Here is a 52,488-nt window from a genome sequence, read left to right as displayed (position 1 = left end):
CAGCGCGCCTGCAACAATGGCTCGAACGCCAGTTTCGTAGCGGGCGAACCGTGCGGCCAGCGCATGGGCAGGGAGCGCCCTTTAACTCCGACGACGTAAACAATCTGGCATTTCACTTTGGCGAGGCCTTGTTCGCGATGGGCGAGGTGCAGGGCGTGGCGCCACCGGGCAGTCGCGCGTAGGCAGTGGAACATCACATCCAAATCCCGTGCCTCTCGGGTAAACGTCGGCTCTGCCTGCTGCCCGGTCAATGGCGTTTCAGGCTCGCCTTGCCCGTTTTCCCGACAAACCGCTTTTCAAACTCCGGCGCAGGCGTTAACCGCAGCAACAAATACACAAAAGACCCACCGGTTGCCCCAGACTTTTGCTTCTCCCGTGTGAGTTGCCGCCCAGTGGGGCTGCTGTGCGGCATCTGAACTTTGCACACGCAAGACGGCACATGTCCGTCAGCCAATAGCGGTTACACCGAACCCACCGTCACAAGATAGATGGTCAATTGCGATCCTACCCCCGAAAATTGGCGCCATAAGCTATATTTAGAGTAGCAAATCATCGTCATTTCCACAACCGCCAACCATGCTCTCCATCTCCATCGGCCCCCTGGCGCTGCCGGTCCTGCCTTTGGTGCTGCTGTTGTCGGTGTGGATTGCAGTTACCCTGGCACGGCACCTGGCACCCAAGGCAGTCGGTCCACAGGCCGAAAACATCCTGTGGGGGGCGGCAGCGCTAGGATTCTTGGCAGCGCGTCTGGCCCATCTGATGCGCTATGCGGACGCCTACCTCGCTACCCCCTGGGCCATGCTGGATGTGCGCGATGGGGGTTGGTTTGCGCCGGCAGGCTGGGCAGTTGCCGGTCTCTGGCTGGCATGGTGTGGCTGGCAGCAAGCGACGATGCGGCGCGCATTGGGGCTGGCAGCCTTTGGCGGCACCGTCGTCTGGGCAACTGGCCTGGCGGTGCTGTGGATGGCTGAAGCCAAGCCGTCGCAGCAACAGGTGCCGGATGTACGACTGACCGAACTGAACGGCGTGCGCACGCTGCCTTTATCCCAACTCGTCGCAGGCAAGCCGGCGGTGGTCAATCTGTGGGCCACCTGGTGTGGGCCTTGTCGTGCCGAGATGCCCGCATTGGTCGCTGCCCAGCAGCGCATGCCAGGAGTGATGTTTGTGTTCGTGAACCAAGGCGAGGCCCCGGCCCCGGTGAACGCGTATCTACAGCGCTCCGGTCTTAACCTGGGCCAGGTGTGGCTTGACCCGGCCAGCCACTTGGGTCTGGCGGTCGGTTCCCGGGGTTTGCCCACCACATTATTTTTCGATGCCAAAGGTCAGCGCGTCGATGCCCACTTTGGCATGCTCAATGCAGCAGCCCTACAGGTTCAGTTGGATCGTTTGCGCGAACAATAAGAGTTTTCAGACTGGGCGTTTTCCACTGGTCAACAGGTTCACAGCAACACGTGAACACGTGCTACACTGATTTCAACTGGAAGGAAGTGCCGCCATGTCCAATCTGACCATTTCTGTGGATGATGAGCTGATTCGGCAAGCCCGCATCAAAGCGATCGAGCAAGGTACCTCGGTAAGTGCCAAAGTGCGCGAGTTTCTGGCGCAATACGCCCGCGGTACCGACCCTGCCCCCGCGGCCGTGACCATCGCTTTGCCGATTTTTGACGGTGCCAGCGGCCTGCAGCAAGGGATTGACCCGCTGAGCAACAAGTCCATGTTGCAGGCAACTGAAGAATGACCCCTGATGTCAACGTGCTGGTGGCCGCATCGCGCGCGGATCACCCCCATCATGCAACGGCGCTGACATGGTTGACCCAAGCCATGACCCACGCTCAGGCCCATGCAGACCTGAAGCTGCTGGGCGCAGTGGTCACCAGCTTTCTGCGACTGGTGACGCATCCCAAGGTGTTTTCGGTGCCCACACCCACCGCGCAGGCCGTGGCATTCATCGATGGCATACTGGCCAGCCCGGGGACAGCCATGCTGCCCACCCATGATGCATGGCCGAAATTGCGCGGCTTGTGTCTGGATCAGAGTCTGAACGCCAACGCGCTGCCCGAAGCCTGGATCGCCGCCTGTGTGCTGCAACAACAAGACGTGCTGGTCACATTCGACCGCGATTTTGTCGGCCTGTTACCCCCCAAGCGTCTGCAACTTTTATTGCCTACCGTATGAGCTCTGTTTTTAACTTCACCTTTGTCCCGTGGTTCCGCTCGGTGGCACCCTATATCCACAAATTTCGCCACCAGACCTTTGTGATCGGTGTCTGCGGTGAGGCCATTGCTGCCGGCAAACTGCCCAATCTGGCGCAGGACCTGGCACTCATCCAGAGCATGGGGGTCAAGCTGGTTCTGGTGCATGGCTTTCGTCCACAAGTCAACGAGCAGCTCAAAGCCAAGGGACACGTCGCACGCTACTTTAAAGGTGTTCGCATCACAGACGAGGTGGCGCTGGATTGTGCACAAGAGGCCGCCGGCCAGTTGCGCTACGAAATCGAGGCGGCGTTCAGCCAGGGTTTGCCCAACACGCCGATGGCAGGTGCCACGGTGCGGGTGATTTCCGGCAACTTCCTCACAGCACGCCCTGTGGGGATCGTCGAAGGGGTTGATTTTCAGCATTCAGGCGTGGTGCGCAAGATCGACACCGCAGGCATCATGCGGTCACTGGACATGGGCGCCCTGGTCCTGATGTCACCCTTTGGCTTTTCACCGACTGGCGAAGCCTTCAACCTGGGGATGGAAGAGGTGGCCACCTCGGTTGCCACCGCGTTGCAGGCCGACAAACTGATTTTTGTCACTGAAGTACCGGGAATCGCCACCAACATCCACCAGCCTGTCAGTGACGACAACCCCATCGACACCGAGCTACCGCTGGAGGCGGCCGAGAAACTGCTGGCCGACTTGCCGGTGGCGGACAAACCCACCGACACTGCGTTTTATCTGCAGCACTGCATCAAAGCCTGCAAGGGTGGTGTGGAGCGCAGTCACATCATCCCGTTCGCAGTGGACGGCTCAATCCTGCTTGAGGTGTACGTGCATGATGGCATCGGCACCATGGTGGTCGACGAGAAGTTGGAGAGCCTGCGCGAGGCGGATGTGGATGACGTTGGCGGCATTTTGCAGCTCATCGAGCCGTTCGAGAGAGACGGCACGCTGGTCAAACGCAGCCGCACCGAAATTGAGCGTGATGTGGGCCTGTACACCGTGATCGAGCACGATGGCGTCATTTTTGCCTGTGCTGCCCTCTACACCTACCCGGAGGCACGCACCGCCGAGATGGCAGCGTTGACGGTGTCGCCCGAGGTTCAAGGCCAGGGCGATGGCGAGCGGGTCTTGAAGCGTATCGAGCAACGTGCCAAGTTGGCTGGGCTGGAGAGCATTTTTGTGCTGACCACGCGCACCATGCACTGGTTTCTCAAACGCGGTTTTGTGCAGGTCGACCCCGAATGGCTACCCGAGGCGCGCAAGCGCAAGTACAACTGGGACCGCAAAAGCCAGGTGCTGGTGAAAAATATCAGCTGATGCCCCCGTTTTGTGCAGGTTTGAGCACGACACTTGCTTGGTTTTTGCGACGGGTGCGCACGGTGCCCGTCAACTCACTATCTTCAGGAAATTTTTTCATGAGCTCTCTCAATTTCATCGGTGGAGAAAAAGGCGGCGTCGGCAAATCGGTCGTGGCACGGCTGCTGGCCCAGTACTTCATCGACCAGTCCATACCCTTTGTGGGTTTTGATACCGACCGCTCACACACCTCGTTTACCCGCTTTTATGCTGACTATGCCAGCCCGGTGCTGGTGGACAGCTACGAGGGGCTTGACCAGGTGGTCAACGTGTTTGACGCTGAGCCCGGCGATGCCGAGGCGACCCGGGTCATTGTGGACCTGGCCGCCCAGACCGCCGCGCCATTGGCGAGCTGGATCAAAGACTCGGAGCTGCTGAGTGTTCTGGCTGATCTGGGTGTCAGCGTTAACTTCTGGCATGTCGCGGATGCCGGCAACGACTCGGTTGACCTGCTGGACAAACTGCTCGACACCTATGGCAACGGCCCCAACTACCTGATCGTGCGCAACCTCGGCCGTGGTACAGATTTTTCTCAACTGGATGGCTCTGCGGCGCTAGCGCGCGCACTGTCTCTGGGTGCCCGGGTACTCAATCTGGCCCAACTCCATGAAGCGAGTATGCGCAAGATTGACCGGCAAAACGTCAGTTTCTGGGCAGCCGTGAACAACCGCTCAGGCGACGACAGCTTGGGAATGCTTGAGCGTCAACGGGTTCGCTCGTGGCTGAAAAAAGCCTACGAATCCTTTGACACGCTGCCTGTTTAGCCGGCGGTGTACCCAAGCCAAGCCTGCCATTGGACAGGCGTTTGACATGAAGGCGAGTTTGCAGCGAAAATTGCCCTGGTCAAGCTAAAAAACCAATTCAAGAGACCGTCATGCCAGAGCTGAAAAAAACGCCCACTCCCAACGCCGAAATCACGCCCAGCCCGCCGGCGTCAAACCCCGCAAAACTGGTTCCCGCCAGAACAGAGACGCGCAAGAGAAGCGCACCGACGATGGTCACGCGGCGCGCGGTTCTCGGCGACACCACGGGTGCAAAATCCAGCGCCGGCATTGGCAAACGCGCGGTGCAAGCGAGCCTGGATGCGGCGCAGGTCAGCCAGCAAAGCGCGATTTTGGACATTCTCTCCCACGCGACAGACAAGTCAGACGCCCTGCGAACGCTGCTGGCAGGCAGTTCCGAGGATGACATAGCAGCCTTGCGCCAGGTCCTGTTGGGCAGCCAACTCAATCCCAATGGTGCCTCTGACACACCTGACGAGCAACTGGCCAGCGACTGGCGCAGCGGTGGTTACCCCTACAAGAACCTGTTGTCGCGCAAACGTTATGAGGCTGAAAAGTACAAACTTCAGGTTGAGTTGCTCAAGTTGCAAAGCTGGGCCAAAGACACCGGACAGCGGGTCGTCATTCTGTTTGAGGGGCGCGACGCCGCCGGCAAAGGCGGCACCATTCGCCGCTTCATGGAGCATCTGAATCCACGCGGTGCCCGTGTGGTGGCCCTTGAGAAACCCACCGAGTCGGAGCGCGGTCAATGGTATTTCCAGCGTTATGTGCAGCATCTGCCGACTTCGGGCGAAATTGTGCTGCTGGACCGCTCCTGGTACAACCGGGCCGGGGTCGAGCGGGTCATGGGCTTTTGTTCCGAGAGCGAGTACCAGCAGTTCATTCACCAGGCGCCGATGTTTGAACGCCAACTTGTGCAAAGCGGCATCCATCTGATCAAGTTCTGGTTCTCGGTCAGCCGCAAGGAGCAGCGCCGCCGCTTCAAGGAACGTGAACTGCACCCGCTCAAGCAATGGAAACTCAGTCCGATCGACCTGGCCTCGCTCGACAAATGGGACGAATACACCAAAGCCAAAGAGGCCATGTTTTTCGAAACTGACACCGCCGATGCACCCTGGACCGTGATCAAGTCAGACTGCAAGAAGCGCGCACGCCTGAACGCCATGCGCTATGTGCTGCACAAACTCCCCTACACCAACAAGGAAATCAGCAACATTGGTGCGCTCGACACCCTGCTGGTGGGTCGCGCCCACGTGGTGTATGAACGGGGTGAGCACCCGGGTGGTGCCATGATTTAGATGGACGGGCGATGCCGGTGCATCGCCTTGCGCCCCAATACAAGCAGGGCCACAAGCAACACACCACCGAACCAGAGGAAGGACCAATTGGCGATCGAGCCACCCAAGAATGTCCAGTCTATCGCCGCGCAGTCACCACTGCCTTTGAAGATCATCGGGATGGCACGGCTCAGCGGGTAGCTTTCAATCATGCCGTAGAAGTCTCGGCCGCACGTGGCCACCTCAGGTGGAAACCACTGAAGCCAGCTTTGTCTTGCGGCAACAAACGCGCCGAATCCGGCACCCAGCAAGAGCGCAACCCAGCCCACAGTTTGCATGACTAGTCTGCCGCTAGCGCTTATCAGAACAGCGATAATTGCCACAAAAAGCAGAGCATAGCGCTGCACAATACACATCGGGCAAGGGTCCAAACCCTGGCTATGCTGCAAGTACAAACCAAATGCAAGCATGGCAAAACTGACCATGCCGATCAGCATCGAGACACGCCTGACCGAGTGGTCAAGCCACAACAACAGGGAATTCACCACCACTATTTGTTGGCTTCGTCGAGTGCCTTGCAAGACGGTGAACACACCGCCTGCGACTTGCCCAGGATCTTCTTGGACACCATCTGCGAGCGTGCGCGATGTTTGCCACACAGGAAGCAGGACATGGTTGCGGCACCAAACGAGGTTGCCGCCGTGAAAGGCGACCCCGAGACTTTGGATTTGTAACGCAGGCCATCGGCCACAATTTTGGTTTTGGTATCTGCTTTTGCCATAGGGTCGCATTTTACCGCAGACCACGCAGTCCACCAAAAGCTTGCTAAAGTTGCCCCTTCTCCAAAACTGAAAAGGCACAGCATGGCGCGCACGGTGAACTGCATCAAACTGGGTATCGAGGCTGAAGGACTGGACCTTCCGCCATATCCAGGCGAATTGGGAAAACGCATCTGGCAAAGTGTGAGCAAACAGGCATGGGCTGACTGGCTCAAACATCAGACCATGCTGGTCAACGAGAACCGGCTGAATCTGGCCGATGCCAGGGCACGGCAATACTTGGCGCGACAGATGGAAAATCATTTCTTTGGCAGCGGTGCCGACGCTGCGCAAGGTTACGTCCCACCCAAAGTCTGAGTTTTCTGGCTTCTCGGTGGTTAGAGCACGGCTGGCACGGTTTGCCATGCTGGCGCGTTCTTGACACGGAATTCGGCGACGGCGAGGCGTTCCTTCGAACCTGGCTGGCCTGGAAGCAGGACGCCCACGCGCCACGCCTGCTGCATTACGTGGCCTGCTGCCAACAGCCGGTTGCGGCCAACCAGTTGTTTTTGGGCTCGGAGGCCGACCCGGACATCGTTGCATTGACCAAAACGCTGGTGCCGCAGTGGCTGGGTTTGCTGCCCGGTTTCCATCGCTTCCTGCTGAATCAGGGTCGGGTGATTCTGACCTTGTGCATTGGCGACACCCTGGCGCTGTTACGCCAGCAGCAGTTTGCCGCAGATGCTTTGTACCTGTCTGCGACGCTGGTTGATGCGGCACACGCCAGCCATGACATTCGCCTTAGGCTCGCCAAGGCGCTGGCCCGCTGCAGTCGCCGCGGCACGACGCTGCGATTCAATGGGGCACCCGTACCTGGCCGGCTGGCATGGCAATCGGCATTGGCCTCCTGCGGTTTTGCTTTCCGGCCTGCATCGCCCGGACCGAACGGCGATGAGGACGGCCCGAATGTGGTGTTCGACCCGCCCTGGCCCATTCGGCACAGCCGACAAACCGATCTGACCACCGCCCTGCCAATCCAGACCTGTGCCATTGTGGGTGCTGGCCTCGCTGGCGCGGCAGTGGCTGCCGCACTGGCGCAACGTGGCTGGCAAGTCCGGGTGTTTGATCAGTCCGCCACAGCCGCTGCTGGCGCCTCCGGCTTGCCAGCCGGTCTGGTGGTCGCGCATGTTTCCAGCGACGATTGCCAGCTTTCGCGACTTTCGCGCGCCGGCGTGCGTTTGATGCTGCAACAGGCACGGCAACACCTGGTCACCGGGCAAGATTGGGGGCCCCATGGCGTTCTGGAGCGCCAGGTCGGTGGTTCACCGCAGTTGCCAAAAGCATGGCCTGCGCCTGGGTGCGACTGGGTCAGACCTGGTCATCCGACAACGCAGGGGTGGCCCGAGCACAACGTCATCACGGACTCACTTTGGCACCCGCAGGGCGCGTGGATCAAACCGGCGGCGCTGGTACGGGGCTGGTTAAAGCAGCCGGGGGTGGATTTTCAGCCGCAGACGCAAGTCACTGGTTTGCGCCGCGGCGCGCAGGGCTGGGCGCTGCTGGATGCGACTGGCACCTTGATCTGTCATGCAGATCGGGTGGTGCTGGCCAACGCCTGCGGCGCCAAACCCCTGCTGCACTCTCTGGCGTTACAGGAGCCCGAGTTCGCCCTGCGCCTGGCGCGGCTACCCGCCAGCCATGGAATGCGGGGCCTGATGAGTTGGGGGAAACATCGTGAAGACACAGCCGAGCAACGGGCTTTTCCGATCATTCCTGTCAATGGCTCAGGCAGCGTGATCGCCCACGTGCCGCTCGCATCGGGGACAGCGTGGTACATCGGTTCATCCTATCAACCCGAGACACAGCCAGAACGCACCGATGCCGACAACCACGGCCGCAATTTTGCGCACCTGCAGCAGTTGTTGCCCGAGCTGGCAGAAGATTTGCGCCAAGACTTTGCACGTCAGCAGGTGCAAAGCTGGAAGGGCACCCGCTGTGTCACCCGCGATCGGCTGCCGCTGGTTGGTGCGCTGGACGGCGGGCCTGAGCCCAGCCTGTGGATCTGTGCTGGTCTGGGCTCGCGCGGCTTGAGCTTCTCGGTACTGTGTGCCGAACTGCTTGCCGCACGGATGGGTGCAGAACCGTTGCCGGTGGAGGCCCAACTCGCCAAGGCGCTAGACGCGCTGCGCGCCTGAGCTTGCCAGAGCGATCAGCGTTCTTTGCTGTACGGAATGCCCAGCGCCTTGGGTGCCACCGATCTGCCCATAAAGCCGGCCAGCAACACCACTGTCAACACATAAGGCAGTGCCTGAATCGCCTGCACCGGGACTTCACCCAGGCCCGGCAACTGCACTCCTTGCAAGCGGATGGCCGCCGCATCGAGAAAACCAAACAGCAAACACGCCCACAGGGCCCGCACCGGATGCCAGCGACCAAAGATCAGCGCCGCCAAAGCCATGAAACCACGACCCGCAGTCATGTTCGGTGAAAAGCTGGCGCTTTGGGCCAGCACCAGGTAGCTGCCCGCCAAGCCACACAAAACACCGTTGAGCGTCAGCGCCAGGTAGCGCAACCGCTGCACCGATACCCCGGCGGCGTCCACCATCTGCGGGTTCTCACCCACCGCGCGCAGGCGCAAGCCAATGCGCGTTCTGAACACCCCCCACCACAGCAGCGGCACCAGCAGCAGTGCCAAGTACACCAGAGCGTTGTGCCCCAGCAGGCCGTCTCCCAGAATACGGCCTATCCAGGGCACACTGTTCAAGGCGCTGGCCAGACCCGGCCAAAGTGCCGAAATCCGCACCGCATCACTCACTGGGGGGGTTTGCCCACCTTGCGAAAACCAGGCCGCACCCAGCACCGCCGTCAAGCCCGCTGCAATGATGTTGATGGCGACACCCGACACCACCTGGTCACCCTGGTGGCTGACACAGGCCAGGCCATGCACCCATGACATACTGACGGCCACCACCATGGCGGCCAACAGCGCCAGGGTGGTCGACCCACAAGCAGCGCCGCAAGCACCAGCGGCAAAGGCCGCCAACAGCATTTTCCCTTCGAGCGCAATATCCACCACGCCAGAGCGCTCGGACAACATCCCCGCCAGCGCGCAAAAAATCAGCGGCGTCGACACCCGCAACGTCGACGCCAACATGGCCCCAAGCAAGGTCTCATCCATGACGGGCTCCCGAGTCAGTGGGTGCCCGACTGAACCAGCCCAGCACCCGTGCCAACTGCGGTGCAATCACATAGGTCATGGCACCCGAAAACAGCACGATGAAACCCTGCAGCATCACCACCATGTCCCGACTGAACCCCTGCACCTCAAACGCTACTTCAGCCCCGCCTTGAAACAGCGCGCCAAAAAGCAGACTGGCCAGCACAATGCCCAAGGGGTGGTTACGTCCCATCAGGGCCACCGCGATACCGGTAAAGCCGGCGCCACTGACGAACTCGAGCAGCAGCTTATGACTCACACCGGCGATCTCGTTCATGCCCACCAGTCCGGCCAGCGCCCCAGAGATCGCCATGGCCACCAGGACCTGCCGGGGTGCCCGAATGCCAGCGTATTGGGCCGCACTCGGACTGGAACCCACCGCTCGCAAACGATAGCCGGCGCGGGTATGCCACAAGAAGAAATACACAAGCAACGCAGCCAGCAAGGCCAGGACCAGACTCAAGTTCAGAGGTGACGCGGGCCAATCCAACCCGAGCCAGGCCAGTGCGTGATGGATTCCGGGCAACTTGGCCGACGCGGCAAACTCGGCACTTTCAACCGACATGTTGCCCGCTGGTCGCAGATGATTGACCAACAGATACACCAGCACACTGCTGGCAATGAAGTTGAACATGATGGTGGTGATCACCACATGACTACCCCGATAGGCTTGCAGATAGGCCGGCACGGCGGCCCATGCCAGGCCAAAAAAGGCACCCGACAGCATCATCAATGGCAGCATCAGCCAGGCAGGCAAAAACGCAGACCACCACAAAGCCGCCAGGCCGGAACCCAGCCCTCCCATGATGGCCTGACCTTCACCGCCGATGTTGAACAAACCACCATGAAAGGCCACCGCCACCGCCAGCCCGGTAAACACAAAAGTGGTGGCGTAATAGAGGGTGTAGCTCAAGCCCCGGGCCGTTCCAAAGGCACCCTGCACCAGCACATCGATCACCTGCAGCGGGTTCTGCCCGACCAGCGCCACCACCCCACCAGCCACCGCCAGCGCCACCAGCAGGCTGACCAGCGGCAGCAACAACAAATCAGCCCATCGTGGCAACGTACGGTTCATGCCTGCCCCCCCGTCATCAGCAGCCCCAGGGCTGATTCTGAGCACTGTGCAATAGGCAGCTCACCGACAACCCGCCCCTGATTCATCACCACCACCCGATCCGACAGCGCCAGGATTTCATCGAGCTCGCTTGACACCACCAGCACGGCGCAGCCCGCCTGCCGTAGCGCACGCAGCTGACTGTAAATGAACTCGATGGCACCAATGTCCACGCCCCGGGTGGGTTGGCCGACCAGCAAAACTCTCGGCGCGCGGCCGAGTTCACGCGCCAGCACCAACTTTTGCTGATTCCCCCCGGAAAACTTGCTGCTGAGCAACTCCGGATCATCGGGGCGCACATCAAAACGCTGCATCATCGCCAGCGTCGCTGCACGCATGCCACGGTGCTTCATCCAGCCATGGCGGGCGTAGTTGGGCAAATCATCGTAGCCCAGTGCAGCGGATTCCCAGGCAGCAAACGCCATCACCAAGGCGCGCGCATGGCGGTCTTCGGGTACATGGGCCAGCCCGAGCTGACGTGCCCGCGTCGGATCCAGCCATCGCAGGCCAGCAAAGTCTTGACCCAGCAGATGCAACTGACCCTCATCGGGCACCAGCAAACCCGACAACACATCGATCAGCTCACTTTGCCCATTGCCCGACACACCCGCCACCCCCACTATCTCACCGGCACGCAGGCACAGCGAGACGTCCTTGAGCCGCTGCACCCCCAGCTTGTCACTAACCGCCAGACCACTGGCCTGCAGCAACACCTCACCGACCTGGGTCGGTGTGTCGGTCAGGCGCCCCATGTTCACCTTGCGACCCACCATGGCCTGCGCCAGGCTTTCGACGGAGGCCTGCGCAATGGACACGTCATCCACCACGCGACCAGCACGCATGACCGTCACCACATCACACAAAGCCATCACCTCTTTGAGCTTGTGAGTGATCAGGATCAAGGTGCTGCCTTGCTCCCGCAGACGACGCAGCACACCAAACAGCTGGGTGGTTTCCTGAGGGGTCAGCACCGCCGTGGGTTCATCGAGAATCAGGACCCTGGCACCACGGTACAGGGCCTTGAGGATCTCGAGGCGCTGGCGATCACCCACCGGCAGGTCTGCCACCCGCTTGTCGAGCTCGATCTGCAGGCCGGTGGAGGCCATCAGGGTGTTCAACCGGTCCCGCACCTGTCTTTCGGCACGCAACAACAGCCAGTGCGGTTCGGCACCCAGCATCACGTTCTCAAGCGCTGTGAGTGTGTCAACCAGCATGAAGTGTTGGTGCACCATGCCAATGCCCAAGGCAATCGCATCATCCGCATTGCGGATGCGGGCAGGTTTGCCAAACACGTCAATCTGCCCTGCGTCAGCCTCGTAAAAACCGTACAGGATCGACATCAGCGTACTTTTGCCAGCACCGTTTTCACCCACGATGCCATGCACCGTCCCGGCCTGCACAGACAGCTCGACATCAGCGTTGGCAGCCACGGCGCCAAATCGCTTTTGAATCGCCCGCATGCGAACGGCGATCGTCGAGGGGTCAGGCATGGGCGCAGCGCACGGAGACGATCCATGAGCCCTTCAAACTGACTCCCTTCGCTTCAGGCATGTTTTAGGCCTTCAGCGCTTATCCAGCTTATGTTTCAAGCTACAGATTTAGTCAATACTTGCAGGCGTTGTCGGCCATATAGTCAGCCACCTTGATCTTGCCACTGATGATGTCAGCCTTCATGGCATCGACCTTTTTCTTCATGTCGGCACTCACCAGACTAGCATTGTGGCTATCGAGCGCGTAGCCAACGCCGTTTTCCTTCAGACCCAGCACGGTCACACCGGGTTTGTGACCCTTGGCCGCGTTGTACACCGCCACGTCCACCCCTTTGACCATCGAAGTCAACATGGTGCCGCTCTGCAGATGGTTCTGGTTGCTGTCAACACCGATGGCCAGCTTCTTGCTGTCCTTGGCTGCCTGGTACACGCCAATGCCGGTGCCACCTGCAGCAGCAAACACCACGTCAGCTCCCTTGGCAAACTGGGCCTTGGCCAGTTCACCTCCCCGTGCCGGGTCGTTCCACGCGGCACCGGTGGTGCCGGTCATGTTGGCAAACACTTCTGCCTTGGGGTTGGCGTACTTGGCGCCTTGCTCGTAGCCGCACTGAAACTTGCGAATCAGCGGAATATCCATGCCGCCCACGAAGCCGACCTTGCCGGTCTTGCTGGCCATGGCCGCCATGGCGCCCACCAGGAAACTGCCCTCCTGCTCCTTGAACACCACCGACTCCACGTTGGGCTGATTCACGACCATGTCGATGATGGCAAATTGCAGCTTGGGAAACTCTTTGGCGAGTTTTTCAATCGCCGAGGCTTGGCCAAAACCGATGCCGATGATGGGGCTGGCACCCTTTTCCGCCATGCGACGCAGTGCTTGTTCGCGCTGTGACTCATTGGAAATCTCGAACTCCAGGTACTTTTTGCCAGTTTCTTTTTTCCACTTTTCCATGCCGTTGTAGGCAGCCTCGTTAAACGACTTGTCAAACTTGCCCCCCATATCAAACACCACCGCCGGCTCAGCCAGCAGCGCCTGGCTACCCAAAACGGCAAATGCCAAAGCAGTCAAACGGAAAGCGGATTTCAGTGTCATGGCAAAACTCTTTCAATAGTTGAGAAAACGCTCCAACAGGAGCTGCATGGAATTTCAAGCGTGAACTATGCCACGAATCAGGGTCCCCAAACCTGCGCGCCATAATGGCCGTCTGTCATTTTTAATGAGGCTCAGGACATGATTCTGGTTGCTGGCTCTGCCAATCTGGACTTTGTGGTGCGCGCTCACCACATCCCCACACCCGGCGAGACTGTGCTCGGGCAGACGTTCACAACCTACCCGGGCGGCAAAGGCGCCAACCAGGCCGTAGCCTGCGCCAGGGCCGGTCAGGCCACCACCCATATGCTGCTGTGCGTGGGTGATGACCACTTTGCCGCCCCGCTGCTGGATTCGCTCAGTGCCGCGGGTGTTAGGCTATATCGGGTTCCATCGCAACAGCAGCCTACCGGATGCGCTTTTATTTGTGTAGCAGACAGTGCCGAGAACGCGATCACAGTCGCACCGGGGGCCAATCTGTGCCTGCAGGCTGAGCATTTGCCCATCCTGACGGGTTTCAGCCACCTGTTGATGCAGCTCGAGATTCCGCTGGCCACGGTCATCGCCTACGCCCAGTCGGCCCATGCGCAGGGTGTTCGGGTGGTACTGAATGCCGCCCCGGCCGAAGCCTTGCCGATCGAGTTGCTGGCATCGGTGGACGTTCTGATCGTCAACGAGGGTGAGCTCGCCGCGCTGGTGCCTTACCCGGTCAGCTTGATCACCAATCTGGCACAGGTCGCGGTGCCCTGTGTGGTGGTCACTTTGGGTGCGCGCGGCTGTGTCGCGCGTCTGGGCAACAATTTTTTTGTGCAACCGGCATTCCCGGTTGACGCTGTGGACACCACCGGTGCGGGTGACACCTTTTGTGGCGTGTTGACTGCCGCCCTTTCCCGCGGGGACACCATCACCGAAGCCATGCTTCAGGCCAGCGCCGCTGGTGCGCTGGCGTGCACCCTGGCAGGTGCGCAGTCCAGCATACCGTCAGCCAGTGCAGTGGCGGCGTTTCTGGCCAGCCAGCCCGAGCCGTCGGAGGACGCAATCGATGTTTTGCGTGGCTACTGTGGTCTTGGGTAAAGCTCGGTCTCGGCGGCATCCACATGGTGCGCCTCGAACTCAGCTCAACACACCGTGATGTCTCTCAACTCAGTGGAGATGTTGGCGTACTACGCTGCCAGAGCGCCCTACTACGATGCGGTTTACAGCAAACCCGAGCGGCGCGAGGACATTGCTTTCCTGACAACCCACCTGCCTGAGCGGTTGCGCGGACGCACCGTGCTTGAAATCGCCTGCGGCACCGGCTACTGGACCCAGCACATCGCGCCGGCTGCGAAGCAGTTGGTCGCCACCGACCTGAGCGCCGAGCCGCTGGGTTTCGCGCGCTTGCGCCCTGGCACCGAAGGCGTGGCGTTTCACCATATCGATGCCTATGCACTGCCCGCCCGGCTGGGGTCTTTTGGCGGAGCGTTTGCCGGCCTATGGTTCTCGCATGTGCCGGTTCAAGCGCGCGGCCGTTTTCTGGCCGGACTGCACGCCTTGCTGCAGCCCGGTGCTCGGGTGCTGCTGCTGGACAACAACGAGGTGCAACTGCGTGATTTTCCGATTGCCGAGACTGACACCAACGGCGACACCTTTCAGCAGCGCAGCTTGCAGGACGGATCGGTTCATCGCGTGCTGAAAAACTTTCCGACCGAGACCGAACTGCGTGCGCTGCTTGAGCCGGTTGCCAAGACCATTCGCTATCAACAGTTGCAAAACTTCTGGCTGCTGGAGTACGAGATTTGACGTCGGGGCGTACCCTGCTCAGCCAACGCGCCTGGCTCGAAGTCACAAGCGTTACGGCCAAAACAGCTAACATTTGTCAGCCGGCGAGTCTGCCAGCGGCCCGCACCGCTTTTTTTGCTTGACCTGTGCCGGCTCAAATCAAAAACCCATGACCAATCCACACCCACGCAAAGTCATTTTTGACACCGATCCCGGCGTCGACGACGCCATGGCGCTGTATTACGCGCTGGCGCACCCCGGCATCGATGTGATCGGCATCACCACCACGTTTGGCAATGTGTGGGTCGAGCAGGCCAGCATCAATGCGTTGTACCTCTGTGCCTTGGCGGGGCGGAACATCCCGGTGGCGCAAGGCGCAAACCGACCTTCGGTCAAGACGGCCGAGCCGCCACCCGACTTTATTCATGGTGCTGACGGCTTGGGCAATCTGCCACAGCGCCAGCCTTGTCACAGGCAGGTCGACCGACGCAGTGCTGCGCAGTTCATGGTGGACATGGCGCGCCAGCAGCCGGGCGAGATCACGCTGGTGGCGGTGGGGCCGCTGGGCAACCTGGCCGCTGCGCTACAGCTGGAGCCCGAATTACCCAGATTGGTACGCGAGGTGGTGTTGATGGGCGGCACGGTGATCGAGTCAGGCAATGTGTCGCCGGTGGCTGAAGCCAATATCTGGAACGACCCGCACGCCGCCGACATCGTCTTCACCGCCGGCTGGGAGCTGACCATGGTCGGGCTGGATGTGACGCACCAGGTGATCGTGCCGCTACAGTTGTTCGAGCAGATCGCGGCGCAGCACAAGCATCCGGCTGCCGACACCTTGCTGCACGCCGTACGGTTCTACAGTGCCTTTTATGGTCAGCACGACCCGCTGGTCGGCCAGGTGGTCGGCTGCTATGGGCACGATGTACTGGCATTTGTGGTGCTGACCCACCCGGAACTGTTTACGCTGCAACGTGGCCGGGTGCGCGTAGCAGTTGACGGCCTGGCGCAGGGTCAGACCATGATGCAACGCAAGGCGGTGACTTATCCGCAACACGGCTGGCATGAGGAGATTCCTCACACGCGGGTCTGCATGGATGTGCAGGCGCCAGCCTGTCTCGCGGAAATTGCTGCCACCCTAGGCAGCGACTGGCTGCGTCAGTCAAGCGACACGGCCTGACGCAGCTCAAGCGCGGTCACAAACCGTCCGGCACGCTGGGAAGCCCGGCCAGTGCCATCGCCAGTTCGCTCTCGTCGTACTTTTCGTCCGTCAACTCACCGGCAAAGTACTTCTGGTAGGCTGCCATGTCCAGGTGGCCGTGGCCGCACAGGTTGAACAGAATCGTCTCCGATTTGCCCTCGGCCTTGCAGCGCAGCGCCTCTGCAATCGCGCCCTTCACCGCATGGTTGGCTTCAGGCGCCGGCACGATGCCTTCGGCGCGCGCAAACATCACACCGGCCTCAAAACACTCCACCTGGTGGTACGACACGGCTTCAAGCAAGCCGAGTTCCTTGCAGTGCGACACCATCGGCGCCATGCCGTGGTAGCGCAAGCCACCGGCGTGAAATCCCGGCGGGGTGAACTGGCTGCCCAGCGTGTGCATTTTTGTCAGCGGGGTCATCTTGGCCGTATCGCCAAAGTCGTAAGCGTATTTGCCGCGGGTCATCGACGGGCAGGCCGCCGGCTCCACCGCCACGATGCGTGGCTTGGGGCCACCGCGCAGCCCATGGCCAATGAACGGGAAGGCAATGCCGGCAAAGTTGGAGCCACCACCGGTGCAGCCCACCACCACATCGGGCCAGGTGTCGGCCATTTCCATCTGCTGCATCGACTCCAGGCCAATAATGGTCTGATGCAGCAGTACATGGTTGAGCACCGAGCCCAGCGCGTATTTGGTGTCTTCGCGCTGCACGGCCAATTCAACGGCTTCAGAGATCGCAATGCCCAGGCTGCCCGGGTGGTCGGGCCGCTTGGCCAGCACCGAGCGGCCGTAGGCGGTTTCCATCGACGGTGACGCCACACAGCGTGCGCCATAGGTTTCCATCATGGCACGCCGATACGGCTTCTGGTCGTACGACACGCGCACTTGAAACACCTCGACTTCCATGCCGTACAACTGCCCCGCAAACGCCAGCGAGGTGCCCCACTGGCCCGCGCCGGTTTCGGTCACCAGGCGTTTCACACCCGCCACTTTGTTAAAAAACGCCTGCGCCACCGCCGTATTGGGTTTGTGGCTGCCGGCCGGGCTGACACCTTCGTATTTGTAAAAGATCTTGGCGGGGGTACCGAGGATTTTTTCCAGCCGATGCGCCCGGTACATGGGCGCCGGGCGCCACAGGCGGTAGACATCGCGTACCGGCTCTGGGATCTCGACCTCGCGCTCGGTCGTCACCTCTTGCATGATGAGCGCCATGGGAAACAGCGGCGCCAGGTCGTCCGGCCCCACCGGTTGCATCGTGCCGGGGTGCAGCACCGTGGGTAGTGGCTTGGGAAAGTCGGCCTGCAGGTTGTACCAGGCTTTGGGCATCTGGCCTTCGGACAATAAGTATTTGGTTTGGTCGCTCATCGTGGCTCCTTGAATTTTGAATGAAAGGGCGGGTTAAAAATTCAGTGTCTTGACGCCACTGGCCGAGCCCAACAGGCAGACCTGCGCCTTTTGAAACGCAAACACGCCGACCGTGACCACACCCGGCCACTGGCTGACCTGAGTCTCAAAGGTCAGCGGGTCGGTGATCTGCAAGCCGGTTATATCCAGAATATGTTGACCGTTGTCGGTGACCAGTGGCGCAGCATCTTTGAGCCGCAGCGTCACCTGCGCGCCCATGCCCTCAAACTGACGCTTGAGACGCTGCGTGGCCATCGGGATCACTTCCACCGGCAGCGGAAACTTGCCCAGTACAGGCACCAGCTTGGACTCATCGGCGATGCAGACAAAGCGGCGCGATTGGGCCGCCACAATTTTCTCGCGCGTGAGTGCCGCGCCGCCGCCCTTGACCATGTAGCCGCTGGCGTCAATTTCGTCGGCGCCGTCGATGTAAACCGACAGCTCGGCCACCTCGTTGCAATCAAACACCGCAATGCCCAGCGCTTGCAGGCGCGCCGTGCTGGCTACCGAGCTTGACACCGCGCCCTCAATCTGGTCTTTGATGGTGGCCAGCGCGTCGATGAATTTGTTGACCGTCGAACCCGTGCCCACACCCACGATCTCGCCCGGCACCACAAACTTAAGGGCGGCTTGGCCCACCAGGGTTTTGAGCTCGTCTTGCGACAAAACAGCTGCGGCGGGGTTGGGCGCTTGCGTCATCGGGGAAAATCCTTGTAGTTGATCGGTTTTACCAGCAGGAATTATCCAATGGCTCTTATCCCCTACGCGCTGACGCGCCCGTTTTTATTTGGTCTGGACCCCGAGGCCGCGCACGAGCTGACGCTGGAATCGCTAGCGCGCACCCAGAGCTCCGCGCTGCGCTGGGCGTACGCCAGCACGCGGGTGAACGATCCGGTTGATCTGGCGGGCATCCACTTTCCCAACCGCGTCGGACTGGCCGCCGGGCTGGACAAGAACGCCCGCTGCATCGACGGATTGGGCGCGATGGGGTTTGGTTTTGTCGAGGTGGGTACCGTGACCCCCCTGGCGCAGGGCGGCAACCCCAAACCCCGCATGTTTCGCTTGCCAAAAGCACGTGCATTGATCAACCGGTTGGGTTTCAATAACGAAGGGCTGGCCGCTTTCGTCGCCAATGTTCAGCTGTCGCGCTTGCACCGCGAACGCACCGGTGCCGGCAATGCCAGTGGCACGCCGATGCGGCTGGGGCTCAATATCGGCAAAAATGCCGCCACGCCGATTGAGCGCGCCACCGACGATTACCTGACTTGTCTGGACGGCGTCTACCCCTATGCCGACTATGTGACGGTGAATATCTCCAGCCCCAACACCAAGAATCTGCGCAGCCTGCAAAACGACGCCGCGCTGGACGCCTTGCTGGGCGCGATCTCGGAGCGGCGCGAACGGTTGGCACAGCAGCAGGGCCGACGCATTCCGATTTTTTTGAAGATTGCCCCGGACCTGGACGCCGAGCAAATTGGCGTCATCGCGCAAACCCTGTTGCGCTACGGCAGCGACAGCACCGGCCAGGTCAATAACGCCTGGGGCGTGGTCGCCACCAACACCACGCTGAACCGCGATGCGGTGAAGGGCCTGGCGCATGCCGACGAGGCCGGTGGCCTGTCGGGTGCGCCAGTACTGGGTATGAGCAACCAGGTGGTGACGCAGTTGCGTGCAGCGCTCGGGCGGAAGTTTCCGATCATCGGCGCAGGCGGCATCATGAGCGCCGCGGATGCGGTGAGCAAAATCCGCGCCGGTGCCGATGTGGTGCAGATTTATACCGGGCTGATCTACCAGGGGCCAGCGCTGGTGCGCCAAGCCGCAATTCTGATAAGAAACACGTTCTAGCGCTTATCCAAATTCACTTTTATGCTACTATTTTAGGGAGCAAGCAGCGCTGCCACATGCTCACCAATCGCCAGCGACGCCGTCAGGCCCGGCGACTCGATGCCAAACAGATTGACCAGGCCGGGTACCCCATGACTGGCTGGCCCGGCAATCACAAAGTCAGCAGCGGGTGAACCGGGGCCGCTGATTTTGGGCCGTATTCCGGCGTAGCCAGGTTGCAAAGTGCCCTCCTGCAGGTCGGGCCAATAGCGGCGCACTTCGGCATAAAAGCGCTGGCCGCGTGCCGGATCCACCGCCAGATCCTCAGGCGAATCGACCCATTGCACGTCCGGACCAAATTTGGCCTGACCACCCAGATCAAGCGTCAGGTGCACACCCAACCCACCCGGCTCCGGCACCGGATACACCAGGCGGCTGAAGGGCGAGCGCCCGGCCAGTGTGAAGTAACTGCCTTTGGCGTAAAACGCCTGGGGCAGTTGCTGCGGATCAAGCGCGCGGCAGCTGGCAGCCAAGGTCAGCGCGTTAAGGCCGGCCGCATTGACCAGGCTTTTGCTTGCCACGACGGTACCATCAGTCATCTTCAAAACAATAGCACCCTGACGATACTGCATATGCGCCAAGGGCGAATTGAAGGCAATTTCACCACGGGCGTGCTGCAGATCACCCTGCAAACTCAGCATCAGCCCATGACTGTCAACAATCCCGGTCTGGGGCGACAGCAACGCCGCTTCACAGCGCAGTTGTGGCTCCAACTGCCGGGCTTGCTGTCGGGTCAGTGGCTGAAGCTCGCCTGCGCCGTTGGCAATCGCCTGGCGCCCCAGTTGCGCCAGTGCGTCAAGCTGCGTGACCTCGGTGGCGACAATCAGCTTGCCGCAGCGCCGATGCCCGATACCGCGCGCCGCGCAATAGGCGTAGAGCATGTCGCGGCCACGCACACACAAACTGCCCTTGAGCGAAGCGGCCGGGTAATAAATGCCGGCGTGAATCACCTCGCTATTGCGTGAACTGGTACCGGTGCCGATGCGGTCGGCCGACTCCAGCACCAGCACCTCGCGGCCGCCCAAGGCCAATGCGCGCGCGACCGCCAGCCCCACCACACCGGCGCCCACCACCACACAATCGAGCTGATCCAACTTGCACCCCTGTTGACGGGGTCGCGCGCCCGCGCGACCCTCGCGCAAATGATAGTTCAAGCCTGGCAGCAACCACAGTGACCGGGGCGACGGCCAACGCAAAGCGCCCCTCTATAATCTGTTTTTCCAGCTCCAAGAGCGTGCAGCTCGCCTCGACATGACCAAATTCGTCTTCGTCACCGGCGGTGTGGTGTCTTCCCTGGGCAAGGGAATCGCCTCCGCCTCACTCGCCGCGATCCTCGAATCGCGCGGCCTCAAAGTCACCTTGATCAAGTTGGACCCCTATCTCAATGTGGATCCGGGCACCATGTCACCATTTCAGCATGGGGAGGTGTTTGTCACGGACGATGGCGCAGAAACCGACCTGGATCTGGGCCATTACGAACGCTTCATTGAAACCCGCATGAAGAAGGCCAATAACTTCACCACCGGGCAGATTTACAAGAGTGTGCTGGAGAAAGAGCGCCATGGTGATTACCTGGGTAAAACGGTGCAGGTGATTCCCCATGTCACCAACGAGATCCAGAATTTCATCAAGCGCGGTGCCGGTGTCGACACGCCCGAGGCGGTCGATGTGGCCATTGTCGAAATTGGCGGCACCGTGGGTGACATCGAATCACTGCCGTTTCTGGAGGCGGTGCGGCAAATGAGCCTCAAGCTCGGTCCCAACAACAGCGCTTTTGTGCACCTGAGTTATGTGCCCTGGATCGCGGCTGCCGGCGAGCTCAAAACCAAACCCACCCAGCACACGGCCAAGCAACTGCGTGAGATCGGCATTCAGGCCGATGCGCTGATCTGCCGTGCCGACCGGCCGATTCCTGATGAAGAGCGGCAGAAAATCTCGCTGTTTTCCAATGTGCCTGACTGGGGCGTGATCTCGATGTGGGACGTAGACACCATTTACAAGGTGCCACGCATGTTGCACGAGCAGGGGCTCGACGGCCTGATTTGTGACAAACTGCGCCTGAACACGCCGCCGGCCAAACTCAAGCGCTGGGACGATCTGGTCTATGAACTGGCCCATCCACAAGGCGAAGTCACGATTGCCATGGTGGGCAAATACGTGGAACTGAGCGACAGCTACAAGTCGCTCAACGAGGCTCTGCGCCACGCCGGCATGAAAAACCATGTGCGGGTGAAGATCGAGTACATCGAATCCGAAACCATCACCGAAGACAGCGCAGCCAAGCTGGCCCGCTTCGACGCCATTCTGGTGCCGGGTGGCTTCGGCGTGCGGGGAGTCGAAGGCAAAATCTGTGCGGCGCGTTTTGCTCGTGAAAACAAGATACCTTACCTGGGCATCTGCCTGGGGATGCAGGTGGCCACCATCGAGTTTGCACGCCATGTTGCGGGCTTGAAAGAAGCCAACAGCACCGAGTTTGCGCCCCATTGTCCCAGCCCGGTGATTGCTTTGATCACAGAATGGAAAGACGCTGACGGCAGCATCAAAGTACGCAGTGAGGAATCTGACTTGGGTGGCACCATGCGGCTGGGCGCACAAAGCTCGGATGTCACACGCGGCACGTTGGCGCACAAGATTTATGGTGATGTGGTCACCGAGCGCCATCGCCACCGTTTTGAGGCCAATGTGAACTACCTGGACGCATTGCGCAAGGCGGGACTGGTGATTTCAGCGCTCACCCAGCGCGAGCATCTCACTGAGATCGTTGAACTGCCGCAAGACGTCCATCCCTGGTTTGTCGGTGTTCAGTTTCACCCCGAATTCAAGTCCACGCCATGGGCGGGCCACCCGCTGTTCAATGCCTTCGTTCGGGCGGCCCTGGACAATCAGTGCACCAGCGCACCCTTGAAAGCTGTGGCCTGATGAAACTGTGTGGCTTTGACATCGGCTTGCACCGACCGTTTTTTCTGATCGCCGGACCGTGCGTGATCGAGTCCGAGCAGTTGCAGATCGACACCGCCGGCACGCTGAAAGAGATCACCACGAGCCTGGGTATTCCGTTTATTTTTAAAAGCAGTTTCGACAAGGCCAACCGCTCCAGCGGCAGCACCTTTCGGGGCACAGGCATCGACCGTGGGCTGGAGATACTGGGCAAGGTCAAACGTGAACTTGGTCTACCGGTACTGACCGACATCCATTCTGAGAGCCAGATTGCGCAGGTGAGCGCCGTGGTGGATGTGCTGCAAACACCGGCTTTTTTGTGCCGCCAGACCGACTTCATTCGCGCTGTGGCACAAAGCGGCCTGCCGGTCAACATCAAGAAAGGTCAATTTTTGGCGCCCGGTGACATGAAAAACGTCATCGACAAGGCGCGCGCCGCTGCCCGCGAAGCCGGCCTGAATGAAGACAACTTTATGGCCTGTGAACGCGGTGCCAGCTTTGGCTACAACAACCTGGTCAGCGACATGCGCAGTCTCGCCATCATGCGCACCACCGGCGCGCCTGTGGTGTTTGATGCCACGCACAGCGTGCAGTTGCCCGGCGGTCTTGGCGGCAGCAGTGGCGGCCAGCGCGAGATGGTGCCGGTGCTGGCGCGTGCAGCAGTTGCCGTTGGCGTGGCCGGCCTGTTCATGGAAACCCATCCGAGCCCCGACCAAGCCTTGAGTGACGGACCTAATGCCGTGCCGCTCAAGCACATGAAGGCGCTGCTGGAGACCCTGCTGGCGCTCGATACCGTCACAAAAAAGTGCGGTTTTCTTGAAAATGACTTTTCTGTCTGATGCAATGCCAGCCTCGGCCAACCTGTTTTTCCTTTGTTTAACTACTGAAAGAAGCCAATGAGTGCAATCGTCGATATCGTCGGACGTGAAATTCTGGACTCGCGTGGTAACCCCACAGTCGAGTGTGATGTACTGCTCGAAAGCGGTACCATGGGCCGTGCCGCTGTGCCAAGTGGTGCTTCCACCGGCAGCCGCGAAGCCATCGAGCTGCGCGATGGTGACAAAACCCGTTACCTCGGCAAGGGCGTGCTCAAAGCGGTTGAGCACATCAACACCGAGATTTCCGAAGCTGTGCTGGGCCTGGATGCCTCCGAGCAGGCGTTCCTGGACAAGACATTGATCGACCTCGACGGCACGGACAACAAATCGCGTCTGGGTGCCAATGCGATGCTGGCTGTCTCCATGGCCGTGGCCCGCGCTGCCGCTGAAGAATCTGGGTTGCCGCTGTACCGCTATTTCGGTGGCATGGGTGGCATGCAGATGCCGGTGCCCATGATGAACGTGATCAACGGCGGTGAGCACGCCAACAACAACCTGGACCTGCAAGAGTTCATGATCATTCCGGTGGGCGCACCGTCTTTCCGCGAAGCCCTGCGTTACGGCGCAGAAGTGTTCCATGCCTTGAAGAAAATCCTGCACGACAAGGGAATCAGCACCGCCGTCGGCGACGAGGGTGGCTTTGCGCCCAAGGTCGAAGGGGGCCATGAAGCCGCCATCCAGCTCATTTTGCAAGCCATCGACAAAGCCGGTTTTGTGGCTGGCGAACACATCGCCCTGGGTCTGGATTGCGCCGCCAGCGAGTTCTACAAGGACGGCAAGTATCACCTGGAAGGCGAAGGCCTGGTGTTGAGCGCCCAGGAGTGGACCGACATGCTGGCTACCTGGGTCGACAAATACCCGATCATCAGCATCGAAGATGGCATGGCCGAAGGCGACTGGGATGGCTGGAAGGTGCTGACCGACCGCTTGGGCAAAAACGTGCAAATCGTGGGTGACGACCTGTTTGTCACCAACACCAAAATCTTCAAGGAAGGCATCGACAAGGGGATTGCCAACTCCATCCTGATCAAAATCAACCAGATTGGTACGCTGACCGAGACCTTTGCCGCCATCGAAATGGCCAAACGTGCTGGCTACACCGCCGTCATCAGCCACCGCTCGGGCGAAACCGAAGACTCCACCATCGCCGACATTGCCGTCGGCATGAATGCGGGGCAGATCAAGACCGGTAGCTTGAGCCGCTCTGACCGCATGGCCAAGTACAACCAGTTGCTGCGCATCGAAGAAGACCTGGGTGATGTCGCCAGCTATCCCGGCCGTGCGGCGTTTTACAACCTGCGCTAAATAGCACCCAGCATGGCCCGCCGCCTCGTCCCCGCCTTGCTGCTCGGCCTGCTGGTGTTGATCCACGCTCAGCTTTGGCTGGGCCGTGGCAGCCTGCCCCAGGTGGCGCAGTTGCAAAACGAACTGAATCTGCAGCAACGCCACAACCAGCAAGCCCAGATGGCCAACGGTCAGCTGGCAGCTGAAGTGCGCGACCTGAAAGAAGGTCTTGAAATGGTGGAAGAAAAGGCCCGCATGGAGCTCGATATGGTCAAAGCCAATGAGATCTATGTGCAGATTTCTCGTTGAAAATTCGGAAACAGCGCCACAAACTGCTTTTGCAGGACTAGAATTAAATTGTCTGCAGTGCTTCACCGGGCTCTATATATCCTTGAACCAATGCTCTGCGAGCTTGGGCTAGGAACATCGTGAAGCTGGCGTGATCGTCTCGCGTTAGATGAACCCAAGGCATCGCTGACCTGGCCCACCTGAACCCCGGTTCAGGTTGCGGGTCCGGTGGCACGGCAGACACCTTATCTACTTCTCCCTCCCCTTATGCCCTTTGAAGTCAGCCTGGTCATTGAGCTTGCCCTGTTGGGTCTGGTCACCGGGTTTCTGGCTGGATTGCTGGGTATCGGCGGTGGCATGATCATGGTTCCCTTCGTCAGTGCCATTCTGACTGGGCGTGGTGTGCTGACACCGCTGGCGATCAAAATGGCCATTGCCACATCGATGGCGACCATTGTGTTCACCTCCATTTCCAGCGTACGTGCACACCATCGCCGGGGTGCCGTGCGATGGGACATCGTCAAAGGTCTGGCACCGGGCATTGTGTTGGGAGCGGCCATCGCCAGTCTGGGCGTTTTTGCCGTGCTCAAAGGGTCGTCGCTAGCGCTGCTGTTTGCCGCATTTGTGGGCTTCTCGGCCACCCAGATGTTCCTTGATCGCAAACCTGCACCAACTCAGGCTCTGCCTGGCACCACCGGCTTGGTCGGTGCCGGCACCTTGATCGGCTTCCTGTCAGGTTTGGTTGGTGCCGGCGGTGGTTTTGTCAGTGTGCCTTTCATGGTCTGGTGCAATGTGGCCATTCATAACGCGGTGGCCACATCCGCGGCATTGGGTTTTCCAATCGCCCTGGCCAATGTGCTGGGCTATGTGGTCAGCGGATACAGTCTTCCCGATTTGCCAGCGTTTTCACTAGGCTACGTCTGGTTGCCTGCGCTGGTGGTGATCGCCAGCTGCAGTGTGATCACCGCGCCGTTTGGTGCCGCGGCGGCGCACCGGCTGCCCGTCAAGAAACTCAAGCGTGTATTTGCGTTGATTCTTTACCTGTTGGCGCTGTACATGGGTTATCGCGGCTTGACCGCGTGAAGAAGGCCTCAGTGTTTACCGGTTGATCCATAGCCGCCCTCACCCCGTGCGCTGGGCGGGAACTCGGTGACCACATTCAACCTGGCCTGCATGACTGGGACGATGACCAGTTGCGCGATGCGCTCCATGGGTTGCACGGTGAATGGCACATCGCTGCGATTCCAGACACTGACCATCAGCTGCCCCTGGTAATCGCTATCGATCAAACCTACCAGATTTCCCAACACGATGCCATGTTTGTGACCCAACCCTGAGCGTGGCAGGATGAGCGCCGCGTAAGCTGGGTCATTCAGAAACATGGCAATACCGGTCGGAACCAGTTGCCATGCATTGGCGACAAGCGTGAGTGGCTCTTGCAGGCAAGCCCGCAAGTCCAGACCGGCACTGCCTGAGGTGGCGTAGGTCGGCAACTGCCCGGCCATGCGAGGATCCAGAATTTTGACATCAATTTCCAGCATTATTTACCTTTAGCACTTATCCTTGTTGCGATTTCAGCTATCAATAATCTAGCTAGTGCACGTTTGCTCTGACGCGGCAATTCCGTGCTGCCGTGCGCATCCACCAACAACAGGCTGTTGTCGTCGTGGCCAAACGTCGCTGGTCCAATGTTGCCCACCAACAGTGGCACACCCTTGCGCAGTCGTTTGGCCTGTGCATTGGCCAGCAAGTCGTGGCTCTCGGCGGCGAAACCGACACAGAACATTGCACCGCTTTTGGCACGCCGGGATTGGGCCACTGTCGCCAGAATGTCAACGTTCTCAACAAAACGGATCAGCGGCGTTTCGCCGGTGCCGTCTTTTTTGATCTTCTGGTCGGCCAGCGTATCTGGCCGCCAATCGGCCACCGCAGCGGCCGCTACAAAGACCGTGGCGTGTTCGACCTGCTCAGACACCGCGGCAAACATTTGCGCTGCTGATTGCACATTCACCCGCCCAACGCCAGGCGGTGTCGCCAAACTGACCGGGCCGGCAACCAGGGTCACCGTCGCGCCGGCCTCAGCGGCCGCCGCCGCGATGGCAAACCCCATCTTGCCACTCGACAGATTGGTCAGTCCGCGCACCGGGTCAATCGCCTCGTAGGTCGGTCCCGCGGTGATCAACAGATGTTGCCCCCATAAAACTTTGGGCTGAAACAGGGAAATCAACGCATCCAACAACTGCTGCGGCTCCAACATACGTCCGTCACCGGTTTCACCGCAGGCCTGCTCTCCCGAGCCGACATCCAGCACCACCGCACCATCGTCAGCCACCTGCTGAAGATTACGCCGGGTGGCGGGATGGGTCCACATCTCACGGTTCATGGCCGGTGCCAGCAGCAAAGGCACACGGGAGGCTGGCCGCGCCAGACACATGAGACTGAGCAAGTCATCTGCTTGGCCCTGCGCCAGGCGGGCTGCAAAATCGGCACTGCATGGTGCAATCAATAATGCGCTGGCCGCCCGCGTCAGGTTGATGTGCGCCATGTTATTGGCCTCGCGTGCATCCCATTGCGACAGGACAACCGGTTGCTGACTCAGTGCCTGCATGGTCACCGGTGTGATGAACTGCTCGGCTGCTGCCGTCATGACCACCTGCACGCTGGCTCCGGCTTTCACCAGCAAACGGCACAGCTCGGCCGATTTGTAACAGGCAATTCCGCCCGTCAGGCCCAATACGATGTGTTTTCCGGCTAAATCTTTCATGCGCCGCAATGTAACACCGGCGTGCAGGAATTTCGGCACAATACCCGTCCGTCCGTATCAAATGCACTTGGGCCTGCGCCCGCCACCGAATATGTTCCTAGCCCCTGTCTCGCTTCGAGTTTTGACTGTCCTTGCACTGAGCCTGAGCTTGCAAGCCTGTGCCGTCGTAGCCGTTGCCGATGCGGCGGTCACTGTGGTGGCCACCGGGGTCAAAGTGGCGGCAAAAACCGTAGGGGCGGTGGTGGACGTTGTCGTCCCAGACAAATCAAACCAGGATTGAGCACCTCGACCCAAGCACCCTGCATGCGCCCTGCAACCCCCATTTACTCCCAACCTGAAGGTAATTTTCATGAAAATTGAGACTTTGGCCGTCCACGCCGGCTACACCCCCGATCCGACCACCAAGGCAGTGGCTGTGCCGATCTACCAGACGGTCGCGTATGCTTTTGACGACACTCAGCACGGTGCCGACCTGTTCGATCTGAAAGTGGCCGGCAATATCTACAGCCGCATCATGAATCCGACCTGCGGTGTATTGGAGGCACGTGTGGCCGCGCTGGAAGGCGGCATTGGCGCTCTGGCCGTGGCCTCCGGCATGTCCGCCATCGCCTACGCGATTCAGACCATCACCGAAGCGGGCGACAACATCGTCTCGGCATCGACCTTGTATGGTGGCACCTACAACCTGTTCGCACACACCTTTGGGCAAATGGGCATCGAAGTGCGCTTTGCCGATTACCGGGATCCGGCCTCGTTTGCGGCGCTGATCGACGAGCGCACAAAAGCGATCTACTGCGAATCAGTGGGCAACCCGCTTGGCAACGTCACAGACCTGGCGGCGCTTGCAACGGTAGCCCACGCTCACGGTGTCCCGTTGATCGTCGACAACACGGTACCAAGCCCTTACCTGTGCCGCCCCTTTGAACACGGTGCGGACATCGTGGTGCACTCCATGACCAAGTACCTGGGCGGCCATGGCACCACCCTGGGGGGCATCATTGTGGATTCAGGCAAATTCCCCTGGGCTGAGCACGCCAAACGATTCAAACGCCTGAATGAGCCAGATGTCAGCTATCACGGCGTGGTGTACACCCAAGCGTTGGGCGCAGCCGCCTACATTGGACGTGCCCGCGTGGTGCCATTGCGCAACATGGGCGCAGCTCTTAGCGCGACCGCCGCATTTCAGTTACTGCAAGGCATCGAAACGCTGCCGCTGCGCATGGACAGGATTTGCGACAACGCACTCAAAGCAGCCCGTTTTTTGCAGGCTCACAGCAAAGTGGGTTGGGTCAACTATGCAGGACTGACCGACCATCCAGACCATGCACAAGCCTGCAAATACCTGGGGGGGCGGGCCTCCGGCATCATCAGTTTTGGACTCAAGGCGCAAGACAGTCTGCAGGCAGGTGCACGCTTTCAGGACGCCCTTAAACTGTTCACCCGCCTGGTGAACATTGGTGACGCCAAATCGCTGGCGTGCCACCCAGCGTCAACCACGCACCGCCAACTCAACCCGCAAGAACTGGCCAAAGCCGGGGTAAAACCCGATATGGTGCGCTTGTCATTGGGCATCGAACACATCGACGATTTGCTCGAAGACCTGGAACAGGCGCTGGGCGCGGTTTGAGCACACCGGACGTTCAAGTGTTGCGACCCAGCAGGGCCATGCGCTCGCCGACAAACGAAAAGGCGAATGCCAGCGCCTCTCGGACCGACTCGTCGATCGCATGGCGCTCTTTTTCGGTCAGATAGAACATCATGTCGACATCATGGCGAACATAACGCGCTGGCAGACGATTGAGCGCCACACAGGCGACGTCGGCGAGCATGTCGGCGCTATAGTTCGGGTACTGCACGGCCTGCGAAGCCACATCCTCAAACACGATGCGTTCAAAATAGTTGTGGACCTGTTCAAAATTGATATTCATATCCGGCGTGTCGGTCACGGTACTGAGTTATTGAGGTGCCAACGGTAGCAGCTCATCAGCCCGGTGGCAAGACCTGCATTTCGAAATTTCTGGCGCTTATTGTTGACTAAATAGCTACAAAACATGTAGCATAGTATCATTTTGAGATATAGTTCACAAAAATTGATTTGAAGTTGTTGCGCTGACTCTGCTGTCCATGGCGCGTAGCAGCTGCCTGATGCCTGACCACCCACACCCCAAGGAGATTTGCCCTATGAGTTCAAAAGAAAATGCCGCCATTGGTCAATTGCTGAGTTTGCTCGAATCACGTTATGCCATTCGTGTTTTGTGGGCCTTACGTGATGGCCACCCGCAGACCTTTCGCCATTTGCAGGACAGTGTGGGCGGCATAACCCCCAATACGCTCAACACCCGGATCAAGGAGTTGCGCGAAGCGGAACTGATTACCCATGGCAACAAGGGTTACCTGGTGACGCCCAGTGGCGCCGACCTGCTCAAGCGCATGGGTGACCTCTCTGCTTTTGCCACCAAATGGGTTGCCAATCAGGCCAAAAAAACGGCCTGAACCGGCACTCACCGACCTACTTGAATTCCATCTCATCACCCAGCGATACCTGAATCATGACGACCACTGAATCCGGACTGAATTACGAAGACACACTTGTTGGCGAGGGCGATCTGGCCACCCATGGCAAGGAAGTCAAGGTGCATTACACCGGATGGCTGTACCAGGATGGTGTGCAGGGCAGCAAGTTTGACTCCAGTAAGGACCGCCAGAGCCCGTTTGTGTTCCATTTAGGTGCTGGCATGGTGATCAAGGGTTGGGATGAGGGTGTCGAGGGTATGCGTGTGGGTGGGGCTCGCACGCTGATTATTCCCGCCGCTTTGGGTTACGGTGCGCGCGGTGCAGGTGGGGTCATACCACCCAACGCCACTCTGAAATTTGACGTCGAGTTACTTGCCGTTCGCTGACCGCGAACTTTGGCCTCAGGCCCTGGTGTTTCGCCGGGGGGGGCACGCCGCCGCCGCAGTCGTGAAAAATGTGACGAAGGGTCTTGAAATGGCTTGTCGCGCCTCCAAGTCAAGTCATCTTTGTCTTTAAATACCCACCGAATGACCGACCCGAAATCACCCGCCTCCCAGAACGAGGCCAGTACCAGCGCCGTGCCAGCTGGCGCACCTGCGCCGCAAGACGCACAGAACATTGCTGATGCGCTGGCCAGCTATGAGACCCAGGCTCTGGAGAAGTGCCAGGCGGAACTCGCTGAATTGCAGGCCAAGAGCGCAGATCTGGCGGATCAGTTTTTGCGCGCCAAAGCGGACACCGAAAATGTTCGTCGCCGTGCCGAAGAAGACGTCTCGAAAGCCCGCAAGTTTGCGCTGGAGAGTTTTGCTGACAGCCTGCTACCGGTTATCGACAGCCTGGAAGCTGGGTTAACCGTCAAGGATGCCAGCCTGGATACCATCCGTGAAGGTGCCCAGGCCACCCTGCGCCAATTGCTGTCAGCACTGGAACGCAACAAGGTGATTGCCATCAACCCGACAGCCGCAACCCGGTTCGATCCGCATCTGCATCAGGCGATCAGTGTTGTGCCCTCGGACCAGGAAAGCAATACCGTGGTGACAGTTTTGCAGAAAGGCTACCTGATTTCCGAACGCGTGCTGCGGCCCGCGTTGGTGACCGTCTCGGCGCCAAAGTAAGTTCCGCAATCCGCTTGAAATGCGGCAAGTCATCCACACGTTATACACATCTGAAATTTAGGAGTTCATCATGGGAAGAATCATTGGCATCGATCTGGGCACCACCAACAGCTGCGTGGCCATCATGGAAGGAAACACCCCCAAGGTCATTGAAAACGCTGAAGGTGCACGCACCACACCGTCCATCATTGCCTACCAAGAAGATGGCGAAGTGTTGGTGGGTGCTTCTGCCAAGCGTCAGGCGGTCACCAACCCGAAAAACACTTTGTACGCCGTCAAGCGGCTGATTGGCCGCAAGTTCACTGAAAAAGAAGTACAAAAAGACATCGACCTGATGCCCTACAAAATTGCCGCGGCCGACAACGGCGACGCCTGGGTGGAAGTGCGCGGCAACCGCATGGCGCCACAGCAGATCAGCGCCGACGTGCTGCGCAAGATGAAGAAAACTGCGGAAGATTACCTGGGCGAAGCGGTGACCGAGGCGGTGATCACCGTGCCCGCTTACTTTAATGATGCGCAACGCCAGGCCACCAAAGACGCCGGACGCATCGCCGGGCTGGACGTCAAACGCATCATCAATGAGCCAACTGCTGCGGCGCTGGCCTTTGGCCTGGACAAGAACGAAAAAGGGGATCGCAAGATTGCGGTGTACGACCTCGGCGGTGGCACGTTTGATATCTCGATCATTGAAATTGCCGATGTGGATGGCGAAAAGCAGTTTGAGGTGCTCTCCACCAATGGCGACACCTTTTTGGGTGGCGAGGACTTTGACCAGCGCATCATCGACTTCATCATTGCCGAGTTCAAGAAAGAGCAAGGCGTTGACCTGGGCAAAGACGTGCTGGCCTTGCAGCGCCTGAAAGAAGCCGCCGAAAAAGCCAAGATTGAACTCTCCAGCAGTTCGCAAACCGACATCAATCTGCCCTATGTGACCGCTGACGCGTCCGGCCCGAAGCACCTGAACATCAAGCTCAGTCGTGCCAAGCTTGAGGCATTGGTGGAAGAGCTGGTTGAGCGCACCATTGCGCCCTGCCGTACCGCGATCAAGGACGCGGGCGTGAGCGTGGGCGACATCCATGACGTGATTCTGGTCGGTGGCATGACCCGCATGCCCAAGGTACAGGAAAAGGTCAAAGAGCTGTTTGGCAAAGAGCCACGCAAAGACGTGAATCCTGATGAAGCTGTGGCCGTGGGTGCTGCCATTCAAGGTCAAGTGCTCAGCGGCGACCGCAAGGACGTTTTGCTGCTTGACGTCACGCCGCTGTCGCTGGGCATCGAGACGTTGGGTGGTGTGATGACCAAAATGATCACCAAGAACACCACCATCCCGACCAAGTTTGCGCAAACTTTCTCGACTGCCGATGACAACCAGCCTGCGGTGACCATCAAGGTCTACCAGGGCGAGCGCGAAATCGCCACGGGTAACAAGCTGCTGGGCGAGTTCAACCTCGAAGGCATTCCGCCAGCACCGCGTGGCTTGCCGCAGATTGAAGTGTCGTTTGACATCGACGCGAATGGCATTTTGCACGTGGGTGCCAAAGACAAGGGCACCGGTAAAGAAAACAAGATCACCATCAAGGCCAATTCGGGTCTGAGCGAAGCCGAAATTCAGCAGATGGTGAAAGACGCCGAACTGAACGCTGCCGACGACAAGAAAAAACTCGAACTGGTGCAAGCCCGCAACCAGGCCGAAGCCAGCATGCACAGCGTCAAAAAGAGTCTGACCGAGTACGGCGACAAGATTGATGCCAGCGAAAAAGAAAAGATCGAGGCGGCCATGAAAGACCTCGAAGAAGCCCTCAAAGGCAGCGACAAGACGGCTATTGAAGAGAAGAGTAATGCGCTGATGACCGTGAGCCAGAAACTCGGCGAAAAGATGTACGCAGATATGCAGGCCAAGGAAGGCGCAGCGGCACAAGCCTCATCGGCGGGCGGCCAGGCAACCGGAGATTCCGCAACGCAAGGCGCCAGCGCCGCGCAGGACGACAATGTGGTTGACGCTGAAGTCAAAGAAGTGAAGAAGTCCTGATTTGCGGACTTGATTTCTGTTGTTGACCCAAACAACTTGCGCCGCGTTGATCGCCTTGTGCCGTCAACGCGGCGTTTGTATTGCAACCAGGCACGAATAGACCATGGCTAAACGAGATTACTACGAGGTTTTGGGCGTACCCAAAAACGCCTCTGAAGACGAAATCAAAAAGGCATATCGCAAACATGCGATGAAGCATCACCCCGACCGCAATCAGGGTGATGCGGCCAAGGCAGCCGAAGAAAAGTTCAAGGAGTGCAAAGAGGCGTACGAGATGCTCTCCGACCCGCAGAAACGCGCGGCTTACGACCAGCATGGCTTTGCCGGCGTTGACCCGAACATGCGCGGTGGACCCGGTGGTGCCGAAGCCTACGGTGGTTTTGCTGAAGCCTTTGGCGACATTTTTGGCGACATGTTTGGCCAGCAACGTGGGCGCGCCGGTGGTGGCCGTCAGGTTTACCGGGGGAGCGACCTGAGCTACGCCATGGAGGTCACCCTCGAAGAAGCCGCAGCAGGCAAGGACGCGCAAATTCGCATCCCCAGCTGGGACAACTGCGACACCTGTCACGGCAGCGGTGCCAAGCCGGGCACCCAGGTCAAGTCGTGCGGCACCTGCGGTGGCAGCGGGTCGGTGCAGATGCGCCAAGGATTTTTCAGTGTGCAGCAGACTTGCCCCACCTGCCGTGGCACAGGCAAGGTCATACCAGAGCCCTGCCCGGCCTGCCACGGTCAGGGCAAGATCAAGAAACAAAAGACACTGGAAGTCAAGATTCCGGCCGGCATCGACGGCGGCATGCGCATTCGCAGCGCGGGCAACGGCGAGCCGGGCACCAACGGCGGCCCACCGGGTGACCTGTACATTGAAATTCGCCTCAAAAAACACGACATTTTTGAGCGCGATGGCGATGATCTGCATTGCTCGGTGCCGATCAGCATCATTACCGCGACCCTCGGTGGTGAGATCGATGTGCCGACGCTGGCCGGCAAAGCAGCCATCGATATCCCGGAAGGTACCCAAACCGGCAAGCAGTTCAGGCTGCGTGGCAAGGGCATCAAGGGTGTTCGCTCCAGTTACCCCGGCGATTTGTACTGCCATATCCTGATTGAGACGCCGGTCAAGCTGACGGAGCACCAGCGCAAGCTGTTGCGTGAACTTGACGAATCGCTGAAAAAGGGCGGTGCCAAACACTCTCCGACCGGTGACAGTTGGACCGATCGACTCAAGAGTTTTTTCAGTTAACCTCACTTTTCTGCGCGAGCCTCAGCGTCGCGCCCCATGGGCCGCGCAATAATCTTCGGATTGCGCGGCATTTTCTTTGCAACTCAGGAGGAAACCCATGGGCGTCAGCATCACATTTTTGGGCGGCGCCGGCACGGTGACCGGATCCAAGTACCTGGTCAAACACCTGGACCGTAGCGTGCTGGTGGATTGCGGCCTGTTTCAGGGCTACAAACAGTTGCGCCAGCGCAATTGGACGCCCTTGAGCATTGCCCCCGGCCAGTTGGATGCGGTGGTACTGACCCACGCCCACCTGGATCACAGTGGGTATTTGCCGCTTCTGGTCAAAGAAGGTTTTGCCGGCCACGTCTACGCCACGCCCGGTACGCGCGACCTTTGCCGCATCCTGCTGCCTGACAGTGGCCACATCCAGGAAGAAGACGCTGAGTTTGCCAATCGCCACCAGTTCAGCAAGCACGCACCCGCACTGCCCCTGTACACCCAGCAAGACGCGTTGGACGCCTTGCCATTGATCAAGACAGTGGCATTTGGCAAGAGTTTCACACCCATTCCTGGTTGGAAGTTCAGCTTTTCGGCCGCAGGGCACATTCTGGGTGCCGCCAGTGTGCTGCTGGAACTGGCAGGTCGACGCATTTTGTTCTCCGGGGATCTGGGGCGACCAGATGACCTGATCATGAGCCCACCCGAAGACGCGCCACAAGCGGATACGGTCCTGATTGAGTCGACGTATGGTGACCGCACCCATCCGCACGAAGACATGTTGGCAGAGTTGGCACCTGCCCTGCATCGTGTCGCCAAGCGCGGTGGTGTAGCAGTGGTACCGGTTTTTGCCGTCGGGCGGGCGCAAGCGCTGCTACACGCCATCCATCTGTTGAAAGTCAAGGGCGAGTTGCCAAATTCGCTGCCCGTCTTTTTGGACAGCCCGATGGCGGTCCACACGACCCACCTGTTTGAAAGCCATCCGGGCGAACACCGCCTGAGCAAGCAAGACACCCGAGCCTTGACCCACCATGCCACCATGATCAACAGCACCGATGAATCGCGCGCATTGGCCAGCCGCCACGGCCCGATGGTCATCCTGTCGGCCAGCGGCATGGCCACCGGTGGTCGCGTGCTGCACCACCTGGCCCATTACGCCAGCAACCACCGAAACATGATCATCCTCACCGGATACCAGGCACCTGGCACCCGAGGTGGCACGCTGGCCAGCGGTGCCAAAACCGTGCGTATCCATGGGCGCGATGTCGAAGTCAATGCCGAGGTGGTGCAAATGCAGTCGGCCTCGGCCCACGCGGACGCTAATCAATTGCTGGCCTGGTTGCGCACCATGCCAGGGGCACCCAGTCAGGTATATGTGGTGCACGGAGAAGCAGGTCCCGCCGATACCCTGCGCAGCCGTATCCTGCGCGAACTCGGTTGGCGTGCGCAGGTGCCGGAACAGGGATCGACCTGGCCAACCTAAGATACTCCATGATTGATAGCTGAGAACCTTGCCAATCAAGCACGCAAAGGCAAAAGAACCGAAAGCTACTTAAGTCTGGGTCGCAGGCGTGTGCGACGATTGGCTCTTGCGCATGCGCCGCAGGATCAGTTTGGCATATGGCAGCCAGGCTTGACGCCGCCAGCGCCACCACATCAAGGCACCCCTCACACACTCATCCAGCACATATGCCATCCAGATTCCGGGCAGGCCAAACGTGCGCCCCAGCAAATAGGAACCCACGCCAAGAAAGAGCACGATCGACGCAGATCCTGCCAGCACCGGAAAGTGCACGTCACCGGTCGCCCGAAGCGCACCCACCAGCACCAGGTTGAAAACCCGCCCCAGCTCCAGCATCACCGACAGCCAAAGCAGGGTTTGCGCCGTTTCGATGATCACCACATCACGGGTAAAGATCTGCATCCACCAGGGAGCCACCAATGCCGCGAAAATCACCAGTGCACCCGACGCCAGCAAGCCGTTGCGCACCGCCTTGCGGACCATGCGGTCGGCTTCACGCAGACGCCCGGCCCCCACCAGACGGCCGACCATGATTTCACAGGCCCAGCCCAGCGCGATGCTGATCAGGGCCACGTACTTGAGCGTTTGCAGCGTGTACGAATGGGTCGCCAGCGCGGATACCCCAAGGCGAGCCGTGGCCGACAATGACACCAGAAAGGCCATCCGATACATCAACTCGTGTGCGGCTCCCGGTAGACCAATGTGCAAAATTGGCCACAGTTTGCTGCCCGATACACGCCAGCCATGGTGCCAGGTGGGGCGAAACCCCATTCGTGAACGCCACAGCCAGATGTGCAGACTCAGGCCGATGCTACGGCTGATCATCCAGGCGACGGCATAACCGTTGAGCCCCCAGCCCGCCCAAGCACCCCAGCCACGCATGAACAAAAATGCCAGCAACAGGTGACTGCCATGCATGGCCAGCATGATCCACAACGACTCGCGTACATACAAATGCGCCCGCAACACCGCGGCCATGCACAGATTGCAGGCTTCGAGCACCATGCTGGGTGCCAGCAAAGCCATATAGAGTGACGCCTGTGGCCTCAACTCAACCGGGGCATTGAGAATATCCAGCGTCAACTGGTCACCCAGCAGCAACCAGGAAGCAACCGCCAGACCCGCCCAAGTGCTGGCACCCACGGCGGCAAAGGCTATTTCACGCGCTTGATCAGGCTGGCCGCCCCCCAGGCGCTGTGTGACCAGGATACCCGTGCCAATTGCCAACACACGAAACACCACAAACAGGGTTTCGAGCACTTGTTGGGTCAGGCCAAACGTGCTGGCGGCTGCATCCGAGGTATGCGATGCCAGGTATAGACCCGTCATCGCCACGCTGATACCCAGCAGAAATTCCCCGACCAGCGGCAGGGTCACCTTGCTCAGGCTGGGCCGGGTGTTGCCCAAGCGGCGTGAACTCAGAACGACTCAAGCGCCAACGCGGTCACACAGCTGGCGCCATCCACAATGCTGTCGCGCAAACCTGGCACCTTGGTCAGGATATGGTCCGCATAGAAGCGCGCCGTGGTGATCTTGGCTTGCATAAACGCCACGTCTTCGCCACGCGCCATAGTCTCTTGTGCCACCAGCATGGCTCGCCCCATTTGCCAGCCCGCCATCAGGTTGCCGGCCAGCATCAGGTAGGGCACACTGCCAGCGAACACTTCGTTGGGCAGGGCCTTGGTATTGCCCGCAACGAAATTCACCACGTCGACAAACGCCAGTCGCGCTGCGGCCAGTCGCTTGGCCATCACCAGAGCGTCAGCGTTGCCACTGGCCACCAGGGCGGCTTCGGTAGTTTCAATCTGCACCGCCAGTGCCTTGGCGGTTTGCCCCCCATCGCGAGAGGTCTTCCGACCCACCAGGTCGTTGGCCTGGATGGCCGTCGTGCCTTCATAGATGGTCAGGATCTTGGCATCGCGGTAATACTGGGCGCAACCGGTTTCCTCGATAAAACCCATACCACCATGCACCTGCACCCCCAGGCTGGTGACCTCCAGACTCATCTCGGTGCTGTAGCCTTTGATCAGGGGCACCATGAACTCATAGAAGGTTTCATTCTCTTTGCGGATTTCAGCGTCTGAACAGTGATGCGCCGCATCGTATGCCGCAGCCGCCACGCTGGCCAGCGCACGACAACCCTCGGTGTAGGCACGCATCGTCATCAGCATACGTTTGACATCCGGATGGTGAATGATCGGACCGGCCACCTTCAGAGATCCATCTACGGGACGGCTCTGCACCCGATCTTTGGCAAACGCCACTGCTTTCTGATAGGCCATCTGGGCAATCGCGATACCCTGAACGCCGACACCATAGCGTGCAGCGTTCATCATGATGAACATGTACTCGAGACCACGGTTTTCCTGACCGACCAGGTAGCCGACCGCGCCACCGTGGTCACCAAATTGCAGCACGCAGGTGGGACTCGCCTTGATACCCATCTTGTGCTCGATGCTGACACAGTGCACGTCGTTGCGCGCGCCTATGGCACCGCCGGCGTTGACCATAAATTTGGGCACCACAAACAGGCTGATGCCTTTCACTCCCTCAGGGGCACCCACCACGCGGGCCAGCACCAAATGCACGATGTTCTCGGCCATGTCGTGCTCGCCCCAAGTGATGAAAATCTTGGTGCCGGCTATTTTGTAAGTGCCGTCAGCCTGCGGCTCGGCGCGCGTGCGCACGGCCGCCAGGTCACTGCCGGCTTGCGGCTCGGTGAGGTTCATGGTGCCGGTCCACTGGCCACTGACCAACTTTTCGAGGTAGGCGGCATTGAGTTCGGTCGACCCCGCCGTCAGCAGTGCCTCAATCGCCCCGTCTGTCAGCAGCGGCAACAAAGCGAAACTCATGTTGGCAGAGTTCTGCATTTCACCCACGGCAGAACCAATGGTCTTCGGCAAACCCTGCCCACCGAACGCCACCGGATGTTGCAATCCCTGCCAGCCCGCTTCGGTGTATTGCCGGAAGGCATCTTTGAACCCCGGCGTGGCGGTAACTGCGCCATCGCTCCAGAAGGTGGGCTGCTGGTCACCGATCCAGTTGAGTGGACTGAGCACACCTTCATTGAATTTGGCGGCCTCCTCCAACACCGCCTGGGCAGTGTCAAAGCCAGCATCCTCCATGCCGGGCAACTGTGCAACCTGATCGATATTGGCCAGGTACTTGATATTGAACAGCATGTCTTTCAGGGGGGCGATGTAACTCATGAGTCTTCTCCGGTAGTTTCTTGTTCAAGTCGGGCACCCGGCCCGGGCGAAAAAAAAGGGCATCGCGATGGATGCCCTGTGATGAGGTTGCCTTACAGGGCGGCTACCAGCTCCGGCACCGCGACAAACAGATCAGCCTCCAACCCATAGTCAGCCACGCTGAAGATCGGTGCCTCTGGGTCTTTGTTGATGGCCACGATCACCTTGGAATCCTTCATGCCGGCGAGGTGCTGAATAGCCCCGCTGATACCGGCCGCAATGTAGAGCTGCGGCGCCACAATCTTGCCGGTCTGGCCCACCTGCAAATCATTGGCGGCGTAGCCTGCATCGACTGCTGCACGGCTGGCGCCAATGGCAGCTCCCAGCTTGTCAGCCAGCGGTGTCATGACCTCGTTGAACTTCTCTTGCGAACCCAGGGCCCGTCCACCGCTGACAATGATCTTGGCTGCCGTGAGCTCGGGGCGGTCGTTCTTGGCGATCTCGCTACCCAAATAAACCGTTTTGGCCGACGCGGGCACAGACGATATAACTTCAATAGCTGCTGGTGATTGTCCAGACTGGGCTGCAGGGTCAAATGCCGTTGTACGCACGGTGATCACGCGGATCGCGTCTGCGCTTTGCACCGTGGCCATGGCGTTGCCCGCGTAAATGGGGCGCTCAAAGGTATCAGAGCTGATCACCTTGGTAATGTCGGAGATCTGCGCCACATCGAGCTTCGCCGCCACCCGTGGGGCGATGTTCTTACCTGAAGCCGTGGCAGCAAACAGGATATGGCTGTAGGCAGCCGCCAGCGCTTGAACCTGCGCCGTGACGTTTTCAGCAATGCCATGGGCCAGACTCTCGGCGTCGATGTGGAGCACCTTGGCAACACCGGCCACCTGCGCGGCGGCACTTGCTACGGTGCTGGCGTTGTGGCCAGCAACCAACAAGTGAACCTCGCCACCGCACTGAGCGGCGGCCGAAACGGTGTTCAGGGTGGCGGGTTTGAGCGACGTGTTGTCGTGTTCTGCAATTACAAGTGTTGTCATGAATCTGCTCCTTGGAAGTTAGATGACTTTGGCTTCCGTTTTGAGTTTGGCTACCAGCGTGGCGACATCGGGCACTTTGATGCCGGCGCTGCGCTTGGGCGGCTCAGTGACCTTGAGGGTTTTGATGCGCGGCGCCACATCAACGCCCAAGTCAGCGGGCTTGAGGGTTTCCAAGGGCTTTTTCTTGGCCTTCATGATGTTGGGTAGCGTCACGTAGCGCGGTTCGTTCAGGCGCAGGTCGGCGGTCATCACGGCTGGCAGGGTGACGCTGAGGGTTTCGGAGCCACCGTCAATTTCGCGAGTGATGCTGGCTTTGCCGTCGGCTACTTCGATTTTGCTGGCGCAGGTGACTTGGGGCAGGTCAGCCAGTGCCGCGAGCATCTGGCCGGTCTGGTTGCAGTCATCGTCGATGGCTTGTTTGCCCAGAATGATGAGACCAGGCTGCTCTTTGTCGACCAGCGCCTTGAGCAGTTTGGCCACCGCCAGCGGTTGCAGGTCTTCGGTGCATTCGACCAGGATGGCGCGGTCGGCACCAATGGCCATGGCGGTGCGCAGGGTTTCCTGGCATTGGGTGACACCGCAGGAGACCGCCACAATTTCGGTGACAACCCCTTTTTCTTTCAGGCGCACGGCTTCTTCGATGGCGATTTCGTCAAACGGGTTCATGCTCATTTTGACGTTGGCAATGTCCACACCGGTGTTGTCCGATTTAACCCGGACCTTCACGTTGTAGTCCACCACGCGCTTGACTGCGACCAGGACCTTCATTTTTTTCATCTCCAGAAAAGTTAAGAATTTGCTGACCCACCCACCGTGCCACCGTTGTTTCAATTGACGTGCACGTCAATCTGCGTATTTTATGCGTCTGGCACCTCACCACGCCCGGCCAGGCTGGCAAAACGAAAAAATGCACAATAGAACGACCGTGCTTTTATTATAGGCACGCTTTAGCGTTGATGGACGACGCGCTGCGGGAATGGTATCTCGACCCTATTTTCACGAAGTAAACGCAGAATCTCCAGATTGACCAATGATCGGATGTTCATGCTGCCATTCTCGGGATCTCCAATCCAGAAACCCAAGGTGAACTCCAGACCATCCGCACCAAAATTGGAAAGTGCAACCGACGGTTCCGGATCACGCAACACGCGATCTTGTCCCAATGCGGCCTGCTTCAGCAAGGCCATGACCTGGTCCACGTTGCTGTCGTAACCCACCGAAATGATGGTCGACTGCCAAACCTTGGTATCCGCCAGAGAGTGATTCTCAACCCGGCTGGTAATCAGCATTTCGTTGGGAACAATGGACTCACGACCTGATAGTGAGCGAATCACCGTATACCGCGCGTTGATCTGGGTAATCACGCCGTTGAAGGTATCCACCTGAACCGTGTCACCAATTCGCATGCTGCGCTCAGCCAGGATGACAAAGCCCGATACATAGTTGGCCGCCAGCTTTTGTAAACCCAGACCGATGCCCACACCCACCGCGCCACCCAAAACCGACAGCGCGGTGAGGTCGATACCCACCGCCGACAAGGCCAGCAACAAACCGACAAACATCAACAGGGCACGCGCCGCGTTACTGATGGCTTTGCGCAGACTCAACTCACCACCGGTGGCATTGCGCAGCAACCGGGACTCAATCGACGAGGAAATCCAGAGCGACAGAATCAGTACCAGCCCCGCAGTCAGACTGCCTTCCACGATATTGCGTACCGTCAGCACGCTGGTGCCAACCTTCCAGCTGATTTGGTCCATCTCCTCCAGCAGCAGCGGAAGCAATCCGCTCACCCACAACACCATCGCCACCCAGGCAACCCAGGAAATGCTGCGCTCCAGCAGTCGCACCGCCGGGGTGTCGCTGAAGGCCGCCTGCAACACCTTGACGCCAAGACGGATCACCAGCAAAGACATCAGCACCGGGATCACCAGCTTGAACACCGCCTTGGGAACCCAATGACTGAGAAAGACGCCTGCAAAATATGCCAGACACAGCAGCAGCAGCGGGAACAGCACGCCGTCGATGCCACGCCGGCCAAACATGATCGACCTGCCATCGTGAGCGTCAAACACCCGGGCAACCAGTTGCGTCACAGACCAGGCGACCAGCGCGCAGGCCGCCAGAACGCCCAACTCGATCAGGGCCGACGGACGGACCAGTGCCTCAAACCATTGGGACAAATCCGCCGTCGCCACATTAGACATCGGCCAGAACCCGAATGTGCGCCTCCACACTGCGCGACAGAGCGCTCATCACGTAGCCACCCTCCAGGCAACTCACAATGCGCCCTTTGGAATGGCGGCGTGCCACATCCTTGATGCGGCTGGTCATCCAGGCATAGTCGCTTTCGACCAAACCCAGTTGACCCATATCGTCTTCGCGATGGGCGTCAAAACCGGCGCTGATAAAGATCATCTCCGGCTTGAACTCTTCAAGGCGTGGTATCCAGGCCGCCTCGATCATCTCGCGGATGTCGCCACCTTTGGTGTAGGCAGGAACCGGCAGATTGCACAGGTTAGGGGCATTCGAGAAGTCCCAATTCAGTGGATAAAACGGATGCTGGTAAAAACTGCACATCAAAATTCGCTCGTCGCCCTTGACGATGTCTTCGGTGCCGTTGCCGTGATGCACGTCAAAGTCGATGATCGCCACCCGGCGCAGGTTGTGCCGCTCCAGCGCGTACTTGGCAGCGATCGCGACATTGTTGAAAAAGCAAAAGCCGCCCGCCTTCTCGCGGCAGGCGTGGTGTCCGGGCGGGCGCACCGCGCAAAAGGCGTTTTCCATTTCGCCTGCCATCACCGCGTCGGTGGCGTCGATGGCAGCACCGGCCGCGTTCAATGCGGCAGTCCAGGTATGGATGTTGACGCTGGTGTCTGGGTCGATTTGCAAGTGCGTCGGGCCGCCCGCGGTGATTTCTTCTTTCAGCTCGGCATTCAGACCACGAATGGCGGCCACGTACATGCGCCCGTGCGCCAGTTCGATGTCGGAGGTGGCCGCGGCCGTGGCCTCGCGCCGGTCCAGCGCCACATCGAGCCCGGAGATCAACAATCGATCGTCGATGGCATCGAGCCGCTCCGGGCATTCAGGGTGGCCTGGTCCCATTTCATGCTTGCGGCAGCTGGGGTGGGTAAAGTATCCGGTCATTGTCATACGCTGTGCTCTCCTCAAAGCATTTTTTGGTAAGGTCGTCCCATGGACATTCAAGCAAAACTCAAGTCATTACTCGATCAGCTTAACACGGTGATTGTCGGAAAACCGGACCAGACACAAGATTGTGTCGCCTGCTTGCTGGCCGGTGGCCACCTTCTGATTGAAGATGTACCGGGTGTTGGCAAGACCACCCTCGCTCATGCCCTGGCACGCACCTTTGGCCTGCAGTTTTCGCGCGTGCAATTTACTGCCGATCTGATGCCCAGTGATTTGCTGGGGGTTTCGGTGTTTGAACGGGGCAGCGACCGTTTTGTTTTCCATCCCGGGCCATTGTTTGCCCAACTGCTGCTGGCCGACGAGATCAACCGTGCCAGTCCGAAAACCCAGAGTGCTTTGCTGGAGGCGATGGAAGAAAAGCAGGTCAGTGTGGAAGGACAGACCCGCGCCCTGCCGGTGCCGTTTTTTGTCATCGCCACCCAAAACCCGATGGATCAGATTGGCACCTACGCGCTGCCTGAATCACAGCTTGACCGCTTCCTGATGTGTATCTCGCTCGGTTACCCCAGCCGGGATGCCGAGCGGGCGCTGCTGGCGGGGGTTGATCGGCGCGAACTGGTCGATGCCCTGCCCAGCCTATTGACGGCGCAAGAACTGCTGATCCTGCAAAAGCAGGTCCAGGCGGTCCACGCAGGCGCACCCTTGCTCGACTATGTGCAGGACCTGATGGCGGCGACACGCTCCGGACAGTGGTTTGTGCAGGGGCTGAGCCCGCGGGCCGGCATTGCGGTGCTGCGGGCGGCCAAGGCGCGGGCACTGTTGGCCGGACGCCCGTATGTGGCCCCCGACGACGTACGGGCGATCCTGCCTCAAACCATTGCTCACCGGCTGATCCCCAGCGGTGACGCCGGGCGTGGCGCGCACGAGCAGGTGCGTGCCATGCTGGATGCCATTGCCCTTCCCTGACGCGCCAAGCCCATTGAAAACGTCCGCTTCGCCGTCCGTGTTTCACCACCTGATGCGCGCCGCACGAGCCGCCTTGGCCCAATGGTGGCAGGCCCGCTTGCCGCAGACCGACCGTTTGACCTTGACCCAGCGCAATGTCTACATCTTGCCCACGGGTGCCGGCTGGATGCTTGCTGTCACCCTGTTGGTGTTATTGATCGCCTCCATCAATTACCAGCTCAATCTGGGTTACCTGCTGACCTTTCTGCTGGGGGGCAGTGCGCTCGTTGCCATGCATGTCAGCCACGCCAACCTGCGCGGAATTACCTTGACATTGATAGCACCGGAGCCCGTATTCATGGGCGCCAAGGCCATTATTGACGTGAGTCTGCACAACCCGCGCCGACAGCCAAGACCCGCCATCGCGCTGTGTGTACATGCGGCGCAGCAATGGGTGTTCACCGACGTGACGGCAACGGGTACCGCGCATGTGCAATTGGGCTGGCACGCCTCGAGCCGCGGCTTGCACCCCTTGCCCATGCTCAGCGCACAAACGCTGTTTCCGCTGGGCAGCTTTCGTGTCTGGGCCTTGTGGCGTCCGGCCGCGCAGCTACTGGTCTACCCCACACCCGAGGCCAAGCCTCCACCGCTGCCGATGTTGCCTGCAAATGCAGCGGGCGCACAAGCGCAACAGGCGGTTTCCCGACCCGGTGAGCCCGACGGTGTCAGGGCCTACCGGCGTGGCGACCCGTTCAAGTACCTGCTGTGGAAAAAAGTTGCCAAAACCGGGGAGTTGATCAGTCGAGACCAGGTGCAACTGCAACAACGCGCCGTGTGGCTGGAGCGCAGCCAAACCGGACTGGGTCACCCGGAGCAACAACTCAGCCGCCTGTGCGCCTGGGTGTTGCAGGCGGATCGGCAGGGCTGGCGATTCGGCCTGAAGCTCGGTGCGCAAGAGATTGCGCCCGACTGCGGTGCTCCCCACTTGCAACGCTGCCTGCGCGCATTGGCACTGGCCTGAGATCGGGTCCGAGATGAAAACCACCGATCTGTCGAACCTGCCACGTGATACCCGGGACACCTGGTTTTTACTGCTGGTCATGGCCTGGGTGTTGCTGCCCCTGGTGGATCCCTTGCCACTCTGGGCGTCGGCGCTGACCGCGCTGGTGATGACGTGGCGTGCCACGCTGGCCTGGCGCGGCCAAACCCTGCCATCAGGCTGGTGGCGACTGGGGTTGCTGGCGCTGGCGGTCACTGCGACGCTGGTCAGTCACAAAACACTGTTTGGCCGCGACGCCGGGGTCACACTGGTGGTGGTGCTGCTGGCGTTGAAAACACTGGAACTGCGTGCCCGCCGCGATGCCTTTGTGGTGTTTTTCCTCAGCTTCTTTTTGCTGCTGACCAACTTCTTTTATTCACAGTCCCTGTTGACTGCGGCGTCCATGTTGCTGGCCTTGCTGGGGCTGCTGACCGCACTGGTCAACGCCCATATGCCGCTGGGGCGGCCACCACTGCTGCAATCGGCCCGGGTGGCGGGTGGCATGATGTTGCTGGGTGCGCCGATCATGCTACTGCTGTTCTTGCTGTTTCCCCGACTTTCCCCACTATGGGGCATGCCTGGCGACGCCATGACCGGACGCAGTGGGTTGTCGGGTCAGATGGCGGTGGGCACCATCGCCACGCTGGCACTGGACGACAGTGTGGCCATGCGCGTGAGATTCGAGGGTGAGCCACCGCCACAGGACAGCCTGTATTTCCGTGGCCCGGTGCTGTCGCATTTTGATGGAAGTCGATGGCGACACGCTGAAATACTGGCCCTGCTCGGAGCGGAGCGGGCCGGACTGCAGGTCAGTGGAGCCGGCATACGGTACGAAGTCACGTTGGAACCCAACCAGCAGCCCTGGCTGCTGGTGCTCGACGCTGCAGTCGAGGCACCGCGTTTGGCCCAGGGACAAGCCCGCATGACCAGCGAGTTGCAGTGGTTGCATCCTCATGGAGTGACCGAACTGCTGCGCTACCAGGTCACCAGTTACCCGCAGTTCTCACACGGCCCGCGTCAGGCCGGCCCGCTGCTGGCACCGTACCTGGCGCTGCCAGACGGCTACAACCCACGCACTCAGGCGCTGGCCAATGAACTGCTGCAGCAGGCGCCCGCCGGACCCGGGTTGGGGTCACATCTGGTGGAACAGGCACTGGCGCGGTTGCGTTCGGGCAGCTATGCCTACACGTTGGAGCCTGGCATTTATGGCCGCGATAGCGCCGACGAATTCTGGTTTGACCGTAAAGCCGGGTTTTGCGAACACATTGCGTCCGCCTTTGTGTTGCTGATGCGCGCCGCCGGCGTGCCTGCGCGCATCGTCACCGGTTACCAGGGCGGTGCACTCAACCCGGTCGACAATTTCTGGACAGTTCGCCAAAGCGACGCCCATGCCTGGGCCGAAGTCTGGCTCAGCGGTCAGGGCTGGGTTCGGGTCGACCCAACCGGTGCGGTGGCACCGGCACGCACCGGCAGCTTCACCCGACTGACAGCGACGCGCGGCATTCTGGCCAACGCTCTGTTGGGCAATGTCAGCCCGCAATTGATGGCGACACTGCGTGCCACCTGGGAGGCACTGAACAACGGCTGGAACCAATGGGTACTCAACTACACTCAGTCCAGTCAACTGAATTTGCTCAAGCATCTGGGACTGCGGGCACCTGGCTGGGAAGACCTGATTTACCTTCTGTGCGCCATCCTGGTCGGTGCCAGTGTCGTGGGCGCGACGTGGGCGGCCTGGCAACAACAGCGCCGAGACCCATGGTTGCGCCTGCTGACACAGGCGCGCCAATGCTTGTTGAAAAATGGCGTGTGCCTGCCCGCCCAAAGCACACCGCGACAACTGATCGCTTCGTTGAACCTTCTGGTGTCAATGCCTGAGTCTGAGCGGCAAGCATTTGGAGACTGGCTGCTACGCCTGGAGACCCTGCGTTACGCGAAGCACCCGACGCCCCCGATCGGCGGTTACCGGCAGCAGCTCGCTACACTCCGTCGCGATTTTCAGCGGTTTCGCTGACAGCGCATCACCGCCCATTTCCAATGCCACCGATCTTTTCCAGAGTCTTTAGCGCAATATTAATGATTGCAACAATCTCATATTGCACAAGCGCTAGTGCTGCAAAAGTCATCAAAAACAAGTCCACCCGGACGGCCTCAAAAACCGACGAGATACCCGGCCCCAGCTACGCACAGCGCCGCGACGCTATCACACTGGCGCAACAGATCGCCCAAGAGCAGGGGATCGACGTTGACTGGGTGCGTCAGGCACTGGCGCAGGCGCACTACCTGCCAAGTGTGGCCAAAGCAGTGACACCACCGGCCGCGGGCGTGCGCAAGAACTGGCGGGTGTATCGCAGCCGCTTTGTCGAGCCCATCCGCATTCGGGCGGGAGTGGCTTTCTGGCAAAACCATGACGCAGACCTGCAGCGCGCCGAGGACGAGACCGGTGTTCCGAAGGCGATCATCGTCGGCATCATCGGCGTTGAAACCATTTTTGGTCAGCATATGGGCAGCTACCGTGTGCTCGACGCACTGGCAACGCTGGCGCTGGACTTTCCGGCCAGTCACCCGCGTGCCGAGCAGCGAAGCGCCTATTTTCGAGGCGAGTTGGGTCAGTTTCTGCGCCTCATGCATGCGTCGCAGACCGAACCGACCAGTGTGCTGGGAAGTTACGCCGGTGCTATAGGGCTGCCACAATTCATGCCCGGCAGCATCGCCGCGTATGCGCTCGATTTTGACGCTGATGGTCGCATTGACCTGCAGGCCAGTCCTGTCGATGCCATTGGCTCGGTCGCCAACTATCTCAGATCGCATGGCTGGGTCAAGGACCTACCGACACATTTTCCGGTACAGCTGGATGCTGACGCCTTGAACATGACCGCTCTGATGGCGCCTGACATCCTGCCAACTTTTAGCCTGGCTGAATTTCAGGCCAAGGGGGCATTGCTGGAAGCCGACGCGCAGTTGTACCCTGGCAAACTGGCGCTGATCGAGTTGCAGAATGGTACCGAGCCAGCCAGTTACGTCGCCGGCACCGGGAATTTCTACGTCATCACCCGCTACAACTGGAGCAGTTACTACGCCATGGCCGTGATCGAATTGGGTCAGGCGGTGATGCAGGCCTATCTGCAAAGCCGCAAATAGCGCTACGCTGGCTTTTGCAGACTGACTACCCACCCGGCGACTGGCTCGCCACGCTCGGTACGCAGGGTGTGCGGGTCGATCGCACACAACACCAGCCCAGCCGCCTGCGCAGCGTCACGCACATGGCTCCCGCTATGTGCGTAGCGGCCATGTGGTGCCAGCCGATGCGCCAGGGCGTCATCCATCAATGCCTCCACAGTAAAAAATGCATGACCACCGCACCGCAGTGAATGCTGGCAAGCGGCCAGAACCTCGGTGAGATCGCCAAAGTAAACCAGCGTGTCGGCTGATACCACGACGTCAAAAGCCTGCGGCTGCCCACCGAGAAACTGACACAGTTCCATATGATGCAGTTCGGTGTAGACGGCCCGTTGGCGCGCCTTGTCGAGCATTCCGGAAGACAGATCAACACCAACCAGACTCTTCGCCCAAGGTGACAGCAAAGGTCCGCACAAACCCGTACCACAACCGACATCGGCCACATCCAGCGCGTTTCGCGCATCTGCATAGCGGGACGCCAAGGCCGTGATCACAAGTTGCGGCGCGTGATAGTGCAAACGCGCCAACTTAGTGTCAAAACTGGCCGCAAAACCATCAAACGTAGAGGCGATGTAAGCGTTGCTGGCACGCTCAGGGGACTGCGGGTCCGTCAACGCCTTGAGGTGATGCAACACCCGCGGGTTATCAGGATCGTCTTGCAGCATTTGCTGGTAAAAGTCTATGGCGGCCTGTTGATGACCACGCTTCGACAAGACGTCAGCCAACACCTCCCTGGCCATACTTTTGGGCATCAAGCGCACCGCATGAAGTGCCGCTTGTAAACCATTTTCCAGCTTGTCCTGAACGATCAGCGCCTGCGCCAGTCCGTACCAGGCGAGCCCAAAACCCGGCGCAAACTCCGTGGCCTGACGAGATGATTGTTCAGCCGCAGACGCATCGTGTTGGAGTTGCAATCGCCCCAGATTGTCCAGCGCCTTTGCCGCCAGTATGGTTTTGCCGGCCAGGGCAATACATCGCTGATAGGCGAGGATGGCGTCGTCGACCCGCTCCAACCTGCCATAAACCAGACCAATATCGTTCCAGATGTTGGCATCCTGGGGCTGCAATTGAACGGCCTGCTGCATCAGCGTCAGTGCGTTTGCAGAGTCACCCCGCATGTTGTGCAAGGCTCCCATCAAATGCAGCGCGCTGGGTTGTTTGGGTAGTGCCTTTAGCAAGGCCGATAGCACTTTTTCGGCTGCAGCCAAGTCACCCTGCGCCAGTGATGATCTGGCAAGTTCCAACGCCTGCGCCGCGTTCCGCTGGCCCAACTGGCGCGATCCACGGATCGGAGGCTTGAACTTTGGCATCGACATACTTTCAGACTCCATTAATATCTAATTTATAGCAATAAAACCATAATATATATGGGCTATTCGGCTATATTCCTTGCAAGAACTGTATAACACCACGCCCGGCCCGCACACCGCTGGCCAGACACGCTGTCAACAAATATCCGCCTGTCGGAGCCTCCCAGTCGAGCATCTCGCCGGCGCACCATACCGCCGGGATCGCCGACAACATCAGGGTGGTATCAAGGCTCTGAAACCTCACACCGCCGGCCGAACTGATGGCTTCATCCAGCGGACGGGTGGCGTGCAATGCAATCGGCAACGCTTTGATGGCTGCTGCCAGTTGTACCGGATCCTGAAGCTGCGACTTGCTCAGCAGTTCATACAGAATGGCTGTCTTGATGCCATCAAGATGCAGTCGGCTCTTCAGGTGACTGCTCAGCGAACGACTGCCACGCGGGTGAGAAACCTCCGCCAATACCCGCGACGCCGCCATGTCCGGCAACAGATCCAGTGTGAACATGGCCTGACCATGCGCCAGAATATCGTCGCGCAACCATCTGGAGGCAGCGTAGATCAGACTGCCCTCAACACCCGTGGCCGTGGCAACAAACTCGCCCTTGCGCTCGAAACACACGCCTTCCGGTGCGGGCACCCGGATCGCCACGGACTTAAACGGCAAGCCGGCGAAACGACTGGCGAAAAACGCACTCCAACCACCCAGTCGGTCAAAACCGCAATTGGCTGGCAACAATGGCCCAACGGCAACCCCCTTGGACGCCAGCCACGACACCCATGCCCCATCCGAACCGAGCCGTGCCCAACTGCCACCACCAAGCGCCAGAACGACGGCATGTGCTTTTCCCTGCTGCATTCCATGGGGTGTTTCGAAGTCAAGCAGTATCTGCCCGTCCTGGCACACCTGCATCCCGCCGTTCCAGCGGTGTCGCATGTGAAACCGCACGGCCTGACCAGTTGCCGGGTGACGCAGCCGCTGCAGCCAGGCGCGCAACAAAGGTGCAGCCTTCATGTCCTGCGGAAACACCCGCCCCGAACTGCCGACAAAACACCCGATACCCAGACCGGCCGCCCAGTCCTGTACCCGCTGGGCATCAAAATCAGCGAGCCAGGCACCCACCTCGGCCTGACGCTCGCCATAACGCGTGACAAAAACATCCGCCGGTTCAGAATGTGTGAGGTTGAGTCCACCTTTGCCGGCCAGCAGGAACTTTCGTCCGACGCTGGGCATGGCGTCAAAAACCTCGACCGCCAAACCTGCCGTCGCCAGTGTCTCTGCCGCCATCAAACCGGCTGGACCGGCACCCACCACCATCACTTTATGCATCGGCGTTTTTGCCCGTTGGTTGATCAATCTGTTGCGCTGCGCACACCGAAGCGTGAAGCGTGAATGTAACTTGGTGCTGCATCCACCGCGTCGGTAGTGCCGGACGGCGGTTTCTGTCACAATTTCGGGGTTCCACAATTTTCAAAAACATCCAACAGGAAAAATCATGGCCAGTGAACTGATCAAACATGTGTCCGATGCCTCGTTTGAGGGTGACGTCCTTCTCTCCGAATTACCCGTTCTGGTGGATTATTGGGCCGAATGGTGCGGCCCCTGCAAAATGATCGCACCGATACTCGATGAGGTGGCCAGCGCCTATACCGGCAAACTGCAAATCGCGAAGATGAATGTGGATGAAAATCGTGAGATTCCCGGCAAGTTTGGTATTCGGGGTATTCCAACCCTGATGTTGTTCAAGAGTGGCCAGCTTGCCGCAACCAAGGTTGGTGCCATGAGCAAGGCGCAACTCACCGCCTTCATTGACCAACAACTCGGCTAATTTTTTTGCCGGACATGACCCGGTGGTTTGCCCTGATCCCGGATCAGGGCAATTTCCTGTCATAATCATCGCCACTCAGGCACCCTGATCCAGGTTAGCCTGAGACCCTGGCAAAGGCCCCAGAGACTCTACCCCACAAGTCTGGCCATCCCTACTCCCCCGTTTCCTCATTCAGACTGCGTCATTTCATGCATTTAAACGAACTCAAGGCACTGCACGTGTCGGAAGTGCTCAAGCAAGCCGAAGATCTCGAAATTGAAAACACTGGTCGGATGCGCAAACAGGAGCTGATGTTTGCCATCATCAAGAAACGCGCCCGCGCCGGTGAGCAGATCTTTGCCGATGGTGTGCTCGAAATCCTGCCCGACGGCTTTGGTTTTTTGCGCAGCCCCGACACCAGTTACACCGCCTCCACCGACGACATCTACATCAGCCCGAGCCAGGTTCGCCGTTTCAATCTGCATACAGGCGACATGATTGAAGGCGAAGTGCGCACGCCCAAGGATGGCGAGCGTTACTTTGCCCTCAACAAGCTCGAAAAGGTGAACGGTGGCGGTCCTGAGGAGAACAAGCACAAGGTGATGTTCGAAAATTTGACGCCGCTGTTTCCCAAGGAGCAGATGCGTCTGGAGCGGGAGATCAAGAGCGAGGAGAACATCACCGGGCGCATCATTGACATCATTGCACCCATTGGCAAGGGACAGCGCGCATTGCT

At 59.6% G+C, this 52,488-nt stretch carries 52 protein-coding genes (1 of these 52 cut by a window edge); 32 read left to right on the top strand and 20 right to left on the bottom strand.

The annotated features are described in order from the left end of the window. The 7 genes from KBF66_RS01710 to ppk2 all read left to right on the top strand — a co-directional run. Positions 1-182: hypothetical protein (locus KBF66_RS01710; RefSeq protein ID WP_296651162.1), on the top strand; the 182-nt coding region annotated here is incomplete at its 5' end. Positions 183-576: 394 nt separating this feature from the next. Beyond that, entirely contained in the window at positions 577-1,401 is an 825-nt protein-coding gene (locus KBF66_RS01705) for a TlpA disulfide reductase family protein (RefSeq protein WP_296651157.1), read from the top strand. A gap of 94 nt (positions 1,402-1,495) precedes the next feature. Continuing rightward, entirely contained in the window at positions 1,496-1,738 is a 243-nt protein-coding gene (locus KBF66_RS01700) for a DUF6364 family protein (protein ID WP_296651155.1), read from the top strand. Then, positions 1,735-2,175 carry a TA system VapC family ribonuclease toxin gene (locus KBF66_RS01695; protein WP_296651149.1) on the top strand — a complete coding sequence of 147 codons (441 nt, stop codon included), beginning with the start codon at positions 1,735-1,737 and terminating at the stop codon, positions 2,173-2,175. Before KBF66_RS01700 ends, KBF66_RS01695 begins: the two co-directional genes overlap by 4 nt. After that, positions 2,172-3,521 carry an amino-acid N-acetyltransferase gene (gene argA / locus KBF66_RS01690; protein WP_296651145.1) on the top strand — a complete coding sequence of 450 codons (1,350 nt, stop codon included), beginning with the start codon at positions 2,172-2,174 and terminating at the stop codon, positions 3,519-3,521. Before KBF66_RS01695 ends, argA begins: the two co-directional genes overlap by 4 nt. 98 nt (positions 3,522-3,619) lie before the next feature. Then, positions 3,620-4,324 (top strand): mobilization protein, encoded by a 705-nt coding sequence (locus KBF66_RS01685; RefSeq protein WP_296651142.1) that lies wholly within the window; start codon positions 3,620-3,622, stop codon positions 4,322-4,324. Positions 4,325-4,434: 110 nt separating this feature from the next. Further along, positions 4,435-5,640, top strand: coding sequence for a polyphosphate kinase 2 (ppk2, locus tag KBF66_RS01680; protein WP_296651137.1), 1,206 nt, complete (start codon positions 4,435-4,437; stop codon positions 5,638-5,640). Here the strand turns inward: ppk2 and KBF66_RS01675 are convergent. Next, the gene (locus KBF66_RS01675; RefSeq protein WP_296651133.1) at positions 5,637-6,116 is read right to left on the bottom strand and encodes a disulfide bond formation protein B; all 480 of its coding nucleotides are present in this window, start codon (positions 6,114-6,116) and stop codon (positions 5,637-5,639) included. The genes ppk2 and KBF66_RS01675 overlap by 4 nt on opposite strands. Before the next feature lie 53 nt (positions 6,117-6,169). Further along, entirely contained in the window at positions 6,170-6,400 is a 231-nt protein-coding gene (locus KBF66_RS01670) for a hypothetical protein (RefSeq protein ID WP_296651130.1), read from the bottom strand. Between the two features lie 82 nt (positions 6,401-6,482). Here KBF66_RS01670 and KBF66_RS01665 point away from each other — a divergent pair, with 82 nt between their 5' ends. Together KBF66_RS01665 and KBF66_RS01660 are read left to right on the top strand one after the other, a co-directional pair. Then, positions 6,483-6,755: an oxidative damage protection protein gene (locus KBF66_RS01665; protein WP_296651121.1), complete on the top strand. Its 273-nt coding sequence runs from the start codon at positions 6,483-6,485 to the stop codon at positions 6,753-6,755. Positions 6,756-6,796: 41 nt separating this feature from the next. After that, positions 6,797-8,572: an FAD-dependent oxidoreductase gene (locus KBF66_RS01660; protein WP_296651118.1), complete on the top strand. Its 1,776-nt coding sequence runs from the start codon at positions 6,797-6,799 to the stop codon at positions 8,570-8,572. Positions 8,573-8,586: 14 nt separating this feature from the next. On the opposite strand, the gene KBF66_RS01655 is transcribed toward KBF66_RS01660, so the two are convergent. The 4 genes from KBF66_RS01655 to KBF66_RS01640 form a co-directional block, all read right to left on the bottom strand. Continuing rightward, positions 8,587-9,555 (bottom strand): ABC transporter permease, encoded by a 969-nt coding sequence (locus KBF66_RS01655; protein WP_296651116.1) that lies wholly within the window; start codon positions 9,553-9,555, stop codon positions 8,587-8,589. After that, positions 9,548-10,669, bottom strand: a complete 1,122-nt coding sequence (locus tag KBF66_RS01650) for an ABC transporter permease (RefSeq protein WP_296651114.1) — start codon at positions 10,667-10,669, stop codon at positions 9,548-9,550. The genes KBF66_RS01655 and KBF66_RS01650 overlap by 8 nt, the downstream gene beginning before the upstream one ends. Then, complete coding sequence (locus tag KBF66_RS01645) at positions 10,666-12,198, bottom strand: ABC transporter ATP-binding protein (protein WP_296651112.1); 1,533 nt, start codon at positions 12,196-12,198, stop codon at positions 10,666-10,668. Before KBF66_RS01645 ends, KBF66_RS01650 begins: the two co-directional genes overlap by 4 nt. Positions 12,199-12,310: 112 nt before the next feature. Then, positions 12,311-13,291: a BMP family ABC transporter substrate-binding protein gene (locus tag KBF66_RS01640; protein WP_296651109.1), complete on the bottom strand. Its 981-nt coding sequence runs from the start codon at positions 13,289-13,291 to the stop codon at positions 12,311-12,313. A gap of 138 nt (positions 13,292-13,429) precedes the next feature. Here KBF66_RS01640 and KBF66_RS01635 point away from each other — a divergent pair, with 138 nt between their 5' ends. The 3 genes from KBF66_RS01635 (at position 13,430) to KBF66_RS01625 (ending at position 16,226) form a co-directional block, all read left to right on the top strand. After that, entirely contained in the window at positions 13,430-14,362 is a 933-nt protein-coding gene (locus KBF66_RS01635; RefSeq protein ID WP_296651106.1) for a ribokinase, read from the top strand. 57 nt (positions 14,363-14,419) lie between these two features. Further along, complete coding sequence (locus KBF66_RS01630; RefSeq protein ID WP_296651104.1) at positions 14,420-15,070, top strand: class I SAM-dependent methyltransferase; 651 nt, start codon at positions 14,420-14,422, stop codon at positions 15,068-15,070. A 148-nt stretch (positions 15,071-15,218) separates the two neighbouring features. Further along, entirely contained in the window at positions 15,219-16,226 is a 1,008-nt protein-coding gene (locus tag KBF66_RS01625) for a nucleoside hydrolase (protein WP_296651101.1), read from the top strand. 16 nt (positions 16,227-16,242) lie between these two features. Here the strand turns inward: KBF66_RS01625 and KBF66_RS01620 are convergent, their stop codons facing one another. Further along, positions 16,243-17,613, bottom strand: a complete 1,371-nt coding sequence (locus KBF66_RS01620; protein ID WP_296651099.1) for a TrpB-like pyridoxal phosphate-dependent enzyme — start codon at positions 17,611-17,613, stop codon at positions 16,243-16,245. A gap of 33 nt (positions 17,614-17,646) precedes the next feature. Then, on the bottom strand, positions 17,647-18,351 hold the full coding sequence (gene rpiA / locus KBF66_RS01615) for a ribose-5-phosphate isomerase RpiA (RefSeq protein ID WP_296651094.1): 705 nt from the start codon (positions 18,349-18,351) through the stop codon (positions 17,647-17,649). A 48-nt stretch (positions 18,352-18,399) separates the two neighbouring features. On the opposite strand from rpiA, the gene KBF66_RS01610 reads away from it, so the two are divergent. After that, positions 18,400-19,497 (top strand): quinone-dependent dihydroorotate dehydrogenase, encoded by a 1,098-nt coding sequence (locus KBF66_RS01610; protein WP_296651091.1) that lies wholly within the window; start codon positions 18,400-18,402, stop codon positions 19,495-19,497. 32 nt (positions 19,498-19,529) lie between these two features. Here KBF66_RS01610 and KBF66_RS01605 read toward each other — a convergent pair whose 3' ends face one another. Continuing rightward, positions 19,530-20,630 carry an NAD(P)/FAD-dependent oxidoreductase gene (locus KBF66_RS01605; protein WP_296651086.1) on the bottom strand — a complete coding sequence of 367 codons (1,101 nt, stop codon included), beginning with the start codon at positions 20,628-20,630 and terminating at the stop codon, positions 19,530-19,532. Between the two features lie 157 nt (positions 20,631-20,787). Here KBF66_RS01605 and KBF66_RS01600 point away from each other — a divergent pair, with 157 nt between their 5' ends. From KBF66_RS01600 to KBF66_RS01580, 5 genes are all read left to right on the top strand, one after another. Further along, positions 20,788-22,455 carry a CTP synthase gene (locus tag KBF66_RS01600; protein ID WP_296651081.1) on the top strand — a complete coding sequence of 556 codons (1,668 nt, stop codon included), beginning with the start codon at positions 20,788-20,790 and terminating at the stop codon, positions 22,453-22,455. Continuing rightward, positions 22,455-23,312, top strand: coding sequence for a 3-deoxy-8-phosphooctulonate synthase (kdsA, locus tag KBF66_RS01595; RefSeq protein ID WP_296651178.1), 858 nt, complete (start codon positions 22,455-22,457; stop codon positions 23,310-23,312). Before KBF66_RS01600 ends, kdsA begins: the two co-directional genes overlap by 1 nt. A 57-nt stretch (positions 23,313-23,369) precedes the next feature. Then, complete coding sequence (gene eno / locus KBF66_RS01590) at positions 23,370-24,656, top strand: phosphopyruvate hydratase (protein ID WP_296651076.1); 1,287 nt, start codon at positions 23,370-23,372, stop codon at positions 24,654-24,656. 12 nt (positions 24,657-24,668) lie between these two features. Then, positions 24,669-24,944, top strand: coding sequence for a septum formation initiator family protein (locus tag KBF66_RS01585; RefSeq protein WP_296651072.1), 276 nt, complete (start codon positions 24,669-24,671; stop codon positions 24,942-24,944). 246 nt (positions 24,945-25,190) lie between these two features. Next, positions 25,191-26,006 (top strand): sulfite exporter TauE/SafE family protein, encoded by an 816-nt coding sequence (locus KBF66_RS01580; protein WP_296651069.1) that lies wholly within the window; start codon positions 25,191-25,193, stop codon positions 26,004-26,006. Between the two features lie 8 nt (positions 26,007-26,014). Here the strand turns inward: KBF66_RS01580 and dut are convergent, their stop codons facing one another. Next, positions 26,015-26,461 carry a dUTP diphosphatase gene (dut, locus tag KBF66_RS01575; protein WP_296651176.1) on the bottom strand — a complete coding sequence of 149 codons (447 nt, stop codon included), beginning with the start codon at positions 26,459-26,461 and terminating at the stop codon, positions 26,015-26,017. A 2-nt stretch (positions 26,462-26,463) separates the two neighbouring features. After that, on the bottom strand, positions 26,464-27,687 hold the full coding sequence (gene coaBC / locus KBF66_RS01570; RefSeq protein ID WP_296651066.1) for a bifunctional phosphopantothenoylcysteine decarboxylase/phosphopantothenate--cysteine ligase CoaBC: 1,224 nt from the start codon (positions 27,685-27,687) through the stop codon (positions 26,464-26,466). A gap of 121 nt (positions 27,688-27,808) precedes the next feature. Here coaBC and KBF66_RS01565 point away from each other — a divergent pair, with 121 nt between their 5' ends. Together KBF66_RS01565 and KBF66_RS01560 are read left to right on the top strand one after the other, a co-directional pair. After that, the gene (locus KBF66_RS01565) at positions 27,809-27,967 is read left to right on the top strand and encodes a hypothetical protein (RefSeq protein WP_296651064.1); all 159 of its coding nucleotides are present in this window, start codon (positions 27,809-27,811) and stop codon (positions 27,965-27,967) included. 69 nt (positions 27,968-28,036) lie between these two features. Beyond that, a complete protein-coding gene (locus KBF66_RS01560) occupies positions 28,037-29,314 on the top strand; it encodes an aminotransferase class I/II-fold pyridoxal phosphate-dependent enzyme (RefSeq protein WP_296651061.1) in 1,278 nt (425 codons plus the stop codon). A 13-nt stretch (positions 29,315-29,327) separates the two neighbouring features. On the opposite strand, the gene KBF66_RS01555 is transcribed toward KBF66_RS01560, so the two are convergent. Further along, a complete protein-coding gene (locus KBF66_RS01555) occupies positions 29,328-29,615 on the bottom strand; it encodes a late competence development ComFB family protein (RefSeq protein WP_296651058.1) in 288 nt (95 codons plus the stop codon). A gap of 253 nt (positions 29,616-29,868) precedes the next feature. On the opposite strand from KBF66_RS01555, the gene KBF66_RS01550 reads away from it, so the two are divergent. The 6 genes from KBF66_RS01550 to KBF66_RS01525 all read left to right on the top strand — a co-directional run bounded on the left by KBF66_RS01550 (position 29,869) and on the right by KBF66_RS01525 (position 36,047). Next, a complete protein-coding gene (locus KBF66_RS01550; RefSeq protein ID WP_296651055.1) occupies positions 29,869-30,180 on the top strand; it encodes a winged helix-turn-helix transcriptional regulator in 312 nt (103 codons plus the stop codon). Positions 30,181-30,236: 56 nt separating this feature from the next. Beyond that, positions 30,237-30,587, top strand: coding sequence for an FKBP-type peptidyl-prolyl cis-trans isomerase (locus KBF66_RS01545; protein WP_296651052.1), 351 nt, complete (start codon positions 30,237-30,239; stop codon positions 30,585-30,587). A gap of 141 nt (positions 30,588-30,728) precedes the next feature. Continuing rightward, on the top strand, positions 30,729-31,316 hold the full coding sequence (grpE, locus tag KBF66_RS01540) for a nucleotide exchange factor GrpE (protein WP_296651048.1): 588 nt from the start codon (positions 30,729-30,731) through the stop codon (positions 31,314-31,316). Positions 31,317-31,386: 70 nt separating this feature from the next. After that, positions 31,387-33,345 (top strand): molecular chaperone DnaK, encoded by a 1,959-nt coding sequence (gene dnaK, locus KBF66_RS01535; RefSeq protein ID WP_296651044.1) that lies wholly within the window; start codon positions 31,387-31,389, stop codon positions 33,343-33,345. A 103-nt stretch (positions 33,346-33,448) separates the two neighbouring features. Further along, entirely contained in the window at positions 33,449-34,585 is a 1,137-nt protein-coding gene (dnaJ, locus tag KBF66_RS01530) for a molecular chaperone DnaJ (RefSeq protein ID WP_296651040.1), read from the top strand. 97 nt (positions 34,586-34,682) lie between these two features. Next, positions 34,683-36,047 (top strand): MBL fold metallo-hydrolase, encoded by a 1,365-nt coding sequence (locus KBF66_RS01525; protein WP_296651037.1) that lies wholly within the window; start codon positions 34,683-34,685, stop codon positions 36,045-36,047. 69 nt (positions 36,048-36,116) lie between these two features. Here the strand turns inward: KBF66_RS01525 and KBF66_RS01520 are convergent, their stop codons facing one another. The 6 genes from KBF66_RS01520 to KBF66_RS01495 form a co-directional block, all read right to left on the bottom strand. Then, positions 36,117-37,493 (bottom strand): MATE family efflux transporter, encoded by a 1,377-nt coding sequence (locus tag KBF66_RS01520; protein ID WP_296651033.1) that lies wholly within the window; start codon positions 37,491-37,493, stop codon positions 36,117-36,119. Positions 37,494-37,504: 11 nt separating this feature from the next. Beyond that, positions 37,505-39,295: an acyl-CoA dehydrogenase gene (locus KBF66_RS01515; protein WP_296651030.1), complete on the bottom strand. Its 1,791-nt coding sequence runs from the start codon at positions 39,293-39,295 to the stop codon at positions 37,505-37,507. A gap of 92 nt (positions 39,296-39,387) precedes the next feature. Then, positions 39,388-40,323 (bottom strand): FAD-binding protein, encoded by a 936-nt coding sequence (locus KBF66_RS01510; protein WP_296651026.1) that lies wholly within the window; start codon positions 40,321-40,323, stop codon positions 39,388-39,390. An 18-nt stretch (positions 40,324-40,341) separates the two neighbouring features. Continuing rightward, the gene (locus tag KBF66_RS01505) at positions 40,342-41,091 is read right to left on the bottom strand and encodes an electron transfer flavoprotein subunit beta/FixA family protein (protein ID WP_296651023.1); all 750 of its coding nucleotides are present in this window, start codon (positions 41,089-41,091) and stop codon (positions 40,342-40,344) included. 179 nt (positions 41,092-41,270) lie between these two features. Continuing rightward, positions 41,271-42,530 carry a mechanosensitive ion channel domain-containing protein gene (locus KBF66_RS01500; protein ID WP_296651017.1) on the bottom strand — a complete coding sequence of 420 codons (1,260 nt, stop codon included), beginning with the start codon at positions 42,528-42,530 and terminating at the stop codon, positions 41,271-41,273. Continuing rightward, positions 42,523-43,476: a histone deacetylase family protein gene (locus tag KBF66_RS01495; RefSeq protein ID WP_296651014.1), complete on the bottom strand. Its 954-nt coding sequence runs from the start codon at positions 43,474-43,476 to the stop codon at positions 42,523-42,525. The genes KBF66_RS01500 and KBF66_RS01495 overlap by 8 nt, the downstream gene beginning before the upstream one ends. 42 nt (positions 43,477-43,518) lie before the next feature. Between KBF66_RS01495 and KBF66_RS01490 the strand changes: the two genes are divergently transcribed. From KBF66_RS01490 to mltB, 4 genes are all read left to right on the top strand, one after another. Beyond that, entirely contained in the window at positions 43,519-44,439 is a 921-nt protein-coding gene (locus tag KBF66_RS01490) for an AAA family ATPase (RefSeq protein WP_296650993.1), read from the top strand. Between the two features lie 13 nt (positions 44,440-44,452). Then, positions 44,453-45,439: a DUF58 domain-containing protein gene (locus KBF66_RS01485; RefSeq protein WP_296650990.1), complete on the top strand. Its 987-nt coding sequence runs from the start codon at positions 44,453-44,455 to the stop codon at positions 45,437-45,439. 13 nt (positions 45,440-45,452) lie between these two features. Next, positions 45,453-47,471 carry a DUF3488 and transglutaminase-like domain-containing protein gene (locus KBF66_RS01480; RefSeq protein ID WP_296650988.1) on the top strand — a complete coding sequence of 673 codons (2,019 nt, stop codon included), beginning with the start codon at positions 45,453-45,455 and terminating at the stop codon, positions 47,469-47,471. Positions 47,472-47,533: 62 nt separating this feature from the next. Further along, positions 47,534-48,598, top strand: coding sequence for a lytic murein transglycosylase B (gene mltB, locus KBF66_RS01475; protein ID WP_296650986.1), 1,065 nt, complete (start codon positions 47,534-47,536; stop codon positions 48,596-48,598). Between the two features lie 2 nt (positions 48,599-48,600). Here mltB and KBF66_RS01470 read toward each other — a convergent pair whose 3' ends face one another. Together KBF66_RS01470 and KBF66_RS01465 are read right to left on the bottom strand one after the other, a co-directional pair. Beyond that, positions 48,601-49,953 carry a methyltransferase gene (locus KBF66_RS01470; RefSeq protein WP_296650982.1) on the bottom strand — a complete coding sequence of 451 codons (1,353 nt, stop codon included), beginning with the start codon at positions 49,951-49,953 and terminating at the stop codon, positions 48,601-48,603. Positions 49,954-50,017: 64 nt separating this feature from the next. Then, positions 50,018-51,274, bottom strand: a complete 1,257-nt coding sequence (locus KBF66_RS01465) for a TIGR03862 family flavoprotein (RefSeq protein ID WP_296650979.1) — start codon at positions 51,272-51,274, stop codon at positions 50,018-50,020. Positions 51,275-51,440: 166 nt separating this feature from the next. Here KBF66_RS01465 and trxA point away from each other — a divergent pair, with 166 nt between their 5' ends. Further along, a complete protein-coding gene (gene trxA / locus KBF66_RS01460; protein ID WP_296650977.1) occupies positions 51,441-51,773 on the top strand; it encodes a thioredoxin TrxA in 333 nt (110 codons plus the stop codon). 188 nt (positions 51,774-51,961) lie between these two features. Continuing rightward, a protein-coding gene (rho, locus tag KBF66_RS01455) for a transcription termination factor Rho (RefSeq protein WP_296650974.1) crosses the window boundary here: on the top strand, positions 51,962-52,488 show its start. Its footprint extends 736 nt past the window's final position; only the first 527 of its 1,263 coding nucleotides appear in the window; its start codon is at positions 51,962-51,964; the stop codon falls past the right edge of the window.

This window comes from Rhodoferax sp. (assembly GCF_018063565.1).
Classification (GTDB): domain Bacteria; phylum Pseudomonadota; class Gammaproteobacteria; order Burkholderiales; family Burkholderiaceae_C; genus Rhodoferax.
The sequence above is the reverse complement of the archived record's forward strand: the minus strand, read 5'-3'. Positions and strand labels throughout refer to the sequence as shown.

Coding starts and splice junctions, on each gene's coding strand:
- KBF66_RS01705 (WP_296651157.1), top strand. CDS start 577: ATGCTCTCCATCTCCATCGGCCCCCTGGCGCTGCCGGTCCTGCCTTTG.
- KBF66_RS01700 (WP_296651155.1), top strand. CDS start 1,496: ATGTCCAATCTGACCATTTCTGTGGATGATGAGCTGATTCGGCAAGCC.
- KBF66_RS01695 (WP_296651149.1), top strand. CDS start 1,735: ATGACCCCTGATGTCAACGTGCTGGTGGCCGCATCGCGCGCGGATCAC.
- argA (WP_296651145.1), top strand. CDS start 2,172: ATGAGCTCTGTTTTTAACTTCACCTTTGTCCCGTGGTTCCGCTCGGTG.
- KBF66_RS01685 (WP_296651142.1), top strand. CDS start 3,620: ATGAGCTCTCTCAATTTCATCGGTGGAGAAAAAGGCGGCGTCGGCAAA.
- ppk2 (WP_296651137.1), top strand. CDS start 4,435: ATGCCAGAGCTGAAAAAAACGCCCACTCCCAACGCCGAAATCACGCCC.
- KBF66_RS01675 (WP_296651133.1), bottom strand. CDS start 6,116: ATGCTGATCGGCATGGTCAGTTTTGCCATGCTTGCATTTGGTTTGTAC.
- KBF66_RS01670 (WP_296651130.1), bottom strand. CDS start 6,400: ATGGCAAAAGCAGATACCAAAACCAAAATTGTGGCCGATGGCCTGCGT.
- KBF66_RS01665 (WP_296651121.1), top strand. CDS start 6,483: ATGGCGCGCACGGTGAACTGCATCAAACTGGGTATCGAGGCTGAAGGA.
- KBF66_RS01655 (WP_296651116.1), bottom strand. CDS start 9,555: ATGGATGAGACCTTGCTTGGGGCCATGTTGGCGTCGACGTTGCGGGTG.
- KBF66_RS01650 (WP_296651114.1), bottom strand. CDS start 10,669: ATGAACCGTACGTTGCCACGATGGGCTGATTTGTTGTTGCTGCCGCTG.
- KBF66_RS01645 (WP_296651112.1), bottom strand. CDS start 12,198: ATGCCTGACCCCTCGACGATCGCCGTTCGCATGCGGGCGATTCAAAAG.
- KBF66_RS01640 (WP_296651109.1), bottom strand. CDS start 13,291: ATGACACTGAAATCCGCTTTCCGTTTGACTGCTTTGGCATTTGCCGTT.
- KBF66_RS01635 (WP_296651106.1), top strand. CDS start 13,430: ATGATTCTGGTTGCTGGCTCTGCCAATCTGGACTTTGTGGTGCGCGCT.
- KBF66_RS01630 (WP_296651104.1), top strand. CDS start 14,420: ATGTCTCTCAACTCAGTGGAGATGTTGGCGTACTACGCTGCCAGAGCG.
- KBF66_RS01625 (WP_296651101.1), top strand. CDS start 15,219: ATGACCAATCCACACCCACGCAAAGTCATTTTTGACACCGATCCCGGC.
- KBF66_RS01620 (WP_296651099.1), bottom strand. CDS start 17,613: ATGAGCGACCAAACCAAATACTTATTGTCCGAAGGCCAGATGCCCAAA.
- rpiA (WP_296651094.1), bottom strand. CDS start 18,351: ATGACGCAAGCGCCCAACCCCGCCGCAGCTGTTTTGTCGCAAGACGAG.
- KBF66_RS01610 (WP_296651091.1), top strand. CDS start 18,400: ATGGCTCTTATCCCCTACGCGCTGACGCGCCCGTTTTTATTTGGTCTG.
- KBF66_RS01600 (WP_296651081.1), top strand. CDS start 20,788: ATGACCAAATTCGTCTTCGTCACCGGCGGTGTGGTGTCTTCCCTGGGC.
- kdsA (WP_296651178.1), top strand. CDS start 22,455: ATGAAACTGTGTGGCTTTGACATCGGCTTGCACCGACCGTTTTTTCTG.
- eno (WP_296651076.1), top strand. CDS start 23,370: ATGAGTGCAATCGTCGATATCGTCGGACGTGAAATTCTGGACTCGCGT.
- KBF66_RS01585 (WP_296651072.1), top strand. CDS start 24,669: ATGGCCCGCCGCCTCGTCCCCGCCTTGCTGCTCGGCCTGCTGGTGTTG.
- KBF66_RS01580 (WP_296651069.1), top strand. CDS start 25,191: ATGCCCTTTGAAGTCAGCCTGGTCATTGAGCTTGCCCTGTTGGGTCTG.
- coaBC (WP_296651066.1), bottom strand. CDS start 27,687: ATGAAAGATTTAGCCGGAAAACACATCGTATTGGGCCTGACGGGCGGA.
- KBF66_RS01560 (WP_296651061.1), top strand. CDS start 28,037: ATGAAAATTGAGACTTTGGCCGTCCACGCCGGCTACACCCCCGATCCG.
- KBF66_RS01555 (WP_296651058.1), bottom strand. CDS start 29,615: ATGAATATCAATTTTGAACAGGTCCACAACTATTTTGAACGCATCGTG.
- KBF66_RS01550 (WP_296651055.1), top strand. CDS start 29,869: ATGAGTTCAAAAGAAAATGCCGCCATTGGTCAATTGCTGAGTTTGCTC.
- KBF66_RS01545 (WP_296651052.1), top strand. CDS start 30,237: ATGACGACCACTGAATCCGGACTGAATTACGAAGACACACTTGTTGGC.
- grpE (WP_296651048.1), top strand. CDS start 30,729: ATGACCGACCCGAAATCACCCGCCTCCCAGAACGAGGCCAGTACCAGC.
- dnaK (WP_296651044.1), top strand. CDS start 31,387: ATGGGAAGAATCATTGGCATCGATCTGGGCACCACCAACAGCTGCGTG.
- dnaJ (WP_296651040.1), top strand. CDS start 33,449: ATGGCTAAACGAGATTACTACGAGGTTTTGGGCGTACCCAAAAACGCC.
- KBF66_RS01525 (WP_296651037.1), top strand. CDS start 34,683: ATGGGCGTCAGCATCACATTTTTGGGCGGCGCCGGCACGGTGACCGGA.
- KBF66_RS01515 (WP_296651030.1), bottom strand. CDS start 39,295: ATGAGTTACATCGCCCCCCTGAAAGACATGCTGTTCAATATCAAGTAC.
- KBF66_RS01510 (WP_296651026.1), bottom strand. CDS start 40,323: ATGACAACACTTGTAATTGCAGAACACGACAACACGTCGCTCAAACCC.
- KBF66_RS01505 (WP_296651023.1), bottom strand. CDS start 41,091: ATGAAGGTCCTGGTCGCAGTCAAGCGCGTGGTGGACTACAACGTGAAG.
- KBF66_RS01500 (WP_296651017.1), bottom strand. CDS start 42,530: ATGTCTAATGTGGCGACGGCGGATTTGTCCCAATGGTTTGAGGCACTG.
- KBF66_RS01495 (WP_296651014.1), bottom strand. CDS start 43,476: ATGACAATGACCGGATACTTTACCCACCCCAGCTGCCGCAAGCATGAA.
- KBF66_RS01490 (WP_296650993.1), top strand. CDS start 43,519: ATGGACATTCAAGCAAAACTCAAGTCATTACTCGATCAGCTTAACACG.
- KBF66_RS01480 (WP_296650988.1), top strand. CDS start 45,453: ATGAAAACCACCGATCTGTCGAACCTGCCACGTGATACCCGGGACACC.
- mltB (WP_296650986.1), top strand. CDS start 47,534: ATGATTGCAACAATCTCATATTGCACAAGCGCTAGTGCTGCAAAAGTC.
- KBF66_RS01470 (WP_296650982.1), bottom strand. CDS start 49,953: ATGTCGATGCCAAAGTTCAAGCCTCCGATCCGTGGATCGCGCCAGTTG.
- KBF66_RS01465 (WP_296650979.1), bottom strand. CDS start 51,274: ATGCATAAAGTGATGGTGGTGGGTGCCGGTCCAGCCGGTTTGATGGCG.
- trxA (WP_296650977.1), top strand. CDS start 51,441: ATGGCCAGTGAACTGATCAAACATGTGTCCGATGCCTCGTTTGAGGGT.